The 57,671-nt window shown below is 68.1% G+C and carries 41 protein-coding genes and 2 tRNA genes; 16 read left to right on the top strand and 27 right to left on the bottom strand.

What is annotated here, in order from left to right; translation table 11 throughout:
• Nucleotides 1–10 precede the first annotated feature (10 nt).
• Entirely contained in the window at nt 11–439 is a 429-nt protein-coding gene (locus QSK21_RS31580; protein WP_285701183.1) for a very short patch repair endonuclease, read from the bottom strand.
• Between the two features lie 123 nt (nt 440–562).
• Between QSK21_RS31580 and QSK21_RS31575 the strand changes: the two genes are divergently transcribed.
• Entirely contained in the window at nt 563–1,534 is a 972-nt protein-coding gene (locus QSK21_RS31575; protein ID WP_285701182.1) for a DNA cytosine methyltransferase, read from the top strand.
• A gap of 88 nt (nt 1,535–1,622) precedes the next feature.
• On the top strand, nt 1,623–2,879 hold the full coding sequence (locus tag QSK21_RS31570) for a DNA cytosine methyltransferase (protein ID WP_285701180.1): 1,257 nt from the start codon (nt 1,623–1,625) through the stop codon (nt 2,877–2,879).
• 842 nt (nt 2,880–3,721) lie between these two features.
• On the opposite strand, the gene QSK21_RS31565 is transcribed toward QSK21_RS31570, so the two are convergent.
• A protein-coding gene (locus QSK21_RS31565) for an IS5 family transposase (protein WP_285701191.1) occupies nt 3,722–4,521 on the bottom strand; the annotation gives its coding sequence in 2 pieces (ribosomal slippage) (nt 3,722–4,197 and nt 4,197–4,521; 801 coding nt in all).
• Between the two features lie 114 nt (nt 4,522–4,635).
• Here QSK21_RS31565 and QSK21_RS31560 point away from each other — a divergent pair.
• Nucleotides 4,636–5,412: a transposase gene (locus QSK21_RS31560; protein WP_285701179.1), complete on the top strand. Its 777-nt coding sequence runs from the start codon at nt 4,636–4,638 to the stop codon at nt 5,410–5,412.
• A 189-nt stretch (nt 5,413–5,601) separates the two neighbouring features.
• Here QSK21_RS31560 and QSK21_RS31555 read toward each other — a convergent pair whose 3' ends face one another.
• The 3 genes from QSK21_RS31555 to QSK21_RS31545 are packed head-to-tail and all read right to left on the bottom strand — an operon-like array spanning nt 5,602 to nt 9,538.
• On the bottom strand, nt 5,602–6,477 hold the full coding sequence (locus tag QSK21_RS31555; RefSeq protein WP_285701177.1) for a DUF6339 family protein: 876 nt from the start codon (nt 6,475–6,477) through the stop codon (nt 5,602–5,604).
• Complete coding sequence (locus tag QSK21_RS31550) at nt 6,474–7,436, bottom strand: hypothetical protein (RefSeq protein ID WP_285701175.1); 963 nt, start codon at nt 7,434–7,436, stop codon at nt 6,474–6,476. The genes QSK21_RS31555 and QSK21_RS31550 overlap by 4 nt, the downstream gene beginning before the upstream one ends.
• Nucleotides 7,433–9,538, bottom strand: coding sequence for a helix-turn-helix transcriptional regulator (locus QSK21_RS31545; protein WP_285701174.1), 2,106 nt, complete (start codon nt 9,536–9,538; stop codon nt 7,433–7,435). Before QSK21_RS31545 ends, QSK21_RS31550 begins: the two co-directional genes overlap by 4 nt.
• A gap of 448 nt (nt 9,539–9,986) precedes the next feature.
• Between QSK21_RS31545 and QSK21_RS31540 the strand changes: the two genes are divergently transcribed.
• From QSK21_RS31540 to drmB, 4 genes are all read left to right on the top strand, one after another.
• Entirely contained in the window at nt 9,987–14,654 is a 4,668-nt protein-coding gene (locus QSK21_RS31540) for a DEAD/DEAH box helicase (RefSeq protein ID WP_285701172.1), read from the top strand.
• Entirely contained in the window at nt 14,651–16,591 is a 1,941-nt protein-coding gene (locus QSK21_RS31535; protein WP_285701170.1) for an ATP-dependent helicase, read from the top strand. Before QSK21_RS31540 ends, QSK21_RS31535 begins: the two co-directional genes overlap by 4 nt.
• Nucleotides 16,575–19,793, top strand: coding sequence for a helicase-related protein (locus tag QSK21_RS31530; protein ID WP_285701168.1), 3,219 nt, complete (start codon nt 16,575–16,577; stop codon nt 19,791–19,793). Before QSK21_RS31535 ends, QSK21_RS31530 begins: the two co-directional genes overlap by 17 nt.
• An 89-nt stretch (nt 19,794–19,882) precedes the next feature.
• Nucleotides 19,883–21,676: an MrfA Zn-binding domain-containing protein gene (gene drmB, locus QSK21_RS31525; RefSeq protein ID WP_285701190.1), complete on the top strand. Its 1,794-nt coding sequence runs from the start codon at nt 19,883–19,885 to the stop codon at nt 21,674–21,676.
• 124 nt (nt 21,677–21,800) lie between these two features.
• On the opposite strand, the gene QSK21_RS31520 is transcribed toward drmB, so the two are convergent.
• A complete protein-coding gene (locus tag QSK21_RS31520; RefSeq protein ID WP_285701166.1) occupies nt 21,801–23,624 on the bottom strand; it encodes a serine/threonine protein kinase in 1,824 nt (607 codons plus the stop codon).
• Nucleotides 23,625–23,773: 149 nt separating this feature from the next.
• Between QSK21_RS31520 and QSK21_RS31515 the strand changes: the two genes are divergently transcribed.
• The gene (locus tag QSK21_RS31515; protein ID WP_285701165.1) at nt 23,774–25,753 is read left to right on the top strand and encodes an ATP-binding protein; all 1,980 of its coding nucleotides are present in this window, start codon (nt 23,774–23,776) and stop codon (nt 25,751–25,753) included.
• Nucleotides 25,754–25,905: 152 nt separating this feature from the next.
• Here QSK21_RS31515 and QSK21_RS31510 read toward each other — a convergent pair whose 3' ends face one another.
• Both QSK21_RS31510 and QSK21_RS31505 read right to left on the bottom strand, forming a co-directional pair.
• Nucleotides 25,906–26,571: a siderophore-interacting protein gene (locus QSK21_RS31510; RefSeq protein ID WP_285701163.1), complete on the bottom strand. Its 666-nt coding sequence runs from the start codon at nt 26,569–26,571 to the stop codon at nt 25,906–25,908.
• Nucleotides 26,572–26,654: 83 nt separating this feature from the next.
• Complete coding sequence (locus tag QSK21_RS31505; RefSeq protein ID WP_285701161.1) at nt 26,655–27,284, bottom strand: alpha-ketoglutarate-dependent dioxygenase AlkB; 630 nt, start codon at nt 27,282–27,284, stop codon at nt 26,655–26,657.
• 136 nt (nt 27,285–27,420) lie between these two features.
• On the opposite strand from QSK21_RS31505, the gene QSK21_RS31500 reads away from it, so the two are divergent.
• Both QSK21_RS31500 and QSK21_RS31495 read left to right on the top strand, forming a co-directional pair.
• A complete protein-coding gene (locus tag QSK21_RS31500) occupies nt 27,421–28,587 on the top strand; it encodes a C2 family cysteine protease (protein ID WP_285701160.1) in 1,167 nt (388 codons plus the stop codon).
• A 14-nt stretch (nt 28,588–28,601) separates the two neighbouring features.
• Entirely contained in the window at nt 28,602–29,036 is a 435-nt protein-coding gene (locus QSK21_RS31495) for a hypothetical protein (RefSeq protein ID WP_285701159.1), read from the top strand.
• 18 nt (nt 29,037–29,054) lie between these two features.
• Here QSK21_RS31495 and QSK21_RS31490 read toward each other — a convergent pair whose 3' ends face one another.
• The 7 genes from QSK21_RS31490 to QSK21_RS31460 all read right to left on the bottom strand — a co-directional run bounded on the left by QSK21_RS31490 (nt 29,055) and on the right by QSK21_RS31460 (nt 36,204).
• Nucleotides 29,055–29,945 carry a helix-turn-helix domain-containing protein gene (locus QSK21_RS31490; RefSeq protein WP_285701157.1) on the bottom strand — a complete coding sequence of 297 codons (891 nt, stop codon included), beginning with the start codon at nt 29,943–29,945 and terminating at the stop codon, nt 29,055–29,057.
• A gap of 139 nt (nt 29,946–30,084) precedes the next feature.
• Complete coding sequence (locus tag QSK21_RS31485; protein ID WP_285701155.1) at nt 30,085–31,071, bottom strand: nitroreductase family protein; 987 nt, start codon at nt 31,069–31,071, stop codon at nt 30,085–30,087.
• Nucleotides 31,068–32,078, bottom strand: a complete 1,011-nt coding sequence (locus QSK21_RS31480; protein ID WP_285701153.1) for a hypothetical protein — start codon at nt 32,076–32,078, stop codon at nt 31,068–31,070. The genes QSK21_RS31485 and QSK21_RS31480 overlap by 4 nt, the downstream gene beginning before the upstream one ends.
• A gap of 101 nt (nt 32,079–32,179) precedes the next feature.
• The gene (locus QSK21_RS31475; protein ID WP_285701151.1) at nt 32,180–32,647 is read right to left on the bottom strand and encodes a DUF4188 domain-containing protein; all 468 of its coding nucleotides are present in this window, start codon (nt 32,645–32,647) and stop codon (nt 32,180–32,182) included.
• Nucleotides 32,647–34,296: a phenylacetate--CoA ligase family protein gene (locus QSK21_RS31470; protein ID WP_285701149.1), complete on the bottom strand. Its 1,650-nt coding sequence runs from the start codon at nt 34,294–34,296 to the stop codon at nt 32,647–32,649. Before QSK21_RS31470 ends, QSK21_RS31475 begins: the two co-directional genes overlap by 1 nt.
• 139 nt (nt 34,297–34,435) lie before the next feature.
• Entirely contained in the window at nt 34,436–35,119 is a 684-nt protein-coding gene (locus tag QSK21_RS31465) for an MBL fold metallo-hydrolase (RefSeq protein WP_285701147.1), read from the bottom strand.
• Nucleotides 35,119–36,204: an S-(hydroxymethyl)mycothiol dehydrogenase gene (locus tag QSK21_RS31460; RefSeq protein ID WP_285701146.1), complete on the bottom strand. Its 1,086-nt coding sequence runs from the start codon at nt 36,202–36,204 to the stop codon at nt 35,119–35,121. Before QSK21_RS31460 ends, QSK21_RS31465 begins: the two co-directional genes overlap by 1 nt.
• 221 nt (nt 36,205–36,425) lie before the next feature.
• On the opposite strand from QSK21_RS31460, the gene QSK21_RS31455 reads away from it, so the two are divergent.
• The 3 genes from QSK21_RS31455 to QSK21_RS31445 all read left to right on the top strand — a co-directional run bounded on the left by QSK21_RS31455 (nt 36,426) and on the right by QSK21_RS31445 (nt 41,647).
• Nucleotides 36,426–37,619, top strand: a complete 1,194-nt coding sequence (locus tag QSK21_RS31455) for a metal-dependent hydrolase family protein (RefSeq protein ID WP_285701144.1) — start codon at nt 36,426–36,428, stop codon at nt 37,617–37,619.
• Nucleotides 37,620–37,782: 163 nt separating this feature from the next.
• Nucleotides 37,783–40,338: a substrate-binding domain-containing protein gene (locus QSK21_RS31450; protein ID WP_285701142.1), complete on the top strand. Its 2,556-nt coding sequence runs from the start codon at nt 37,783–37,785 to the stop codon at nt 40,336–40,338.
• 34 nt (nt 40,339–40,372) lie between these two features.
• Nucleotides 40,373–41,647 (top strand): ABC transporter substrate-binding protein, encoded by a 1,275-nt coding sequence (locus QSK21_RS31445; protein ID WP_285701141.1) that lies wholly within the window; start codon nt 40,373–40,375, stop codon nt 41,645–41,647.
• 4 nt (nt 41,648–41,651) lie between these two features.
• Here QSK21_RS31445 and QSK21_RS31440 read toward each other — a convergent pair whose 3' ends face one another.
• The 3 genes from QSK21_RS31440 to QSK21_RS31430 all read right to left on the bottom strand — a co-directional run bounded on the left by QSK21_RS31440 (nt 41,652) and on the right by QSK21_RS31430 (nt 46,215).
• On the bottom strand, nt 41,652–44,555 hold the full coding sequence (locus QSK21_RS31440; protein ID WP_285701139.1) for an FAD-binding and (Fe-S)-binding domain-containing protein: 2,904 nt from the start codon (nt 44,553–44,555) through the stop codon (nt 41,652–41,654).
• A 281-nt stretch (nt 44,556–44,836) separates the two neighbouring features.
• A complete protein-coding gene (locus QSK21_RS31435; protein WP_285701138.1) occupies nt 44,837–45,049 on the bottom strand; it encodes a DUF397 domain-containing protein in 213 nt (70 codons plus the stop codon).
• A 293-nt stretch (nt 45,050–45,342) separates the two neighbouring features.
• The gene (locus QSK21_RS31430) at nt 45,343–46,215 is read right to left on the bottom strand and encodes a helix-turn-helix domain-containing protein (protein WP_285701137.1); all 873 of its coding nucleotides are present in this window, start codon (nt 46,213–46,215) and stop codon (nt 45,343–45,345) included.
• Between the two features lie 1,313 nt (nt 46,216–47,528).
• On the opposite strand from QSK21_RS31430, the gene QSK21_RS31425 reads away from it, so the two are divergent.
• Complete coding sequence (locus QSK21_RS31425; protein WP_285701136.1) at nt 47,529–48,746, top strand: cyclic nucleotide-binding domain-containing protein; 1,218 nt, start codon at nt 47,529–47,531, stop codon at nt 48,744–48,746.
• Between the two features lie 55 nt (nt 48,747–48,801).
• Here the strand turns inward: QSK21_RS31425 and QSK21_RS31420 are convergent, their stop codons facing one another.
• The 6 genes from QSK21_RS31420 to QSK21_RS31400 form a co-directional block, all read right to left on the bottom strand.
• Nucleotides 48,802–50,112, bottom strand: a complete 1,311-nt coding sequence (locus QSK21_RS31420) for a sensor histidine kinase (RefSeq protein WP_285701135.1) — start codon at nt 50,110–50,112, stop codon at nt 48,802–48,804.
• A 156-nt stretch (nt 50,113–50,268) separates the two neighbouring features.
• Complete coding sequence (gene nthA, locus QSK21_RS31415; protein WP_285701134.1) at nt 50,269–50,883, bottom strand: nitrile hydratase subunit alpha; 615 nt, start codon at nt 50,881–50,883, stop codon at nt 50,269–50,271.
• On the bottom strand, nt 50,870–51,163 hold the full coding sequence (locus QSK21_RS36250) for an SH3-like domain-containing protein (RefSeq protein ID WP_352231353.1): 294 nt from the start codon (nt 51,161–51,163) through the stop codon (nt 50,870–50,872). The genes nthA and QSK21_RS36250 overlap by 14 nt, the downstream gene beginning before the upstream one ends.
• Entirely contained in the window at nt 51,156–51,419 is a 264-nt protein-coding gene (locus QSK21_RS36245; RefSeq protein ID WP_352231352.1) for a hypothetical protein, read from the bottom strand. The genes QSK21_RS36250 and QSK21_RS36245 overlap by 8 nt, the downstream gene beginning before the upstream one ends.
• A 51-nt stretch (nt 51,420–51,470) precedes the next feature.
• Nucleotides 51,471–52,325 carry a glycerophosphodiester phosphodiesterase gene (locus QSK21_RS31405; RefSeq protein WP_285701132.1) on the bottom strand — a complete coding sequence of 285 codons (855 nt, stop codon included), beginning with the start codon at nt 52,323–52,325 and terminating at the stop codon, nt 51,471–51,473.
• A 111-nt stretch (nt 52,326–52,436) separates the two neighbouring features.
• On the bottom strand, nt 52,437–54,221 hold the full coding sequence (locus QSK21_RS31400; RefSeq protein WP_285701130.1) for an adenylate/guanylate cyclase domain-containing protein: 1,785 nt from the start codon (nt 54,219–54,221) through the stop codon (nt 52,437–52,439).
• 399 nt (nt 54,222–54,620) lie between these two features.
• Between QSK21_RS31400 and QSK21_RS31395 the strand changes: the two genes are divergently transcribed.
• Both QSK21_RS31395 and QSK21_RS31390 read left to right on the top strand, forming a co-directional pair.
• Nucleotides 54,621–54,698: transfer RNA gene (locus QSK21_RS31395), tRNA-Asp, on the top strand.
• Between the two features lie 18 nt (nt 54,699–54,716).
• Nucleotides 54,717–54,790, top strand: a tRNA-Phe gene (locus QSK21_RS31390).
• Between the two features lie 77 nt (nt 54,791–54,867).
• Here the strand turns inward: QSK21_RS31390 and QSK21_RS31385 are convergent.
• Genes QSK21_RS31385 through QSK21_RS31375 form a run of 3 tightly spaced genes read right to left on the bottom strand, consistent with a single transcriptional unit; the run spans nt 54,868 to nt 57,586 of the window.
• On the bottom strand, nt 54,868–56,217 hold the full coding sequence (locus QSK21_RS31385; protein WP_285701129.1) for a tyrosine-type recombinase/integrase: 1,350 nt from the start codon (nt 56,215–56,217) through the stop codon (nt 54,868–54,870).
• Nucleotides 56,217–56,408 carry a helix-turn-helix domain-containing protein gene (locus QSK21_RS31380; protein WP_285701127.1) on the bottom strand — a complete coding sequence of 64 codons (192 nt, stop codon included), beginning with the start codon at nt 56,406–56,408 and terminating at the stop codon, nt 56,217–56,219. The genes QSK21_RS31385 and QSK21_RS31380 overlap by 1 nt, the downstream gene beginning before the upstream one ends.
• Entirely contained in the window at nt 56,405–57,586 is a 1,182-nt protein-coding gene (locus tag QSK21_RS31375; RefSeq protein WP_285701126.1) for a replication initiator, read from the bottom strand. Before QSK21_RS31375 ends, QSK21_RS31380 begins: the two co-directional genes overlap by 4 nt.
• Nucleotides 57,587–57,671: the final 85 nt, after the last annotated feature.

Below are 57,671 nucleotides of genomic sequence, written 5' to 3'. Positions count from 1 at the left end.
CACTACGGACCTACGGTCTGCGCGAGCGGACGACTCTGGCGATTCGAAGCGCGGCCTCAGTGGGGTCCTCGTGCTCCCAAACACGGATCACCTGCCAGTCGGCGTCCCGGAGCAAGCGATCCGTTTCGGCGTCGCGCAGGCGGTTCCGCGTGACCTTATCGGCCCAATAATCGGCGTTGGTGCGCGCCTTCGTGTGATGATCGGGACAGCCGTGCCAGAAGCAACCATCAAGGAAGACGGCCACCTGGACCTTGGTGAACACCAAGTCGGCCGTCCGACGAACGGCGGGCAGGGGTCGGATCGACACGCGGTAGCGCAGGCCGAGCGCATGTACGGCGCGACGGAGAGCGAGTTCGGGCTTGGTGTCCCGCCCCTTGTTCCCCTGCATGCTTCTACGGACGCCTTCGCTTGAGGCCCTCGTCGGCCTGACCACTCCCATGGTTCAACCGTATGGGCGTTCGGGCGCCGTCACCTCCCGATCAAGGAGATCGACTCGCACGGACGGGATCGAATCGTCGGACTTGGCCAATAGCCTCTGTCCCGAGAGCGGAGGGAGGCCGAGATGGCACGGCTGACGAGCCTGGAGATCTGCTCCGGGGCCGGGGGACAGGCGTTGGGGCTGGAACGGGCCGGGTTCGATCCCGTGATGCTCATCGACAACGATCCTGATGCATGCGAGACAATCCGGAGGAACCGGCCCCATTGGGATGTGCGGTGCCTTGACCTCCTTGACTTCGTCGGAAGCGATCACGAGCGCGTACTGGACGTCGACCTGCTCGCCGGTGGGACTCCCAGGCTCGCCTACTCCGTCGCGGGCAAACGGCGAAAGCCCGAACACGAGCGTCGTGACGAGTTGCGGGCGGCGGTATGGCTCGCGACCGAGGTCCGGCCACGAGCGATCATGTTGGAGAATGTACCCGCCCTGGTGAAGGAGGCCCGGTTCGCCGAGACACGCGGTTTCGTGGAGCAGGAACTGGAGAACAGCGGCTACGAACTCGCATGGAGGATCCTCGACGCGCAGGACTTCGGTGTACCTCAACGGCGCGAGCACGGAGTGATCGTGGCGATGCGTCCGGAGGACATGATCCGGTTCGAATGGCCGGAGGCCACGGGGACCGCCGCCACGGTCGGAGAGGTCCTCTGGGAGTCGATGGCGAGCCGCGGCTGGCGCGGAGCGAAGGACTGGCGCGACATGGCGAACGAGGTCGCGCCGACGATCGTCGGCGGTTCGAAGAAGCGCGGAGGCGCCGACCTCGGGCCGTCGAGGACCAAGAGCATCTGGGCCAGGTTGGGGGTCAACGGCGGCAGCCTCTCCAATGAGGTGCCGGGGCCTGACTTCGTCTTGGATCCCGGCGACATCAAAGAGGGCCTTCCCAGGCTGACCGTCGAGCAGGTGGCGGTGCTTCAGGCATTCCCGCACGACTGGTACTTCGCCGGAGGCAAGACGTCCCGTTACAGGCAGGTAGGACAGGCGATGCCTCCGCCGCTGGCGGCCGCTTTGGGCCGCCAGATCGTACGGGCCATGACGCACTGACCCTCACCAGGGCGTTCGCGCACTCGTCGTCCACAACATGACGCTCCCGTCTCTCACCGGGCACGACGCCTCGATAAGGTGACCTTCCATGACCACCAGTCCCACCAGCACCATCAACGTGATCGATCTCTTTGCTGGCTGTGGTGGTTTCACTCAGGGTTTTCGGGAGTTCACGGCGACTCCGCAAGGCAGGGAGTCGCCGTTCCGTACGGTCGGCGCCGTAGAGGTGGACATCGCCGCCGCATCGACCTATGCGGTGAACTTCGCCGACGAAGCCGGGGGTACGGATCACATTTTCGCCGGCGACGAACAGGGCGACGTGACCAAGTGGGACCCTGGTCAGGTCGAGGCCGACGTCGACGTGATCCTCGGCGGTCCTCCCTGTCAGGGATTCTCGGGTCTGGGCAAGGCAGAGCAGGACGACCCACGGAACAAGCTTTGGCGAGACTACATGCGCGTGGTCAACGCCCTCCATCCCAAGGTCTTCGTCATGGAGAACGTCGACCGGTTCTTCGGGTCACCTGAGTACAAGGAACTTCGCCGGACCCTGCAGGAGGCGACCGAGCGACCCGACGGCCAACTTCGCGATTACCATTTGGAGTCCGGCGTTCTGAACGCAGCCGATTACGGAGTGCCCCAGGCCCGGAGACGCACGATAATCCTTGCCACCAGACGGGATCTGATCGCCGAACATCCCGAGAAAAGACCTCTGGTCCATCCTAAGGCCACCCACCGAAAGCCAGAGGCATCCGACAAGAACTCTCTCATTGAGGTCGATGACATCTTTCCTCCATGGGTTGCGGCCCGCACCGTGTTCGAGATGACTCCGAAGGAGACCTCGACCACCGCGCTTCCGGACAGGGTGACCGCGCCTTTGGGCCATGACGTCCCCGGTTCCTTCAAGACCACAGACCTGCACATCGGGCGCAACCCTAGGCCCCTATCCCTCGCCCGGTACGCGGCCATCCCCGAGGGCGGCAACCGTCATGACCTTCCGCCCGAGCTCTCCACGGACAGTTGGTTGAACCATCGCAGCGGCAGCGGCGATGTCATGGGCAGAATGTACTGGGACAAACCTTCGGTGACCATCAGGACCGAATTCTACAAGCCGGAAAAAGGAAGATATCTACATCCGTCTGAAAATCGTCCGATCACCCACCTTGAGGCGGCCCTTCTTCAAGGATTCCCGCGCGACTTCCTCTGGTGTGGAAGTAAGATCCAGATCGCCCGCCAGATCGGGAACGCCGTTCCCGTGGGATTGTCCCGAGCCATTGCAGGACAGGTGTACGCCTACCTTGAGATCACGGGGCAGGTAAGACGTCCCACTGTGCGCAAGACCGCCTAGGAGGAGGGGTCCGGCGGGCGCGTCGCCCCTGCGCACCTGGGGATCTGCAAGACAACAGGCATCGGACCAGCATAGATGCCGCTCGACACCCCAAAGAACGCGGCCATATGCGGCCCGGTATGGGGCAACGCGACCTGCTCGGCTACGGTCTCTGCCCGGTCTTCGACAAACTACCGCTGTGGCTACCGTCGAGATCATTCCTTATGAAGAACTTCTCTGGCCTCCCTCCAGGCGGTCATGCGGCTCGGCGGTTCCGGTGCGATCGCTGAGATCGTCGAGGACGTGCTGAAAAGAGAGGGGTTCTCCGAGCAACAGCAGGCCGTGTTACACGGCACAGGTCCGCAAACCGAGATCGGATATCGCCTGGCATGGGTACGGACCCTCAAGGGCATGGGCCTGCATCGGTCCTACGTTCTGAAGCACAGTAAGACCGTGGGCGTGGACAACAAGGGGGACCTGCCCGTAATGAGAAGGAGACCAACGGTTCAGACGATACAAGTTGGCGTGGCGAACTGCTGAAAACGCTCATACGTAGATCGCCGGGGCGCCTCCGAGCGGCTGACACGGCGGCCACCCCGAAGGCGGGGTGTATTAATACAACGGTGACAAGACCTAGCGGCGACGGGGATCGACGGAGTAGGGGCCTATCGCATGTCACTCGTCAGCTTCCCGGGTCTTCTTCCAGTGCAAGCGTTACAGTGGCAGTGTGTGGGCTTCGGCAATTCGGGACGTTCACGGGGACGCGAAGGCCGAGGCCACCCGTGACGAAGCACCATCGGTGGACCTGCTCGACGGCCAACGCCTATGCGATCTGCTCAAGAAAGACGAACTAAGAGCGTGTCTCACGTGGTCAGTTTGGCGAGTTTCTTGTAGCAGGTGATGGTGGCCGCCAGCGTCAGGAAAGCGATGAATAGGTGGCCGTGCCGCTCGTAGCGGATGGTCAGCCGCCGGTAGCCGAACAGCCAGGCCGGAGTCCGTTCGATCACCCAGCGGTGGCGGCCCAGGCGCTCGCCGGACTCGATGCCGGGACGGGCGATGCGCGGCACGATCCTCCGTCCGCGCAACCAGGCCAGATGCTCGGCCGAGTGATACGCCTTATCCGCGCGGACCTTGACCGGCCCGCGGCGGCGTGGCCCGCGCCGGGACCGGATCGCCGGCAGCGCCATCGGCAATGGCTGCAACGCCTGGCCGTCGTGGACGTTGGCAGCCGAGACCGCGACCACCAGTGGCAGCCCGGCCGCGTCGGACAACACGTGGAGTTTGCCGCCTTTCTTGCCGCGATCGACCGGATCGGGACCGGTCGGCGTGCCCCCCTTTTCGCCCGGACCGCGGCGGCGTCCACGATCGCCGACGCCCAGTCGATCCGCCCGCGCGCCCCCAGTTCGTCCAGCACCGCACGGTACAGCCGGGGCCACAGCCCGGCCTTGGTCCAGGCGGTGAACCGGCGATGCGCAGTGGGCACGCTCACCCCGAACTCACCCGGCAGATGCCGCCACGCGCAACCGCTGGTCAGCACGTACACGATCGCGGTGAACACCGCCCGATCCTCCACCGCCGCCGTGCCACCGCCCCGGCGCCGCGGCGTGAACTTCGGGATCAACGGCTCAGCGATCTCCCACAACTCATCCGGCACCAGCCGCAACGCAAGATCCGACGACACAACCCCGCATCATCCCGCAGATCGCACGCAATCCACGTGAGACACGTTCTAAAGGTTGTCCCGTAACGGCCGGGCGCCCGGACCGATGATCTTGCTGTGGAGCAGGTGATCAGTGCGGATCGGACCGCCTGGGTGCCGGTGTTCACGGGATTGTCGGTCCGTCAGTTCCGCCGACTGGTACGCATCGTCGCCGGAAGGGGTGGTGAGCAGACCGGCACGGGCCGCCGATGGGGCCTGTCGCCGGCCGACCGGGTGCTGCTGATCGCGGTGTACTACCGCACCGACCTGACCTTGCGGCAGGTCGCGTTGCTGTTCGGGGTGTCGAAGTCGGCCCCGCACCGGGTGGTGGACCACCTGGCGCCGCTGCTCGCGCTTGCCCCGGCCGGCAAGCGGCACGGCCCGGACACGGTACTGATCGTGGACGGGACACTGGTCCCCACGCACGACCGGAAGGTCACCGCACCATCGAAGAACTATCGGTACTCGGTGAACATGCAGGTCGTCATCGACGCCAACACCCGTCTGGTGGTAGCGGTCGGCCGCCCGGTGCCGGGCAACCACAACGACTGCACCGCCTTCCGCGACTGGGGTGCCGACAACGCCTGCCGCGGCGCGAACGTGATGGCCGACGGCGGTTACCAGGGAAACCAGCAGGTCATCATGCCCTACCGGCGTCCGCGTGAGGGTGGTGGGCTGCTCACCTGGCAGGTCGAGCCCAACACCGTTCACAAGAAGGTCCGAGCACGCGTCGAGCACGCCTTCGCGCACATGAAGTGGTGGAACATCCTGCGGAACTGCCGCCGCAAGCGCCACGGCGTCCACTACGCCACCAGCGGCATCGCCCTCATGCGCAACCTGGCCATGGCCGGCTGATCCAAGACGCCGCCAGGAGGTGGCGACACCCGCACCAAACCAGCACGTCTTAATCATTACGGGACAACCTTCAGGGTGAAGACGACGAGACGTCAAGTCGACGACGTCACGATAGACGAATCATCTTTCGGTGCAGTGTGATTCGTGTGACCGAAGTCCGGTCGCTCGAAGACGGCCTCGACACTCTGTTCAAGATGGTTCGTCCGCCTCGGGACGCCGCTTGCCGCGGACGGGGGCCTCTGCGAACAGTCGCTTGAAGATCGGCACGAGTGTGTTCACGGCGCCCAGAGGGGCACGTCCGTCGTCCGGACCGTGCGGCAGGTCGTCCAGTGGTACATGTGTGGTGTCGAGTTCCTCGATCCAGGCGAGATAGGCATCGGGGTCGGGATCCGCGTCGGGGGCGATCGCCTCGAAGAACAGCGTGGTGCCGGCGGCGTTGACCGCCTGTGCCAAAGCGTTGACGTCACGGCCCGTCCGCACCGTTCCGTCGGACAACAGGTGAAGGATCGCTTGGGCGGTCGGCCTGTGGAGGATCACTTCAAGGCGAAGCACGGTATTGAGGACGTCTTGGTTACCACAGGCCACGACGGAGGGGCCGTAATCATACCCGTCTCGGAACAACTCGGCGGCCCACCACAGACGCGCGAACGCTTGGGAGTGGTATGGGCCGCAGAAGCGGTTCCGGTTGACGGTGGGCACCCCTTGCACACCGGCAGAGCGGCCCAGGTGACGCCAGAACACGTAGTCCGGTGCCACTCGTAGAGCCAGATGATTCCAGAGACCTGCTTCGGATGCTTCACGCCGCGTGAGCCGTAGTGTCGCATGAAGCCGTGGAGCCAGCCAGGCGTCGGCGTCAGTCCGCTCGTCGCCGAAGCGTTTCATCGCTTCGATGATCAGTTCGCGGACGGGCTCTGCGGACCAGCGCGGTTCGTCCGGGAAGGGTTCACACGCCTTGTCGATCGCGGCCATGGGCAGCGGCTCGCGTTCTTGGAGAACGGCCGTGGTCAGGAATCCGACCGCCACCTCGTCCGGTAGCAAGGCAAGACGTTCCGGTGTGGTGCTCATTCGTTCTCCTGGCCGGTTCGGCGGAGCGTGCGAATGAATCCGCCGAGGTTACGCGGAAGGCGCGCCTGCTTGGCTGTGGCGTGTAGGAGGTTGGCCTGAAAATCCCCGCCGCCGTCTCCGTCCCTCCGACGGTTGGCGAGCTCCGACAACGCATCGTCCGGGGAACGATCCGGGAAGACGTCCGGGAGAAGACGCTTCAGTGTGGCCTCCCGCCAGCCGCCGGGCCATTCAGGGGCATCCGAGTCGGGATCTATCGCGTACACGGCGGCATTGAAGAGCACGGTCCATACGTCTTGGGCGATCTGTGCCGCCACAGCGTCGCGCGCCGAGCGGTCGACCGTGCGGGTGCTCTCGATGAGCGAGACCAGACCTTCGAATCCCTTGTTGAGGTAGAGAACGGGCTCCTCGCCGATCGCCTCCACCATCCACGGGTCCGATCTGAAGGGATACAGCCGGCCGTCCTCATCGCCGAAGTCCGCCCAGACGGTCTTGATCGTGTTGCTCTTCACCGGAGTGCGGGCCTGCAGGTCGACCGTCCACGTGTCCTCCGTCGCACCGATCATCCTGCCTTCCACGCCGCCCACGGTTCCGACCAACTGGCCTGTCAATTGCACACGCCCGACATGGCGATCGCTGTACAGGACGATGTCGCCACTCCAGATGCCGGGTGCCTCCTCCTGGAGCCGCGTGGACGTTCGGACATTGGTCCGACGTTCGGAGTGGACCGCGAAACAAGTCACGTCCTCCCAGGGGCCCGACTCCAGTTCGTGCTGTGGGGCGTGGAGCCGGACGGACAGTCGGGCCGTCTCCCAGCGTCCACGTTCCACCTCATGCAATGCGACGATCCGCTGGGCCACCGAGACCATCGCGTAGGGCAGAGCGATGTCGTCGAGACGAACCTCCCGAACCTCGAGAGAGACGTCCCCGGCGACCACGGGGTAGGGGATCAGCCGTCTCATCGGTCCTGCTCCTTCGCCTGGACCAGGTCGACCTCGACCGCCGCCATTTCGGCGGCGACCGGATGACTCGTCACATCGCTGACACATGAGAACGCCGCCGTGCGGGCGCCCGAGGTGAACACCAGTCGTTGATCCTCGGTCACCTTGCAGTTCGACTCGGCCGAAATACTTGCCCAGGCGACCAGAGGACGAGGACCGGACCGGGTGGCGAACCGCAGGACCGGGCGGACGGACCAGGGGTCCTCCCGCTCCGGCAGGCGCACCTCCACGCGCAACCGCCATGCACCGTCGGGGCCGACCTGCCCCATGGCGCTTTTGACGGTTGGGTAACCCGGCCTGCGAGGTGCCGGAGGCGGATCGAGCCGGAGCAGGTCACGGAGGGCCGGAGGAGTTTCGTCGACCTTGAGCTCGGGAGGCTTCACCACACTGCGAACCCGTTCCAGCATCGCCCGCCGGAACTCACGAAGCCGAGACGCCGCCCCTCTGGCATAGGTCGCCGTGAGGTCGTCCGTCGGCTTCCAGTCGGAGTGTTCGGGTGGTTCCGCGGTCCGCAGGAACCTGTCCGCCTGTTCCACGTCCTGACCTCGCCTCCTGGTGGCCTGCCCCGCGAGCAGGACGGCCTGGAACGGAGGAGACCCCAGGGGCACGTCCCCCACCGGCCTTTCGAGTACCACCATCCGGCTTCCGCGCATGCAGACGAGGTGGTTGGGCTTGTCGTCGTCTTCGGCGGTGGGCGTCACCAGGAGCACGGCCTGGTGCTCGACATTACCGGCGCTCCTGGCCTCCTTGAGCGGCGGAACCGATAGCGGAACGGTCGTCTCGACGACGTCATCGGCATTGGTCATCTCGGAAACCGTTTCGCCGTCGAGGAAGGCTCGCATGGCACGCGACCGCGCCGGTTGGTGGACATGTGGATCGACCCGTTCCTCTGTCACAAGGACGACCCCATCTCGCAGGGCTTCTACGGAGGCCTCCAACATGGGCGAGGAGTCGCGCCCGGAGACCATGCACGCCCAGAAGTTCTTCGCCAGACTTCGCACGAGAACGGAGTGCATCGACTCCAGGTCGGTGGCCTCTCCGGCGGCATCGTGCACTCCGACTATGAGGAACGACGTGCCGGGGTCGTTGCCGCCGCGGGTGAGATGCAACTTCTCGACCGTGCTCTCATCGGCCCACCAGGACCGAGCGGCGCCGCCCCGCTGGGGATCCGACTCGCCCAGCCAGGCAGGACCTGCGTACTGTCGCCCGTCCACCTCACGCCATGGAAGATCCAGGCGACCGATCAATCGGCGCTCGCGACGTCCCTCGAAGGGATCCGACAGCGTGCTGTGCATCATGACCAGACCGAACTGGCTGGCCGCCCACAATGTGGCCTTGCCCAAGCCGTACGACCCTCCGGCCGTCGCGCTCTTATGGCTGTCAAGTTGCCGCCGTACAACCGCCGCGAACTTCCCGTCGTCGTATTCAGGGCCCGTGAGCCCGGAGGCGTTGTAGTCGTCGACCCGGAGAAGCAGGAGACTGCTGTTGGCCTTGAGCTCCCGCAGGCCGTTCAACAAGACCCGGCCGACTTTCTGTCTGGGGTCCGCCGCGGCGTCGAAGTGAGGAAGCAGCTCGTTCCAGCGCAGGGCGTCGAGGAATCTGTACAACCGTTCCCCGGTGAGCTCGTGCAGCACGTATCTGACCCGGACCGGCCTGCTCTGGTCGACCCGCTCGTCGAGGCTGTTCTGCGTCGCCTCCCTGGCGAGGACGGCGAGGTCGGACTCGAAGGCGAAGGCCGCGGCATTGCCGAGCTCGCGGCCGCCGTCGGCATATGCGGGCCGATGATGCCACTTGATGATGCCCGCCGAATCGGGGGCATCGGTCCCCGCCATGGACGACCCGGAGGCGAGCCCGAGGATTCGCTCGATCTCTTTGATCTTCTCCATGCGCGGCTCGGCCCGGCCGGTGATCCATGCGGACACGGCGGCACGGGTGACGTCCAGTTCGTTGGCCAACTCGACCTGGCTCATGCCCCTGCGTCGGAGCTGCCGGCCGAGCCAGGCGCCGAACTCCTGGGGCTTCTCGTTCAACGCGATGACCTCGTCTCCGGTCGTACGGATCACTCGATGCGACGCGGTTTGACAGTATAGGATACGTCAAAGATCGTTTGACGCGTCCGGATGAGGTCGGATCTCTATGCGAACCCAAGGGGAGGCGAGAACGTCGACGTCGAGACGGTGTGGACAATGCCCAGAGTGTCTCGAGCGAGTAGATCTTGGAGTCAGGGCTTGCGCGAACTCCTGTTGATGTGCTCCACTTGCATCGCCCGGAATCGGCACGTGGAATCGCTGCGTCGACATTCCATCTGAGGCGAGCCGTATCTCGCCGTGGCCATTGCCGGACAGAAGTACTTGACAGCTGGTCGAATCCCTTAGGGTGGCATCTCCCTGGACCGACCAACTGAACGACTTTTCGGTGCACTCGTTCTGCGAGTGTACGAGTGCACTCCTCGGCTCACCTGAATTCAGGCCGACCGTAACACTTCCCCCTGCGTCAAGGAGAACTCCGACCGTGAGCCCCTCCACAGAATCCTCTGTCCTGCAGGTCGTCCTCGAGCAGACCAATCGAGTGCTTGAGACCTACCGTATCGACCCGGGTCTCATTCAGGAGCATGCCAACGGCGAACGTCGGATCACCCAGGGCGGCTATGGCGACCGGCAGCTGTACGAGCTGGTACAGAACGGCGCCGACGAACTGCTCAACGATGTCGGCGGCGAGATCGCCGTCGTGCTGACGAAGTCCCATCTCTACTGTGCCAACCAGGGCACCGCGATGACGCCGGAGGGCGCGGACACCATCCTGCGCATGGGCGTCTCCAGGAAGCGGGGAGGCCAGATCGGACGATTCGGTGTGGGTGTGAAGTCCGTCCTCAGCGTCACCGACTCCCCTCAGTTCTTCAGCCGGGAGGACGACAAGAGCTTCGGGTTCGACCGCGACTGGGCCAGGGAACGGATCAGCGCCGTCCGGCCCGAAGCGAAAGAGTTCCCCGTTCTCCGCATGGCGCAACCGCTCGATCGTGACAAGGCCGCGGCCGCGGACCCGGTACTGGCCGAGTTGCTGGAGTGGGCCACGACCGTCGTCCGGCTCCCGCTGAAGCCCGGCGAGTGGAACCGTCTCGCCACCGACCTGGAGAACTTTCCCATCCAGTTCCCGCTCTTCTCGCCGCACGTCGGCACCGTGACACTTGAGATCCGTGGCGGGCCGAGGGCGGTCAAGCGGCAGATCTTCCACAGATACGACGGGGACCACCGAACCCTGCAGGTGGATGAGACCTCCGGTGCGAGCACGATAGAGAACTGGCGTGTCTTCACCAAGACACACCGCCCGTCCATGAAGGCGGTCGGCGAGGCCGGCGAACTCCACGACCGGCCCGAGATCGATGTCTCATGGGCCGTCCCGGCCAGGGAGGGCCGGGGTGCTCAGCTCGGCCGGTTCTGGGCGTACTTTCCGACCAACTTCACCACGACGCTCCGAGGCATAGTCAACGCCCCTTGGAAGACGAGCGAGGACCGCCAGAACCTCTATGACGCCAACGCGTTCAACCAGGAACTGATCGCCGTCGCCGCCGAGTTGGTGGTCGACTCGCTGCCGTCGTTGTCCCGCCCGGATGACCCATGCGCCCACCTCGACCATGTGCCGGCGCGCGGTCGGGAGGAGCCACAGTTCGCGGCGACCGAACTCGTCAGAACGATCTGGAAGGTCGCAGCAGGCAGGCCGACGCTGCCCGACCAGGACGGTCGGTTCCAGACCCCCACCGAGATCATGCTTCACCCGGCGGACCTCAGGCCGGAATGGCGAGAGCTCTGGGCCGGATATCCAGGACGGCCCAAGAACTGGTGTCACCACTCCGTCGAGCGCACCAGGCATCGCCGCGACAGCGCGGAGCGCAACCTCGCCGTCGCCGGATCCGCGCCCGCCTCGGTACGTGAATGGTTGGAGGCGCTGGTCGCGGACGAGGCCCCCGAATCGTCGGCCCGCGCGATCATGATCGTCGCGGACATGCAGCGACGGGGGCACCACTACACCGAGGAGGCCAAGAAGGCCAAGATCATCTTGACCGATGATCTCGGCCTCGTCGCACCATCGCCCAACGTCTTCCGCCGTAGCTCCAGCGACCGGCTGGAGGACAAGATGACCTACGTCGACGACCGGGTCCTCACAGATGAAGCCGTTGTTCGGGCGCTCAACGAATTGGGAGTGCATGAAGCCGACGCGGCCGGTCGCTTCGCCTCCATCCTGGAGAAGGGCTTCATCGGCTACGGCGATGCCGAGTGGGCCGACTTCTGGGAGCTGTCCCGTCAGGCCGGCCCCGCAGAGACACTGGCGGCTCTTCGTGCGAATGCCATCGACACGGCCAAGCTCCTCATGGTGAAGACGGTCTCCGGTGAGTTCCGGCGGATCCGCGACTGCCTACTGCCCGGCAAGATCGTCCCGGCCGACGGCTCAAGGGACGCCCGGATCGCCGTGGACATGAGGTTCCATGCCGCCGACCGGGTCATTCTTCGTGACCTCGGCCTTCTCGAGGGTCCGGTCACGGGCGTCGATCCTCGTGAGGAACCATGGTTCGAGCAATACGCCAAGCACTATCACCAGTGGTACTGCGAGCAGCTCGCCGCCAACGCCTCACGTCCCCAACTGAGGACGATGCGTTTCGACGGTTCGAATCCCGCCGGCCCATTGGGCTTCCTCACCTCTCTCTCCGAGGAGGGACGCGCGAACTTCCTGCGTGAGCTCCCGCAACGAGGCCTGGTGTCCACGTGGCGGATGCAGGTCGGGACGAACCACTCGACTCGAAGGAACATCAGGTCACCGCTGAAATGGCTGGCGCAGAAGAACGGGCGGGTGAAGACCTCCCGGGGCCTGCGAAAGGTGATCATGGCGGTGGGACCCGCTCTCCGCTCCCACGGCGATGTCCTACCGGTCGCCGAGCTCCCCACCGCGGTCGCCGAGGTGTTGGACATGCCCGGCACCCTCTCAGAGATCAAGCCGAGGATCTGGAGGCGACTGGTCGAAGAGGCCGCGTCCAGCGAAGACGACCCGTTCCCAGGCAAGGTGTACGCGTTGCTCTTCGAGGCAGGTGCGGATTGGCCGGAAGGGGCGCCCACACGCTGCCGCATCGGGGACGAGTGGAGTTGCGAGCCGGAGGACGACGAGATCGTGGTGACGGCGAGTCGTGACGAGTACGACGCGCTCGTCCGCGAGCGTGTCCCCGCGCTCTTGGCGCCGACCGACGACGTGGCCGAACAAATGCGGAGAGAGTGGCGCATGCGTTCGCCCGACGACGTCATCCAGAAGGAGATCAGGACCGTCCCGCAGGCTGAACCGGTACTCCTCGTCGAGGAGTTCCCGCATTTGAAGATGGTCCGCCGGAGCCAGGTGGAGGGCTGGTCACTCGTCCGCTGTAGTGAACTGGAGGAGATCACCCGCACTCCCAGCGGGACCCGGGCGATCGTCATCGCCGCGGCGGCACAGCCGCAGGACCGCATCGTGTTCGTGCGCGACCCGGAGAACGATCTCGCCGCGCTTCAAGCGGTGGACGGTCAGCTCAAGCTCGGCTTGGGACGGAATGGATGCCAGGGCATCCTCGATCGACGTGAAAAGCAGCGCAACAACGAGAGACTGCGGCGTGCCCGACAAGCCGCCGATCCCGCGGACAAAGTGCTGGAACTGGTCGGCGTCGACGCGCTCAAGAGCGGTCTTCCACCGGGACTCCTGGAGAGTGACGAGATCGAGAGAGGCCGAACCGCCGACAGTCGTCGCGTCGCCGAACTCGCGGCCAACGCCTACGGAACCGGTCTCCTCCGTCAGTACCGCAAGGACATCGAGGGCAACGTGCCTGAGGCGGCGGCAAGGTTCGCAGGCGACTCGAAGTCGATGCGGCTCGTGAGCGATCTCGGGCTTTCGGAGTCGTACGCCGGGACGCGCGGAGAGACGCTGAAGCCGATCGAGATCGTCTCCGGCCCGACCGCATACCCGCGTCTGCACGATTATCAGGAGAAGCTGGCGGGCAAGTTGTTCGATCTGCTCACCCGCTACCGTGCCCCGAAGGCCATGCTCTGCCTGCCGACCGGTGCGGGCAAGACCCGTGTCGCCGCCGAGGCCGTCATTCGAGTCATCAAGGAACGCGGGCTCCACGGGCGACCGGTGCTGTGGATCGCACAGACGGAGGAACTGTGCGAACAGGCCGTCCAGAGTTGGTCCTTCGTGTGGTCGAAAGTCGGGCCGGCGGAGCGGCTCACCATCAACCGCCTATGGTCCGTGCGGGAGGCCACCGCCATCACGGAGTCGCCGCACCTGGTGGTCGCGACAGACGCCAAGCTCGAATCCTGCTTGGACAAGAGCGAGTACGACTGGCTGCGTGACGCCGCGATGGTCATCGTGGACGAGGCGCACACCTCCATCACCCCTCGATACACGAAATTGCTCGCATCACTCGGCATCACCCACCGCTCGGCGGCGCGGCCTCTGATCGGGCTCACCGCGACCCCATATCGAGGATTCAACGAAGAGGAGACTCGTCGGCTGGTGGAGCGCTACGGCGGTACGCGCCTGGACGAGGGTCTCTTCGACGGTGATCCGTACACGGCGCTCCAAGAGCTGGGAGTGCTGGCCAAGGTCGAGCATCGACGTCTGAAGGGGACCACCTTCGAACTGACGTCGGAGGAAGTGGAACGAGCCGCCGGATTCCAGGGACGCCTGCCCGGGTCCGCGGAGCTTCGTCTCGGTCAGGACATCGAGCGCAACCGCATGCTGCTCAAAGAGATCGAGGACCTCCCCGAGGGCAACAAGATCTTGCTGTTCGCCACCTCCGTCGCCCATGCCCAACTCATGGCGGCCAAACTGAACGACCGGGGCATCAGGGCCGCCTCCATCGACTCGGCCACACCAGACACCGAGCGACGGAACCTCATCGAGGACTTCAGGCTCGGCAGGGTCAGAGTGCTCACCAACTATGGCGTCCTGGCCCAGGGGTTCGATGCCCCGGCGACCGAAACGGTCATCGTGGCTCGTCCCACCTACAGCCCGAACATGTACCAGCAGATGATCGGCCGTGGGTTGCGCGGCCCGAAGAACGGCGGCAAGGAGACCTGCCTGATCCTGGACGTGGACGACAACATCACCAACTACGATCAGAAGCTCGCCTTCACGGAGTTCGAGGATCTGTGGAGCCGACGGTGAGCGACGTCTACGCCGAAAGCCCACCGCTCACCGACGAACAGCGAGCGGTGGTCGAGCAGCCGGCCGCCGCCAAGATCCTCGTCACCGCCGGTGCGGGCGCCGGCAAGACGCACACCCTGGTCCGGCGCCTCGACTTCCTGATCGCCGATGAGGGGGTGAGCGCGGGGGAGATCCTCGTGCTCACCTTCTCTCGCGCAGCGGTACGGGAGTTGCGAAACCGCCTCGCCGCACACGGGGACTCGGCTCGGTACGTGCGTGTGCAGACGTTCGACTCCTGGGCGCTCGACCTGCTGATGCAGGTCGACGCCGAGGGCGCCTGGCACGAACGGTCGTTCGAACAACGCATCGCCGGTGCATGCGAGGCCATCGAGAAGGGACTTGCCGAGGATCTGTTCGGCGACGACCTGATCCATGTCGTCATCGACGAAGTCCAGGACCTGGTTGGCAAACGGCGCGAACTCGTCGAATCGCTGCTCGATGAGTTCGATCCCGGCTTCACCGTGGTCGGTGACCCGGCACAATCCATCTACGGGTTCACCGTGTCAGATCTCGACCGCCGTTCCGGTGAGACCAACCAGTTCTTCGTCTGGCTTCGCAACACCTTTGGGAGAGACCTCCTCGAGTTGCGGTTGACGAAGAACTTCCGGGCCGACACCGACGAGGCCAGAACGGCCCTGCCTTATGGCCCGCTCCTGCGAGAGGTCGCCGAGACCTCCCGGCGCAATGATCAGGACCTGTACGGCGAATTGCGGGCCGAGCTGCGCAGCAACCTCGTTCTCGGTGAGCTCGACGAGTTCGCCGCATCGGCCCTGACAGAGTACGAGGGGAGCACCGCCGTACTCTGCCGCCGCAACGGCGAAGCACTGGTCATCTCCGAGCGACTCGCCTCATATGCGGTCGAACACCGACTCCAACGATCTGCACGGGATCGTGTGGCACCCGCCTGGCTCGGCCTTCTGTTCCGTGCGGTCGACGGCACGGTGCTCACCCGGGCACGCTTCGACGAGTTGGTCCCGGCCCTTCCACTGCCCGCCGATACGGCGCCCGACCGGCTCTGGAGCCTCCTGCTCCGCACCGGGACGGGACGCGGCAACGATCGCACCCTTGATCTCGCAAGACTCCGCAGGGCCTTGGCCACGGGTCGGCTACCGGATGACTTGACGGCCCAGCCGCCGGCACGACTGGTGGTGTCGTCCTTCCACCGGGCCAAGGGTCTGGAGTTCGACCGAGTCGTGATCGTCGACCCGGGTCCACTGCCGGAGGGCAAGGAGGGACACGCTCGCACGGGGAGGAGATCGAGAAGAGGCCATGCGATCGATGCCGATGAGGAGGCCCGCCTCCTCTATGTAGCGATGACCAGGCCCCGTCAGGACCTGCTCTGGCTGGAGCAGCCGGACATCAAGTTCATTCGGATCGATGACGCCGTCCACCGGTGGGCACGCTACTCCTTCAAGTACTGGGCTCGGTTGGGACTCGAGTTGGTCGGCGGTGACGTGCATTCCGACCAGCCGGCAGGCATGCGGGACTTCACGGCGGATCCGGTGGAGCTACAGGACTACCTGGCGACCAGCGTACGCCCAGGTGACGACGTCGTACTGGAACGCCTGGCTCCGCAGGCGATCGGGCCGAACGAAGGCCCGCCGTACCTGATCATGCATGATGATCGCCCCATCGGAACGGTATCCGACCGATTCAGATCCGACCTGTTCCGCCATATGAAGCCGAACCGGACCTTCGAGCCGCGGAACTGGCCACGACGCCTGACCGGCGTCCGGATCGACGCCGTCGAGACCGTCGCGGGCAGCGAGGCGGCTGGGATCCAGGCCGGGCTCGGTCCTCACGGTGTCTGGCTGGCCCCCAGGGTCATGGGGCTCAGTTCGTTCACCTATGACCGCAAGACCCACGGAGAGGAAGAGCCTGGTGTCACGACACAGTGACCATTACCGATTCAGGTCCGAGCTCGTTGAACGGCTCCAACGCGATCTGCTCGGCCCGGTGGGAGGGGATGCGGAGATCCTCTCGGACGCGCCGATCACCACGTACGCCACCGGTGTGTTGTTCCCCCGGCGTGACAACGAGGAGGATCTGCTCGCCGCCACGGCCGAACGGGACGTCGACCTGGCCGAGGCGTCCCTCGAGGTGGATGAGGCACCGGATACGGGTGTCTCGATGGCGAACCTGCAGAGCCCTTCCTCTATGGGGATCACCTTCGCGGTGAACCCGGACATGGCACCCAGCGTCACGATCACCGTCACCGCTGCGATGTACGACCCCATTGACGGCGAGGGCAACATCGTTCGGGCGAAGCGGGCGGAGCAGCGCAGCACCCGTGAGCACGACCTGCGCTGGCGCCGCAGAGCCGTGCCGATCGAACCGTACACGCTCGATGTGACCGACCCTGGTTCGTTCAGGGTCGAACTGGCACCGAAGCTGGATCTCAGGCTGCGGGTGCGACCGTCCGCAGGTGATCCGCCGGCGGTCGCGGTCACGGCCGCACTCGTCAATACCGACCGGATCGGTGCCTACGATCTGCAGGACGCGCACTCCTTCTTTCAGCCGAGCATGCGGATCACGAGCCCCCAAGGGACCGCGACCCTGATCGAACGCCCTGTCCCTGTGGGGGCCGACGAGGACGAGGTCCGTGTCAACAAGTTGCTCTATCGGCACGCTCCGACCTTCGCCGTCGGGCACGGTTGCGCCGCCGACTGGGACTGGGACCCACCGGAGCCACGCGATGACGCCCTGCTGAACGGCCGGCCCGCCGCCGTATCAGAGGTCCGGACCGCCTTCGTCCCGACCTTCGAGGTCCTTCTGACGGACTCCAACCCTCAGATCGACGTTTCAAGGCTGGAGATGCGTCGCCTGGCCGAGGCGCCGGAGGACGAGGTCTTGGCGGCATTGCGCGGTCTCGTCAAGGGTTACCGGGAGTGGATCGCCGAGCGTGCCGAAGAGGCCAGATTGCTCAAGGCGACCGAGTACGGGTGGGCGGCGGAGCGGCAGATCGAGCAATGCGTCACAGCCTGCGACCGCATGGAGTCCGGTATCGACCTGCTGCGCAAGCGCCCGGATGTGATGACGGCCTTCCGCCGAGCCAATCGCGCGATGGCGATGCAGCGTGGCCGAACCGCGTGGATCAAGGCGGGTCGAGAGGGCCGGCCACGCCTGGACGGCCGGTGGCGTCCCTTTCAGATCGCCTTCCTGTTGCTGTGTTTGGACGGCATCCATGACCCGGATCACGACGATCGCCGGCTCGCCGACCTGTTGTGGTTCCCCACAGGCGGCGGGAAGACCGAGGCGTACCTCGGCATCATCGCGTTCACGGTGTTCCTGCGCCGCAAGCGCAGAGGCCCACAGGGCGGTGGCGTCACGGCCCTCATGCGGTACACACTGCGGCTGCTCACTCTCCAGCAGTTCGAGCGCGCGGCCACACTGATCTGCGCCATGGAGATCATGCGTCGAGAGAACCCCCAAGAGTTGGGCACCGAGACGATCTCCCTGGGAATGTGGGTCGGCCGTGCGGCCACGCCGAACACGGTCAAGGACGCCGCGCAGAGCATCAAGCGACTGCGCGAAGGTGACGAACTGCAGGAAGAGAACCCTGTGCAACTACGCGCCTGCCCATGGTGCGGCAAGGCGATGGACGCCTGGAACTACGAGGCGGATCCGACGATCTCGGAGATGCGCGCCTTCTGCTCGTCCGATGTTTGCGAATTCCGTCAGGCGCTCCCCGTCCACGTCGTGGATGAGATCATCTATCAGGTCCGACCCACGTTGATCATCGCGACCATCGACAAGTTCGCGCAGATCGCATGGCGAGAGCAGGTCGCCGCCCTTTTCAACAGGAGTGGCGCCCCGGACGGGACACCACCCCCTGAACTGATCGTGCAGGACGAGTTGCACCTGATCTCCGGACCGCTCGGCAGTCTCGCCGGACTGTACGAGACCGCGATCGACATCGCCGCGGACGAACCGAAGGTGATCGCCTCCACGGCGACGATCCGGCGCGCCGAACATCAGGTTCGACGTCTGTTCAATCGGCGGGTTCGCCAGTTCCCACCGGCCGGCCTCGACGCTCGTGACTCGTGGTTCGCGGTGGAGGCGTCCGCGGTCGACAAGGCCTCGCGTCAGTACGTGGGTCTGCTCACGCCCAACACCAGTCAGGCGACCCTGTTGGTCCGGGCGTATGCCGCGCTCCTGCACCATGCCGCGAAGATCGGTGGTGAGGACGCGGTGCGTGATGCGTACTGGACGCTCATCGGCTACTTCAACAGTCTCAGGCTTCTCGCCGCCGCCGAACTCCAGTTCCATGACGACGTCCAGGACCGCCTCAAACTGCTCGCCGATCGGGAGGGGGTCGCCCCGCGCCCCGCAGAGCTGCTCGCGGAACTCACCAGCCGCGTGAAGTCCAGTGATATCCCGCAGCGCCTCAAGGACCTGGAAAGGGGGCTGCCCGACCGGGCGACCTTCGACACCGTCCTCGCGACCAACATGATCTCGGTCGGCGTGGACGTGGACCGGCTCGGACTGATGGCGATCATGGGCCAGCCGCAGACCACCGCGGAGTACATCCAGTCCGGCAGCCGCGTCGGCCGGCACCATCCAGGGCTGGTGGTCGTCATGTTCAATGCCGCCAGGTCCCGCGATCGCTCTCACTACGAAGGTTTCGCGTCGTACCACCAGGCGCTCTACCGCCAGGTGGAGTCGACCAGCGTGACCCCGTTCTCTCCCAGGGCACGGGACCGCGCCCTGCACGCGGTGCTCGTCGGCATGGCGCGACTACTGTACTCCGAGGCCCGTCCCAACACCGGCGCCGGCGACGTCGCCATGTTCGAGAACCGCCTGGAAGAGCTCAAGGACCTCATTCTCGCCCGTGTCAGAGCGATCGAGCCGAACGCCCCCGAGCAATGGCAGGGCACCGAGAACGACCTGTACGCCATCATCGACAAGTGGCGCAAGCTCGCGGCCGACAACCCGGAACTGCTGTACGAGGCCCCGTCCAACTTCAAACGCAGTGAACCGCGCGCCGCGGACGCCGCCTTGCTGCGTTCTCACTCGGATGAAGACCTCGACGACGCGTTCCGGACCCTCTGGAGTCTGCGAGACGTCGACGTCGAGTCCGACCTCTATTTGGAGCGGTGAACATGAGCACGATCGGAAGAAGTCCTCGCCGTGGACGGAGCGCAGGCGGGGAGCGTGCACGTCAGGCCACAAGGACCCCCTTGGGGGCGGTGCGACGAGCTCAAATGATCACGACTTACGGGGTCGGGTCCCTGGTCGCCATCGGGGATCAGTCCTACGTCGTGAGCGGCCTCGACAGCTGGAAGGTCGATGTCTTGTCCGCGATCTACGAACCCCGCCTGGAACGTTGGCTCGGCGTGAACGGGTTTCAGCCTCCCCCTGCGGCCGCACCCCCGGCGGGGGACGGTGTACGGGTCCGGCTCTTCCCCGAGTTCTATTCGTGCCCGACCTGCCATGACCTCAAGGAGTTCCGAAAGTTCGGATCACCGCGGGGCAAGAGTCGGTGCGGCGCCTGTGACAAGCCGCTGACACCATCACGATTCGTCATCGCGTGCGAGAACGGGCATCTGGACGACTTCCCCTACTTCGACTGGGTGCACAAGAAGACGTCTCCGGCGGGCTCCTCGTTCGAGGGGAGGCACGAGCTCAGCCTGCACAGCGGCGGACGGACCGCCTCTCTTCGGTCTGTGATCATCCGATGCACCTGTGGCAAGGAGGCTTCCATGGAGGGCGCCTTCGGACGACATGCGCTGTCCCGGCTGGGAATCCCCTGCCGGGGGCGGCGTCCCTGGCTCGGGCGTGGAACCGAGCAGGAAGGGTGCACGGCGCTTCCACGCACGCTGCAGCGTGGTTCCTCGGCCGCCTGGTTCCCCGTCAACCGCTCCGCGCTGTCCATCCCACCCTGGTCGGAAACCCTGCAGAAGCGGATCAACCCTCATTACCAGACCCTGAAGACGCTGCTGGAGCAACGGGTCGATCACACGACCATCGAACAGGTCATCAGGGGGAACGGCATTCTGCGCGACTCCCGCTTCACCTCCCAGGACGTCATCGAGGCGGTGCAGCGCCGACAACGCCTGATGGAGAGCGAGCAACCGGACGCCGACACATATGAGGCGCTCGAATCGGCTACCGAGCTGCGTCGAGAGGAGTACGAACAGCTGCGGTTCGGCACGGCGACGATCGACCGAGGCGATGACTTCGAGTGCACCAGGCCACCCGAAGATCCGGATACGCCTCTCCCACCTGGGATCGAGCGTTCGATGCTGGTCACACGTCTGCGCGAGGTCCGCGCGCTGCAGTCCTTCACCCGCGTCGAGGTTCCCGATCCGGTGACGATCGGCGACCGGAAGGCCGCGATGTCAAAGGAGAAGGTGGACTGGCTTCCGGCGATCGAGGTCAGCGGCGAAGGTGTGTTCCTGACCCTGGATGCGCGGCGACTGAACGATTGGGAAACAAGGGCCGGTACATCCGCTCGGGCCGGCCTCCTCCGTGACAACCACACCGCGGCACTCCGTCGGCGTGCGGTCGCCGTCATGGGGCGCGAGTCGATCGGAAGGATTCGGTCGCCACTCAGTCCTCGCTACATCCTCATCCACACACTCGCCCATGCGCTCATCAATGAGTGGAGCCTGGAGGCCGGTTATCCGGCCGCGTCACTTCGGGAACGGCTGTACGTGTCCAACGACATGGCCGGCCTTCTCATCTACACGGCCACCAGCGATTCCGCGGGAAGCCTGGGCGGGGTCGTCGCTCAGGGCGAGTACAAGCGCCTGCACGAATCGGTGAAGTCGGCACTGAGCCGGGTTTCATGGTGTTCGCAGGATCCCCCGTGCATGGAGTCGGAGGCCAGCGGCGTTGACAGCCTCAATCTCGCCGCCTGCTATGCCTGCGTTCTTTTGCCCGAGACCAGTTGCGAGACGAACAACATCTTTCTTGATCGCGCTATGCTCATCGGCACCCCCGACGACCCTTCGGTGGGCTACTTCGCCACGAACATCTGATCCCGCTCGAATCCGGAGGCCGCAAGTTGGATCATGGCGAAGGTCGACGCCGATGTCCGTCCTCGCGGCGCGACGAGATCAACTGATCAGTCGAGCATGCACTCAGAAACCCTGAAGAAGCAGTTCATACTTGGCGAACCCAATGGGCGACCACCGACTCTATCTCCTGCTCCGTGACCGTGGCGCATCTGATTCTGGCCGGCTTCGATTCACCCTTCGGCAAGAACAGCGCCTCGCCCTTCACGAGGCGTTCGGCCCCCGGCAGGTCGATGACCAACTCACTTCGGTCGATCGATGCCGTCTTGAGCGCGAGACGGGACGGAACATCGGCCGTCAGCCGTCTCGAGAGGGTTCGCTCAGTCACCTGACTCGTGGCGAGTACAAGGTGGATGCCGACCGCCCTCGCCAAACGTGTCAGCTTTCCAATGCGATCTTCCGTCTCACGGCGTGCGACCGCCATCAGATCTGCCAGTTCCTCCACGACCACGATGACGTATGGGTGGGGGCCACCGCCGACGGCGTGTTCGGGCCGCCTGAGCCGACCGAGGCGCACGGCTTCGTTGTAGGCGTGGATGTGGCGGTATCCGTGTTCCGCGAGATCGTCATAGCGGCGCTCCATTTCCTCCACGACCCAGCCCAGCGCCCCGACCGCCTTCTCGGGAGTGGTCAGGACCGGGGTGAGAAGGTGAGGGATTCCCGCGTAGATCGACAACCCGGTCCGCTGCGAATCCACCAGGATCATGCGAACTCGATCGGGAACGGCGTGCATGAGGATCGAGACCACCAGCGAGTGGACCGCCGCCGCGTTCTCCGCGGGTTCATCGCCGGCTATCAACATGTGCGATAGATGCGCGAGGTCGACCACGAGCCCACCGGCTGGGCTTTCACCAAGACCGACCAAAAGAGGGCGTACTTCGGTGTCCGTCGGCATGGACCGGAGAACCCTGCCGAGTCGGACGGCGTGACCATCTCGAGACGATCGAGCCGTATCCGCCTCGACGTCTCCTGAGCCGAGCAGAGAAGCCGGCGGTGGTTCGAAACACTGTCGCGCCGCCCTCCGGGCGCCCGGCTCCGGCCCGCCGTTCTCCTGCGGTGACACCACGATCGCCGCTCCGACGGCGGCCTCCCTGAGCCGTCGCCGGAGTGCACGCAATGTCTCCTTGACCTCGCCCCCTCCATGGGGGCGTTTCCTCGGAGCCTTGTCGAGGAGGGCCATCACCAGCGAGTTGAGGTCGCTCGGCGTCTCCGTTCGAAGCGAGTCCACCGGAGCCGGGACTTCGTGCTTGTGCTTGTACATCAGTTCTACCGGCGAGCCCTGGAACGGCGTACACCCGGTCAGCAGTTCATAGAGGACACAACCGAGCGAGTAGAGGTCCGCCTGCGCGCCGGCACGCCCGTCGAATTGCTCCGGTGCGGAGTACAGTGGCGTGCCGACGCCGACCGTCCCCGTCTCGCCGGCGGTGGGTTCCATGATGCGGGCGACGCCGAAGTCGCATACCTTCACCCTGTCGACCGCTGTGAGCATGATGTTCGCGGGCTTGATGTCCCGATGAACCACACCACGGCGATGTGCGGCGTCGAGGGCGTCGGCCAGCTGAATGCCGACACTCAGAACGCGGTCGATGGACAGCCCCGCGGGACACCTGCGGATGATCTTGGCGAGGTCCTCGCCCTTGAGATACTCCATCACGAAAAAGAGGAGGCCCTCGTGCTCTCCGACATCGTGCACCACCGTGATCCCCGGATGCTGGAGGGCGGCCGCGATCTCGGCTTCACGTCGAAAACGCTCGACACGGTCGGTCCTACCACGCTGGAACGGCAGGAGGAGCTTGACGGCGACCGGTCGATTGAGGCGGCGGTCCATACCCAGCCAGACCTCACCCATCGCGCCCTGGCCGATGGGCTCCGCCAGAAGGTATCGGCCGTTGAGTTCGACCCCGCGGTACAAGGCACCTCCTCCGGCCTTCCTCGCCTGGAGTAACGATCCTGCCGTAGTGAGAGCCGCTCCACACCAGGCCCTCATCGTGGGTCCACAAGAGTCGTCTCTCGCCGCTAGCGTGATCCTCGAACACCTGGACATGACCAAGGACGAACGCCATGGATTCTGCCGAGGCGAAACTCTACATCCGCTTCCACGGACGCGTGATCGAGCATCTCGGCATAGATATGTACCAATCTCCGGTCGCCGCGATCGCCGAGCTCATCTCCAACGCCTGGGACGCGGACGCCACTGAGGTGCGCGTCACACTTCCTGGCCACCTCGGCGAGGGTGCGGAGATACACATCGTCGATGACGGCGAGGGGATGACCCTGACACAGTGCCAGGAGCGCTATCTGAAGGTGGGCTACAACCGACGGACCGACCGTGGCTCCGAGAAGACACCCGGCGGGCGACCTGTCATGGGCCGCAAGGGCATCGGAAAGTTCGCCGGCTTCGGTATCGCCGGGATCCTCGAGGTGGAGACGGTGAGTCGAGAGACCGGGGAGAAAACGGTCTTCCGGTTGGACGTCGATCGGCTGACGGGCGAAGGCACCGAGGACAGGTATGCGTACGGCACACGGATGGAGGTCGAGGTACTCGAGTACCTACCGGCTTCGGAAGGGCGCAAGGCCGATCACGGAACTCGGATCAAGCTGCAACGCCTGACCTTGAAACGGACCCCCAACCCCGACAGATTTCGCGAGAGCATGGCCCGGCGGTTCCTGCTGCTGGAACGCGTCGGTGAGTTCTCCGTGCTGGTCAACGGCCTTCCCATCGCGTCGGAGGCGGCCACCGAGGACATCGAGTTCGACTTCCCCGGCGACTATCGTGAGGACGAGATGCCCGTCGGGATGCGAATCGAGGACGGCTGGGGCGTGGAGTCGTTGCGCAACGGCGCCGAGATCCGTTGGCGGTTCGTCTTCTACCCTCAGCCCATTCGCGATGATGATCTCACCGGAGTCTCGATCTTCAGCCATCACAAGCTCGCTCAGCGGCCGTTCTTCTTCAACCTGAGCGGCGGTCTTGGCGGTCAGCAGGCGCTGTCCTACCTCTCGGGACGTGTCAAGGCCGAGTACATCGACGATCAGGAAAAGGACCTGATCTCGACGGAACGCCAACGTATCAACTGGGAGGCGGAGGAGGCGCTCCCGCTGCTCGACTGGGGGCAGAGGCGCCTCAAGGAACTGATGCGAATCTGGCAGGATCGCCGGGCCTCCGCCAAGGTGGAGGCGATGAACAAGCGCCTGACGCCGTTCTCCGCCCGCCTCGACAGGTTGGAGAACTACGAGCGAAGAATCGTTCAACGAGCGCTGAAGTCGATCGCGAGGATCTCCGTTCTCTCCGACGACGAGTTCACCGACCTCGCCAACGCGATCCTGACGGCGTGGGAAGGGGGCCGGCTGCGCGACCTGATCGACCGCCTTGCGGACTCCGCCGAACTCGACTCCCAGGAACTGGTCCGGATCCTGTTCGAGTCACGTGTCATGACGGCTTTGCACGCCGCGGAGCGGGTCAAAGTGCAGCTCAATCTGATCAAGGGCCTGGAGGAGCGGGTCCAGCGGCACGAACTCGAGTTGGCCGTCCGCGACTACATCGCCGAGAACCCGTGGTTGATCTCCCCGGAATGGGAGACCTTCGAGAAAGAACGAGGGGTCTCCGGGCTCGTGTCGGAGGTTGCGAAGGACAGCCTGGACAAGGAGGAGGCATGGAACGCACGAGTCGACCTCGTCCTGTCTTCCGGAGACCAGCTTCTGGTGCTCGAGTTCATGCGGCCGGGCGTGACCGCGGACTGGGACCACATCGGCCGGTTCGAAAGGTACGTCCTCACCCTCCGGGACGCCATCGCGGCTCGACGCAGCCAGTTCAGAGACGTTACCGGTGTGATGGTGGCCGACCGGCTGGAACGTCCGTTGGGTTTTCAGGCGAAGCTCAAGAATCTACGTTCCCAGGGGATGGACGCCACTGACTGGCCTGGCCTTCTGGAAAGGGCGAAGCGTCAGTGGCAGGAGTATTTCGACATCCTCTACAACCGCGCGCCCGAGGACGCGAGGATGGCCTCCCTTGCCGACAGGCCGAAGGAGGCTCCCCAGGACTGAGCGAAAGTCCGGCGGGTGATCGGCTGGGAATCGATGACGCGCCCAGACTCCGCGAGCTCCACCGGGTGGCCGAGGGCTGTGGGCTCCATCAGCCCGATCCGATCCCCTGAGGTGTTGCACTCGACCGGACGGCCACCATGGAGGCCCGTAGTTCACTCCAGGCCCTTTTTGTTGGGGGTCCAGAAGGGTTTGGTCAGGATGTTGCGGCGGGGCCAGCTCCGGTCGAGCAGCAAGTGGCGCTTGAGGGTCTGGATGGTTTGGGCTTCGCTGGCCAGGTAGGCGATGCCTGGTTCGGTGGGGAGGTCCAGGGACTGGATGGCGTTGAGGAGGGTCTTGGAGGAGGCCGCCGACCTGCCTTCGCGGTATTGCCAGGTGACGCCCTCTACGGGGAGGCGGTCTTCTGGGGTGTCCACTTCCAGGACCGCGTGGACGGGGGCGCCGTTCAGGGAGCGGAGCATGGGGGCGAAGGCCACGGCGGCGGTTTCTTCGCCTGCAAAGACGTGGTACGGGGCTTGGCGTGGGGTGAGTTTGCCTTCGGGCTTGGTGAAGATGACCTGCTGGCCTGGGGTGGCGTTGCGGGCCCAGCGGGAGCCGGGGCCGTCGCCGTGGTCCAGGACGCAGAGTTCCAGGCCGTCGTCATCCCCGTCCCAGATCGAGTACGTGCGGCGGGTCAGGAGGCCGTCGACGCTCAGGCGGATGTGCTGGCCCGGTGTCCACTGCTGGGGTGGGCAGGAGATGCGGATATGGCGCATGCGCTCGGTGAGCTGGGCCGTGGACTCGATGGTGCCCGTGACGAAGAGCAGGTCGCGCAGGCGCATGGGCGATCTCCATGACGAGATATGTCGCGTTGACGGGGAACACGATACATCGCGTCTTTGGAACGGGGGAAGGCCCGTGCGGGCTAGCGGACGTTGAGGGGGCGGTACTGGATGCTGATTCTGGGGCCGGTGGCCTTGGTGGATTTGGGGATGCTGTGTTCCCAGGTTCGCTGGCAGCTTCCGCCCATGACGATGAGGTCGCCGTGGCCCAGGTCGTAGCGGAGGGTGGGGCCGCCGGAACGGGGGCGTAGGAGGAGGGGACGGGGTGCGCCGACCGAGATGATGGCGACCATCGTGTCCTCCTTGGCGCCGCGGCCGATGGTGTCGCCGTGCCAGGCGACGCTGTCACGGCCGTCGCGGTAGAGGCAGAGGCCGACGGTGCGGAAGGGCTCGCCCAGCTCGGCGGAGTAGTGGGCGTTGAGGGCTTGTTCGGCCTGGTCCAGAAGGGGGTCGGGGAGAGTCGAAGTCTCGTCGTAGAAGGCCAGGAGGCGGGGGACGTCCACGACCCGGTCGTACATGCGGCGGCTTTCGGCGCGCCAGGGGACGACGTCCAGGAGGCGTTCGAAGAGGGCGTCGGCGCCGGCGATCCAGTTGGGGCGGAGGTCGATCCAGGCTCCGTCGGTGAGCTGGGTGCGCTGGACGGAGTGTCCAAGTTCACGCGGGCCCGCCTCGTCCCAGGAGTCGAGCAGCGACCCTTGAAGAGCACTGGTCATGGCCTCATGCTACCCCGCGAGTCAAACATGTGTTCGAGCGCCCGGATCGAGTCCTGATTGAGGCCGGATGCCTGCCTTGCCGTCATCGGCGGCTGTTTGAGTGGTGCCTATCGCTCGTTGCAGGAGGCGTGGGGGCGTGAACGCGCGTACCGCTGTGGTCATCGCCGGAGTCCTGGGGGCGCTGGCGTTGTCCGGGTGCGGCGTGCGCGCATCCGTGAGCACCGCGCCGGTCAGCGAGGTGGAGTGGGGTCGCAGGGCCGCCGATCCTACGCAGGTGCCGCCGCCTCCCAGCGGGGAGGAGAAGGCGGTCGGGGTGGTGGCCGCCGGGGAGGTCCGCGACGCGCTTGAGGGTGACTGCGCCTGGTACGAGATCCTGTGCGACCGGCGGCGCAGTGTGCGGGAGATCGTCGGACGGCTCTCGCCCGGGGAGATCAACGCGTTGTTCGGCGAGTTCGGCCGTGATGAGGTGCGGCGGCTGCTGCGGCGCGATGGGGTGGTGGACGTTCTCAAGGCGCGCGCCGATGTGTCGCTGCTGCACCACCTTGAGCGGCTGGCGCCCCGGTCCATCGAGCCGGACTTCACGGACGTGCCGAGCTACACGAAGAAGCCGTCCAGTCCGGCCACTGCGTGGGGTGCCGTCCGGGGTGGCCGGTTGTTCGGAACGGAGGGAGAACCGTCCCTACAGCACGTCAGGCAGGGTGGCATCGCGGACTGCTGGTGGCTCGCCGGTATGGGCGCACTGGCCAACTCGCACGAGGGACGGACCGTCCTGAAGGAGATGGTCAGGCCCAACCCGAACGGGACGTACACGGTCGCGTTCCCGGACGGGAAGAAGGTCACCGTGACGCCGTACTTCCCGATCGATGAGGAGGGAAGGCTGGCGTTCGCCTCCCCGGAGGGACGGGCGCCGGCGATCTGGCCGCTGGTGCTGGAGAAGGCGCTCGCGGAGAGGTGGGGCGGCTACGGGCGGCTCGTCCAGGGCGACGGCGGGGACGCCATGGAACTGCTGACGGGGCGCACCGGGAGGTCGAAGCCGCCGCACATGGTCGGGGAAGAGGAGCTGGCGGCGGCCGTGCGGCAGGGTGCCGTCACGGTGCTCACCCCCGACGACGGACGAGGCGCGGCGATCTTCGAGGGTCGCCGGACCGCGCGCCTGCGCACCGACCATGTCTATGTGGTCGAACGGATCGACGGGCAGGGCCGGTTGAGGCTCTACAACCCATGGGGCCGGGACCACGCGACCGTCACCTTCGAGGAGTTCCGCCGCCATTTCGAGGACGTCGATATGAGCCCCGTCCGATGAGAGAGAATCGAGCGATGGTCCGCCTTGCGCCGATACTGCTCGTCGGGGTGTTCGTCCTGGTCGGCGCCGGTGGCTGCGGGGGGATGGAGCAGAGCGGGGCGCCGGAGCGGGAGTCCACCCACAGCGTTCCGACGGCCCGGGTGAGCCCGTCCGCCACCGGCCGGGAGACGCGGAGCATCCAGGTCGGGACCACCGGATGGGTGGCCGGGCTGCGCCTCGGCATCGGTGGCGTCTCGCGCGGCGTCGGGACGGTCGTCGTGCTGCAAGGCGAAGGCGTCCCGCCCGAGGGCGCCGTTTGGACGGTACGGGGGAAGGCCGGGCACAGCCAGCGGCTGGAGAACGGCTACACCCTCGCGATCGACGCGGTCGAGGACACGCAGAGCACCGGGCAGGATGGGACCGGGTCCGGTGGCGGGTCGGTGACGGTCACGGTGACACCGCCCGCATGACCACCGCGACGACGGCGTTCAGGCTCCGGCCAGGACGCTCTCGATGATCTGCGGGGTGCGTTCGGGCGGGGCGGCCCTGGTGACGAGCGTGTTGAACACGTGCCAGTACTGCTCGATGTCGGCCTGTCTGCTCGGATAGGACGGGCCGCGTGGAGGGTCGAGGTACACCAGGTCGGGCAGGCTCGCCTGCGGGAAGCGCAGCAGCGTGAGCGGGCCGCCCGCATCGTGCCGCAGGCCGCTCGGCAGGATCTGGACGGTGACGTTCGGCCGCCAGCACATCTCGATGAGGTGCCGGAGCTGCCCGCGCATCGTGACCGCGTCGCCCACCCGGTTCCGCAGCACCGCCTCGTCCAGCACGACCCACAGGTTCACCGGACGTGGACGGCGGCGCAGCAGGCGTTGCCGGCGCGAGAGAAGGTCGAGCCGCGCCTCCACCGATCCAGGGTCCTCGTCGCGCAGGACCGCTCGCGCGTAAGCGTCCGTGCGCAGAAGTTCCGGTACGTACCGGTCCTCGAACCGCCGCACCAGCCTGGCCGCCGTCTCGGCGCTGAGGTAGCCGCCCATCCCGTGCGGGACGGCGTCGCGGCGCGGGTGCCACCAGGGGCGGGCGTTGGTCTGGTCGGCCAAGGCGGCCAGGGTGGAGCGCTCCGCTGTGTCCCCGATGCCGTACGCGGCGAGCAGCCCGGCCAGGTCGCGTTGCCGCACTCCCGTGCGGCCGTGCTCGATGCGCGTGAGCTTCGATATCGAGATGTGGGCGGCCCCGCCCGCGTCCGCCCGGGTCATGCCGCGGGCCTCGCGCAGGTCGCGCAGGCGCCTGCCCAGCAGCAGCCGCGGGACCAGAGGATCGCCTTGGACGAGCGTGGAACCCCTGCCACCGGACGCACTCTTCGTTGTCGTATCGGAGACCACAACGGCTCCTTGGGGAACGACGATCAGCGCACCGTGAATTTCCACTATAGCGGCAGGTTTTGCCGCCGCCACGTGCGTGCCGCACGGACGGTGATGGTCGCGGTGGTGGCCGAGGGTCCGCTCGCCCGGACCCGGACGGTCAGATGTAGCTGCGCACCCGGGCCGACGACGGCGGAGGCGCCAGGGGACGGCCCACACGGACCACGCCGACCAGCCGGGACGGGTCGTCGACGTCGAGGAGCCTGGCCAGCCGCTGCTTGGTGACCTCGGCGTCGACGATCTGGCTGAACGGGTGCGTCGCGTAGCCGAACGTGGAGAGGGTGAGCCACTGCCGCATCAGCACCCGCCCCAGCGCGACCTGTTCGCTCTCGCTGCATCCGGGACGGGCCACCAGGACGATCACCTCGCCGTCGTAGTCCAGGGCGCTCAGGGACGCCTTCGACAGCAGCCTGGCGATCCCGGCGCGACGCAGCAGCGGGTAGGCGCGGGGCGACAGGGCGAACCGCAGGCCCCGCGCCTGCCGGCGGGACAGTCCGAGCGCGCGGTCGGTGAGGCCGTCCTGGCGGTACCGGGGGTCCTCCGGGTCGAGCCGGAGCCAGTCGCGCAGCTCGCGGACGATGGGCGGGGTGGAGAACAGGTGGTGGTCGGCCTCGTGCAGCAGCCCGATCAGCTCGCGGGCGCGCATCCGTCGGAGCTCGGCCTTCTCCTCGGCGGCCAGGTCACCAAGCCGCGCGGCCAGATGGCCGTCCAGCCGTCCCGGCTGGTAGGCGCCGCGGGCGGTACGGCGGTCACGGACGTCCTGCGTGGTGAACGGCGTGGTGTACGGGCCGTCCGCGGCGACGAGGTGACCGGCGCGGTGGGCGGTCTCGTCGTAATCCTGGCGGAAGGCGACGTCCAGCCCGGCGTCCGCGCAGACGATCAGGCAGGTCTCGGCGAACGCGCCCAGCGCGAGCCGCAGGTCGCGGCCGGTCGGGTCGCCCGCCGGGAGCGTACGGGACGGATCCCAGCCGATCTCCACGTCGCGTTCGCGGTAGCGCAGCACCCAGGGCTGGGTGTTGTGGGCGCTCGGCGCCCGCCAGAAGTCCGGTTCGAGCGCGCGCAGGGCATCCAGGGCGTCTGGGTTCACCGCAGCTCTTTCTCGTAGAAGGTGTATCCGTGCAGGGGGCGGCCGCCCATGGCCACGTATTGTGCCGCCGACGCCGCATTGGTGCGCTCGACATACGTACTCCGGAGGAAGTCGTAACCTCCTGATCGCAGATTGCGGAGCAGTTCCCGGGACAACAGCCGCATATAGCCCTGCCCTTGGGCCTCGGGAACCGTGCCCTTGATGATGAGCACGGCGTCCCGGCGGTACCGCCTTCGGGTGAGGAGAAGCAGGAGTTGCCGGGAAGGATTCAGGTCACCACCGGCCTTCATGACGTACTCGGAAATGTCCGGTACGCAGAGGACGAACGCGACCGGCTCCCCCTTTCTCGTGAGATAGAGCAGCAGCGACTCGTCGATGAGATGGGCGAGGCCGTCGGTCTGCCAGTCGAGTTGGGATGCGGAGATCTCGGTGTAGTAGCCGAGCTGGGCGAAGCTCGCGTTCAGCATTCCGCGGAGGATCGGAAGCTGCTCACGGAGACGCTTGCGGTCGCCCCGGTGCACCACCAGTTCCTCGGCTTCGGTCTGCGCCTCGTCGAACGGGAAGACCTCCTCGGGATCGCGGGTCGTGGGGCAGATCCAGGTGTCGGACTCGAACCGCCGCGCGAAGCCGTACGCCTCGTACGCTCGCGGGTAGTAGGGGTGGTTCCAGGCGCTGTCGATGAACCCGCGTTCCTCGAATCCGCTGGTGATGACCCCTCCGGACTGGTTGGGAAGCAACGCCACCGGGCCGAACGCCGCCGCCTTGCCGGACGACCGCCCGGCCGAGCAGATGCCGTCGAAGAGCGCCGCTGACGCGGCGGGATCGTCCACGAATTCGGTGAGTCCGAAAAGCTGGAGCGGCCTTCCCTGCTTGGTGTCGAAATCGGGATCTGTGTGCAGGGTCGTGCGCCCGGCCACGCGCCCCTCGGCGTCCCGGAGAAGGTAGAGCCGCACGCCGGGGACCTGGCCGCGGTGCCAGTCCCGGATCTGCTGGACGAGTGCCGGCACGTGATGCCGTTCGCCATGCCCTTTCCGATACACCCATCGCGGGAAGGCGACGAAATCCCGGAGGTCCCGGCGGCTTTCCACCGGTGTGAACGAGTACCGCATCACGTGCGCGCCTTCCGGAGCGGGCGCCGGCGGGCGACCGGCGGGCCGTGTTCCTCGGTGCTCAGAGGCGTGAACTCGGAGATGGGCGCCATCTCGTCGCCCTCGGCCCGCCAGATGCCGTTGCTGTACCCATGCGGGTCGGCGTTATAAAGCCGGATGAACCCGCCTTTCGCGTTCCTCCTGCCGTCCGTCAGCCACAGCATCAGCTTGCGGTGGTGGCGGCTGCGGGCGAACCGGAGAAGGGCGTCCCGGTCGGTGAAGAAGGCCACCGCGCCCAGCGTCAACGGGAACTGCCAGTACACCTTGTGCCAGAGGTAGCCCTTCATGCGCTTCATGTCGCGCACCATGCGCACGTAGTTCACGCTGAGCCTGACCAGCGCGAGCGGGCCGCTGTAGCGCGTCGCGCCCACGAACATCGCGGTGGCCCGCCCCTGCGGGGGCGCCTTGCTGAAATCGGTCGTCCGCATCAGGCGGCCCGTCCCTTCACCAGGTAGGTGTTCTTGATCCGGCTCCCGCCCGCGAGCGCGGCGAACGGGCCCTCGCCCGCGGCATGGACGCGTACGCGCAGGTCACCGGCGGACGGGTCCTCCTTGAGCGAGGCGGCGAAGTCGCGCGACACCGAGGCCAGGTGGTCGAGCACGCCGCGCCGGCAGGTGTCCGCCAGCAGCCTCACGGCCGGTTCGTCGAGCCGGGCGCCGTCCCGCAGCTCGATGTTGACGACCGGCCGGGCCTCCAGGTCGGGCTGTTCCTCCAGCGACATGCAGAACCGCGCGATGTGGGCGGCGTAGGGGTTGCCCTCGTACAGGCCGTACTCGACGTCCTGAGGGTAGAGGTTGGCGCCCATGTACGAGACCGTGCTGTCGGCCCGGCCGAACAGGAACAGCAGCGGGAGCGACATCCGCTCGCCCGCCATGGCCCGGCGGCACTCCGCCCAGCGCTCCGGGTCCCGCCGGACGATCTCCTTGACCTTCGCGTACGAGTGCAACAGCGCCTCGTCGCCCACGTTGTAGCGCAGCTTGGGTTGCAGGCAGGTCTTGCTGTTGATCGTGCACAGCAGCTCGCCGCGCTCGTTCACCTCCAGGTAGGTCTCCAGCGGGTTGTAGTGGAAGATCATCGGCAGCCGCTGCTCGTCCTCGCCCAGCAGCTCGCGCCGCAGCCCGGCGTCGGTGGCCAGCCGCCGCCGCAGCCACACGGTGAAGCCGGTCTCCGCGCCCATCCCGATCGTGAGGTCGCTCGCCCCGTACGCGGACCTGACCTCCTCGAACCGCCGTTCCAGGTACGCGCGCAACGCCTCGGTCATGGCCTCGCCGCCGACCATCCCCCGGATCCGGTACCGCTCCCAGGGGAAGCCGATCGCGTCCAGGCGGTCCTGGAGGTGCTTGAGGAACGGCGGGTACGCGGTGATCACGTAGTCGTACCCCGGCCCGAAGTGCCGCAGCGTGTCGACGATCTTCTCCAGGTCGGGGCCGGTGTTCTTCACCATCGCGATCCGCGCCATCGCGGTGCCGGTGGTGGTGCCGGTCGCCCACGCGCCCATCGAGTAGCCGTTGATCACGAAGAGCCGGTCGCCGGGGAAGACGAGCTGGATGTAGCCGGCCGCGTTCCGGTAGATGCCCTTGAGCTCGCGCGGGCCGCGCACCCAGTTGTACGGCCGGCCGGTCGAGCCGGACGACTCGTCCACGACGACCCCGGCCCGGTGCAGCCTGCCCTCCTGGCACCGGCTGGCCTCGTCGTACACGCCGACGTAGCCGAGCTTGGTCATCTCCGGGAAGTCGGCCAGCCGCCGCGGTCGCGTCCCGCCCAGCCGGCGCCGCAGGAAGTCGCGGTACGCGGGCACGTCCACGGCGGCGAACTCGCAGGCCACGCGGGCATGCCTGGCCGCGAGCCGGTCGAACGCCGGGTGGTAGCAGCGCGCCACGAACCGCCACACCGCAGGGTGGATCGACGCGCCGCGGTAGACGCCGGTCAGCAGCCACGAGTACGCCTGAAGCCGCGCACGCCGCCACCGCTCCCGCGGTGTGAGAGGCCCCAGGCGCGGCGCCGTCCGCTGCCATGGCTCGGGCGCCGACGCGCTCGGCGTCTCCTGCCCTGTTCTCCGCTCAGTGATCGCGACCATCAGCGCTCCCTGCCGCCCGCCCGGCACACGCTCGGGCGGTGCCCGTCTCGTCACCATTAGTGGTGATTGAATCGAGACGGGCGGGCAGGGGGCATCCGCCGTCCTACTCAGACGCGACCGGCGGAGTACTCAGGCGGGCTCAGTGACCGCGGTCGATCCATTCCTGGAGGTGCGGCGCCTCGGCGCCGATCGTGGTGGACGGCCCGTGGCCGGTGTGCACGACGGTCTCGGGCGGCAGCGTCAGCAGCCTGTCCCGGATCGAGGCGATGATCAGGTTGAAGTCGGAGAACGAGCGTCCCGTCGCCCCGGGGCCGCCCTGGAACAGGGTGTCCCCGCTGAACAGCACCGCTTGGTCGCGCATGCCGCCACGCGAAGCGTTCGGGGGGTCTGGGGGACCGCCCCCAGGAGCGACATAGAAGCAGCACGCCCCCGGCGCGTGACCGGGTGTGTGGATCACCTCGATCCGGGTGCCCGCGACCTCGATGACCTGGCCGTCCGCCAGTTCCTCGCTCGGCCGCCGCTCGGCGTGGGTGAGCCGCCACAGCGGCAGGTCGGCCGGGTGCAGGTAGATCTTCGCGCCGGTGGCGTCGGCCAGGTCGGGCGCCACCCTGACATGGTCGTCGTGGCCGTGCGTGGCCAGGATCGCCACCAGGCGGCGGTCGCCCACCACCCGGCGGATCGCGGCGACGTCGTGCGGGGCGTCGAACACCACGCACTCGGCGTCGTCGCCCAGCACCCACACGTTGTTGTCGACGTCGAACGTCTGGCCGTCCAGGGAGAACGTGCCGGAGGTGACGGTGTGGTCGATCCGAGCCGGAGCCACTAGAAGATCACCACCGAGCGCAGCACGTCGCCGTGGTGCATCTTGGTGAACGCGGACTCGACCTCGTCCAGCGCGATCCGCTCGGACACGAAGGCGTCCAGGTCGAGCCGGCCCTGCCGGTACAGGTCGATCAGCATCGGGAAGTCGCGGGACGGCAGGCAGTCCCCGTACCAGGACGACTTGAGCGCACCGCCGCGGCCGAACACGTCCAGCAGCGGCAGCTCCAGCGTCATGTCCGGGGTCGGGACGCCGACCAGCACCACGGTCCCGGCCAGGTCGCGGGCGTAGAACGCCTGCTTGTAGGTCTCCGGGCGGCCCACCGCCTCGATCACGACGTCCGCGCCGTTGCCGCCGGTCAGCTCCTGGATCGCGGCGACCGGGTCGGTGCCCGAGGAGTTGATCGTGTGGGTGGCGCCGAAGCCCTTGGCCCACTCCAGCTTGCGGTCGTCCACGTCCACCGCGATGATCCTCGCCGCGCCGGCCAGCCGGGCACCGGCGATCGCCGCGTCGCCGACCCCGCCGCAGCCGATCACCGCGACGCTGTCGCCCCTGGTCACCCCGCCGGTGTTGATCGCGGCGCCCAGTCCCGCCATCACCCCGCAGCCCAGCAGCCCGGCCGCCGCGGGGCTGGCCTCCGGGTCGACCTTGGTGCACTGCCCGGCCGCGACCAGCGTCTTCTCCACGAACGCGCCGATGCCCAGCGCGGGCGACAGCTCCGTACCGTCCGCGAGGGTCATCTTCTGCGTCGCGTTGTGGGTGTCGAAGCAGTACCACGGGCGCCCGCGCAGGCAGGCCCGGCACTGCCCGCACACCGCGCGCCAGTTGAGGATCACGAAGTCGCCGGGCGCCACGTCGGTGACGCCGTCCCCCACGGCCTCGACCACTCCGGCGGCCTCATGCCCCAGCAGGAACGGGAAGTCGTCGCTGATGCCGCCCTGACGATAGTGGAGGTCGGTGTGGCACACGCCGCACGCCTGCACCGTCACCAGCGCCTCGCCGGGCCCCGGGTCGGGGACCAGCACGGTCTCCACCGACACCGGCTCGTTCTTGGCCCTGGCCACCACTCCGCGCACTTCGTGAGTCATGGACGCCTCTCCTCGTCGTCGGTCGTCGCCGTGGACCACCTTAGAGAGCGCCGCACCGCGCCCGCTCATCAACCTCCACCCTGCGGAAAGCCCCTGGTCACCGGCGTAGCCTCGGGTGCCCTGTCGCAGGTCTGCGCCATGATGTCGGCGTGACGGCGCGGCGACCGCGGTTCCGCCGCGCCGTTCCCGCGCACGGACCCGTTCGGCCGAGGAGGCACCGTATGAGCGAGCTGACCATCACCGACGCCCTGATCTTCGACGGCTGGTCGGCCGAGCTCGCCGAGGCGTCGCTGTACGTCCGCGACGGCGTCGTCACCGAGATCGGCGACCGGGTGACCAGGGCAGAACGGGTGATCGAGGCGCGCGGCCGGACGGTGCTGCCCGGGCTGATCGACGCGCACTTCCACGCGTACGGGATCTCGCTGCACGCCTTCCAGTTCGACGCCGCGCCGCTGAGCTACGTCGCGCTGCTGGGCGCCCGGCGGCTGGGCAGGGCGCTGCGCCGCGGCTTCACGACCGTGCGGGACGTGGCGGGCGGCGACCCCGGGCTCGCCAAGGCCGTCGCGACCGGGCTGATCGCCTCGCCCCGCTACCTCTACACCGGTCCCGCGCTCAGCCAGACCGGGGGGCACGGCGACGGCCGCCCCGCCGACCTGGACGTCTGCCTGCACGGCCGGCACATGAACGAGGTCGTGGACGGGGTGGACGCGCTGCGCGTCGCGGTCCGGGACCGGTTCCGCCGCGGCGCCCACGCCATCAAGATCATGTCCTCGGGCGGGGTGGTGTCGCCGACCGACCCGATCCGGCCACCGCAGTACTCGCCCGAGGAGATCCAGGCCGTGACCGGCGAGGCCGCCCGGCGCGACAGCTATGTGGCCGCGCACGCCTACTCACCCGAGGCGATCAGGCACTCGCTGGTCAACGGCGTCCGTTCCATCGAGCACGGCAACCTGCTCGACGAGGCCACCGCCCTGCTGATGGCCCAGCACAACGCCTACCTCGTCCCGACCCTGGCCACCTACGACGCGATGAGCCGCCGCGCCGACGAGGTGGGCCTGCCGCCCGTGGGGCGCGCCAAGAACGAGGAGGTGCTGCACGCAGGCAAGCGCGCCGTCGAGCTGGCCCGCAAGGCGGGCGTCCCCGTCGGCTTCGGCACCGACCTGATGGGCGACCTGGAGGACGAGCAACTGGCGGGGCTGCGCCTCCAGGCCGAGGCGTCCGGGACGCTGGCCTGCCTGCGCTCGGCGACCTCGGTGAACGCCAGCCTTCTCAACCGCGCCGACCTGGGCCGCGTCGAGATCGGCGCCGCCGCCGACCTGCTGATCCTCCCCCGCAACCCGCTGGAGAGCCCGGACGTCCTCTGGGACGAGTCGGCGCCCCGCCTGGTCGTCCGGTCCGGCGTCCCCCTCGACTGACACGCCACCGCCCGATCGGCCCGGCGGGGTCCGTCCATATCCGCGACGTGCCCGTGCGCACTACGATGCAGAAGGCGATGGCCGCGGTGCCGCCGACCCGCCGCGGCGTACCCTGCCCGCCCCCCATGGCGTCGTCCCCTGCGCCCCACCCAAGCCGAGACCCATGCCCCCCAGCACGGAACCGCAACACCGCTCGATCTTCTGGGTGGACATCGCCCATTCGAGCGACCCGAGCCGCTCCGACATCGACCGGCAGGACGTCCGCGCGGCCATGTACGGGTCGGTGCGCCGGGCGTTCCGCCGTGCCCGGTTGCCGTTCCACGCCTTCAACAACCGCTTCCACCGCCACCAGGAAGACCGCGGGGACGGCGCGTTCTGGCTGCTGTGGCCGTCCATCCCGAAGAGCCGCCTGGTGGACGCCCTTCCCCACCTGGCGAGCGCGCTCGACGCGTACAACAAGAACGCGACCGAGGGCACCACCATCAAGCTGCGCGTCGCGCTGCACGCGGGCGAGGTGCACTTCGACCCGCACGGCGTCAGCGGCAACGCGATGGACTACACCGCCCGGCTCCTGGACGCGCCCGAGTTCAAGGCCCTCTTCGACGAGTCGGACTCCAGCCTCGGCGTCATCACCTCGGACTGGTTCCACCGCAGCGTCATCCGGCAGGATCCGCGCTACGAGCCGGACAAGTACCGGCGGCTGGCCGTGTCGGTGCGCGACGCCGGGGAGGGCGAGGCACTCGTCCGGTTCTTCACGCACGCCGAGGCGGCGGCCGTCAGGCGGGCCGTCCCGTCCCTGCCGTGGTGGCCCGCCAAGCCGCCGCGGCCGGTGCGGGCCGCGGTGGCGCTGGCGGCGGTGGCCGTCCCCCTGGCCGTGGCCCCGGGCGAGAACACGCCTGCGACCTGCGACAACCCACCCGTCCAGATCCGGGTGCGGGTGTCCGCGGAGAAGGAGGCGCTGATCCGCGACCTCGCCCTGCGGTTCGAGGACGACACCCGCGACGCGGACGGCTGCCGCATGGCCGATGTGAACGTGGTCGCCGGCTCGTACCCGGGCGGCGCGCGGGAGGCGCTGCACCAGGGCTGGCTGACCCGCGATCCCCGCGAGATGCTGGACGAGGCGGACGTCTGGCTGCCCGACTCGTCGCTGGAGGTCGAGCAGGTCCGCGAGGCGCTGCGGGAGAACCGGATCGGCACCGTGCGGCTGGAGGCCGAACGGTCGATCACCACGTCCCGGCTGGTGCTGGCGGTGCCCGCGCGGATGGCCCGCGAGCTGTCGCTCAGCGGTTCCACCACCACCTGGAAGGACGTGCTCACCTGGCCGGGCAGGGGGTACGCGTTCGGCCGTGCGGCTCCGCGCTCGTCCAGCACCGGGCTCGCCGCGACCGTGGCGCTCTACCAGGCCGCCCTCGGCCAGAAGGTGCTGAACGAGGCCGCGCTGACGCGGGGGGACGCGGCCGGACGGCTGCACGCGGTGGAGCAGTCGATCGCCCGTGAAGAGGACGAGCCGGGCAAGCTCCTGTGCGCGATGCGTGGATCGTCCCAAAGCGACGCCCAAGGCGGTACCCGAGGCACCACCCCGCCGCCGGCCGGGGCACCACAGACCGGGGCGCCGGGGACGGGCGCGCCGGAGACCGGGGCGCCGGAAACCGGGGCGCCGCAGACCGGCGTGCCGCAGACCGGCGCCGCCCCGCGCCAGGACGCGCGAGCGGCGGGCGATCTGCGGCGCACCGCGTTATTCGTCTCGGAGAAGTCGCTCATCGACTACCACTTCGGCGCGCCGCTGGGCGGCGGCGAGGCCGGAGGCGCCTGCGGGGACCCGTCCCGGCAGCCCGAGCTCCTCCCGTTCTACGCCGAGGACGGCATGCCCGAGCTCGACCACCCCTTCGTCGTGATCACGCGGACCCCGCCGCCGGCCCCGTCCCGCCGCCGGATCATCGACGCCTTCCAGGCGTACCTGCTGCGTCCCGAGGCGCGCAAGCGCTTCAAGGAGCAGGGCTACCGGGACGACACGGGCAACACGACCACCCGCTGGGACGCCATCCCGTCCGTGGTCGGCGCCGTGAACCTGGCCGGCCAGTACCACGACGGGCCGCTGCTGGACGCCTGGAACAAGGCCCGCAAGTCGGCGCAGGTGCTGTTCGCCGTGGACGTCTCCGAGCAGATGGCCGCGCCGTTCCCGTACATCAAGGGCACCCGCGTGGCGGCCGCCGCCGACGCGATCGGGCTGGCACGCCGGCTCATGGGCGCCCGCGACCAGATCGGCCTCTGGCGGTTCGCGGAGGACGTGGACCGGCGTTCCCTCGTCCCGGTCGGCCCTCCCGACTCCGGGCGCATCGCCGACCTGACCAGGCGGCTGGAGGGCCTGCGCCCGTCCGAGGGCGGGCCCGACCTGTACGCGGCCATCCGCGCCGCCGTACGGGAGATGCGGGCCCGCGGCGGCACGGCCCCGGACGAGACCACCCGTGCCGTCATCGTCCTCGCCCACGGCGCCGACGCCGGCGGCGACGCCTCCGAGGCCGCGGCGCTCGCCGACGACCTGTCCACCGGCACCCCCGTCCGGCTGTATGTGATCGCGTTCCATCCGGAGAGCTGCGCGGCGGGGCTCGACCAGGTGACCCAGGCCGCCGGCGGCGCCTGCTACGAGATCGACGGCATGACCACGATGCGCCGCGCCCTGGACGGCATCGCCGCCGGCCTCTGGGGCACCCCGCCCTGATCCCCGACCCATCCCGGCACCACGAGGACCGCACATGCCCCGACCACCCTGGCTCGCCGCGCTGATCGCCGCGCTCGTGGCGGCGCCGGTCGCCGCGTGCTCGCTCGGCGCGGACGTCCCGATGGACGGCACCGGCCCGATCTACTTCGCCGACGGCCACGACACCAGCCGCGGCTCCCAGATCAAGCGCCTGGTCGCCGAGTGGAACCGCCGCCATCCCGGTGAACGGGTCGAGCACATCGAGCTCGCCGAGTCCACCACCGACGTGCGCGCGCAGATGATGACGCACGCGCAGGACGCCGCCTCGGTGGACGCGTCCGCCGCCCTCGGCCCGGTCTGCTACGACGTCATCACTGTCGACGTGGTGTGGACGGCCGAGTTCGCGCGCTGGGGCCACATCCTGCCTCTGGACGAGGACGACGTCGACCACGACGAGTTCCTGCGCAAGCCGATCGACAGCGGCCGCTACGGCGGCAGGCTGTACGCCGTGCCGCTGCGCGCGGACGTGGGCCTCCTCTACTACCGCAAGGACGCCCTCGGCACCGCGCCCGTCCCCAGGACCTGGGAGCAGTTGAGGAACCAGGCCCGCACCATCGCGCCCGCCCACAATTTGCAGGGATACGTCACCCAGCTCGACCGGTACGAAGGCTTCACCGTCAACGTCATGGAGTCGATCTGGGATACGGGCGGCACCATCCTGGGTGCGGACGGCGAGGTCACCGGGTCCCGCGAGGGCATCGCCCGCGGCTTCGGACGGCTCGTCCAGGGCATACGGGAACGCTGGATCCCTGCGAAGACCACCGACTTCAACGAGGAGGCCACCCGCGGCGAGTTCCAGGACGGCCGTGCCCTGTTCATGCGCAACTGGACGTACGCCTACGAACTGCTGAGCGCGGAGAACTCCTACGTCGCGAACAAGTTCGACGTCGCCCGGCTGCCGACGCCCTCAGCCCTGGGCGGCTGGAATCTCGCCATTTCCAAGTGCTCGCAGCACCGCGCCACCGCGCTGCGCTTCCTGCGCTACCTCTCCAGCGAGGAGAGCGAACGCGTGTTGTTCACCGGCGCCGGGTTCGCGCCCAGCCGCAAGGCCCTCTACGAAGACCCGGCCCTTCAGTCCGCGCACCCGCACCTGCGCATCATCCGTGATGCCATCGAGGACTCCAGGAACCGCGGTCCCAGCCCCTACTACCACCGGGTCTCCGGCGTCTTCCAGTCCAACCTCCATGACGCCCTCATCCGCCCAACCGACCTGGGACCGCGGCTGGACGACCTCACGACGGAACTGCACCACGCCGCTGAAGGCCGTTGACCTCTTACGTGCTCTCCAGGGCGCGGTGGAGGACTTCGGCGAGGTGGAGGGCGCGGGCGCCGGTGCCTTGGGCGATCTGCGTTCTGCAGGAGAAGCCATCGGCAAGCACCAGGTCGTCGTCACCGGCGGCGCGCACCTTGGGATAGAGCTCGCGCTCCGCGCACGCCTGGGAGACGTCCCAGTGGCCGGGCTCGAAGCCGAAATTGCCGGCCAGGCCGCAGCAGCCCGCCCCTATCACGTCCGGCGCGACTCCCAGGCGTTCCAGGACGGCGCGGTCAGGGTCGTAGGAACCCTTCGCCTCCTGATGGCAATGGACTTGGGCGACGGCGTCGGCGTCCAGGCGCTTGAAGGGCCATTCGCCACCTTGGCCTTCGCCTTCACCTTCGCCGTCGCCGTCGCCGTCGCCGTCGTGGGAGATGACGAGTTCCGCGAGGGTCACGGTGCCGGCGCTGAGGAGCTTGGCGCGCGGGTCGTCCGGGAGCAGCTCGGCGGCCTCGTCGCGGAGCATCACCGTGCAGGACGGTTCGAGCCCGACGATGGGAAGCCCCGCGTTCAGGGCCGGTTCCAGGATGTCCAGGGTGCGCTTCAGGACGCGCTGGGTCACCCTGAGCTGACCTGTGGAGTGCCAGGTGAGGCCGCAGCAGACCCGTCCGGGCGGCATCAGGACCTCGTGACCCAGGGCCTCGAGCACTTCCACTGCCGCTTGGCCGACGTGCGGCTGGTGGAAGTTGGTGAAGGTGTCCGGCCACAGCACCACCTTGCCCGTACGGCCGGTCCGGCTGGGCCTCCGCCGACTCGGCCGCCCTCGGAACCAGTCTCGCAGCGGCTCCTCGGCGAACCGGATCATGTCCCTGCGCGGCTCCACTCCCGCCAGCTTCTTGGCCGCCGCCGCGACCGGACGTAGGCCGAGCGCCGCGTTCGCCGCACGCGCCAAGCCCGGTGCCCCTGTCACCATGCGCGACCACAGCGGCAGCCAGCCCATCGAGTAGTGCGCCAGAGGACGAAGGCGTCCCGCATAGTGCCGGTGCAGGAACTCCGCCTTGTAGGTGGCCATGTCCACGTTCACCGGGCAGTCGCTGGCACATGCCTTGCACGACAGGCACAGGTCCAGGGCGTTATGGACTTCCTTGGAACGCCACCCGTCCACCAGGCTTTCCCCGCGCAGCATCTCGGCCAGGACGCGGGCGCGGCCCCGCGTGGAGTGCACCTCGTCCCGGGTCACCTTGAACGAAGGGCACATCGCGCCTGTTTCGAGGTTGCGGCACGCGCCGACGCCCACGCAGCGGTGGACGGCGGCCGCGAAGGACCCGCCATCGCGGCTGAGGGAGTGTACGGGGGTGACCGACAGGGTGTCCCGTCCGGGTCCAGGCCGCAGGTCTGCGTCCATGGGAGCGGGGTCCACCAGCACGCCCGGGTTGAACCTGCCTTCAGGATCGAAAACGGCTTTGAACGTCCCGAAGGCTCTCATCAGTTCGGGTGAGTACATCTTGGGCAACAGCTCCGAGCGTGCCCGTCCGTCGCCGTGCTCGCCCGAGATCGAGCCGCCGTAGGTGAGGACCAGATCTGTGGCCGCCTCCATGAAGTCCCGGTAGCGGGCCACACCGCGTGGCTCGTCCAAGCCGAAGTCCACGCGAAGATGAAGGCAACCCTCGCCGAAGTGGCCGTAGGGGACACCGCGGAAACCCTGCTCGCGCATAAGCGCGTACAGGCCACGCAGGTAGTCGGCCAGCCGATCGGCCGGTACCGCCGAGTCCTCCCAGCCCGGCCACGCCTCACCACCATCGGGTAGGCGCGTGACGATTCCCGCACCCGCCTCACGAATCCACCACAGCGCCCTCATGCGCGCGGGTTCGTCCACCACGACGGCCGTCGCGCCAGGGAAACGCCCCCGGACGGCCTCCACGAGCCCATGCGCCGCCTCCTGCGCGGACGCGACCGAATCGCCACCGACCTCGCAGTACAGCCAGCCTCCCCCTTCAGGGAGATCCGCCCCCGCTTTGGACCGTCCAGGCTGGGCGCGCAACGCGGTAAGGAGGTCGGACGCCATGCCCTCCACGGTGAGCGCTCCCGCCCTGGCGGCGAAGGGCGCGAGCTCGGCCGCGATGTAGACGTCCGGGAATCCCATGACGGCCAGCGCACGCGCCTTCGGCACCGGGACGAGCCGTACGGTCGCCTCGGTGAGAAGACCGCACGTGCCCTCGCTCCCCACCAGCGCCTTCGCCACGTCGAAGCCGTTCTCAGGCAAAAGGTGGTGCAGCCCGTATCCGGCCACCTGCCGGCTGAACCGGCCCAGCTCTGTACGGAACGGGCCCAGGTGCGCGTCCCGTAGCCGGGTCAGCTCCGCGTCCATCCGGGGGTCGCCGCTGGTGCCGCGTCCTGCGGCGAGTTCGCGTCCGTCCGGCAGCAGCAGCCTGAGCGCCTGCACGTTGTCGGACGTCATGCCCCAGGCCACGCTGTGCGACCCGCACGCGTTGTTGCCGATCATCCCGCCGATCGTGCAGCGCGAATGGCTCGAAGGGTCGGGCCCGAACGTGAGCCCGTACCGTCCCGCCGCGGCACGCAGATCGTCCAAAATCACGCCCGGCTGCACCACCGCCGTGCGGGACTCCGGGTCGATCGACAGGATCCGGTCGAACCGGCGCGAGGTGTCGACCACGATGCCGGGGCCGACCGAGTTGCCCGCGATGGACGTGCCGCCGCCACGGGCCGTGACCGGCAGCCCCTCGGCCGCCGCCAGCTCCACCACCCGCGCCAGATCCTCGGCGGACCCGACCTCGGCCACAGCCACCGGCACCTTCCGGTAGACGGACGCGTCCGACGAGTACGCCGTACGGGCGGTCAGATCGGTGCGGAACACCCCGGGCAACGCCGCCGACAGCCGTTCCCCGGCCCCGGCCCTGGATGACATCGCCCGGCCTGCTCCCACAGCGGTCGCCCCTCCCCTGGTCGCGCTTCCGCGCCCCTCCATGGTCAGGACCAGGCTAAAGGCACCGCCGCCCCGTCCCGCGAGCGCCCTCGCGGGCGGGTCGTCCGGCCGGCGTCGCCCACTGGCATTCCAGCGGTTGATCCAGCCCGCCGGAATGGACACCCGCTCCCCGATGATCACTCAAAGTGAGAATGCGGCCACCGCGTTGTTCCGCTCCATGGACCCCATCGGGTGATATCGGACGGCGTTGAGCGTCACCGGACTCAACGGCGATCCGCCACGCCGTCCACGATGCGCCCCAGGAACGCACGCCACTCGACGGAATCGAGAACGATCATGCCACCGGACGGATCGTGCGAGTCCCGGACCAGCACCGACCGATCCACCGCCGCCACCTCGACGCAATCCCCTTCACCTTCGCTTGCGCTGCTCTTGCGCCAGTTCAGCGCGACCCCCCGATTCGTCCGGTCCAGCATCCGGCACCCTCCATCCGTTGCCGGCGGGGCCTGTTTCACCATCGATCGGGCCAGGACACCCGCCGGGCCGAGCCGAGCAGGGCATAACTAACCACGACCTTGTGGAAATTTTCCCGTTCATGAGTCTAAACGGTCCGGGTTATCCCGCCTACTCCGGAAGCACAAGATCAGCTCACGCGATATATGGCCTGCTCGCCTTGGGGATGCCGGTCGAGGGGGTCACCTCCATTAAGATTCGGGACGAGGAAGGGACGGGCGGCACGGGCCGGCACAGGTCCGGCACGGACCGGCCGTCAGCCCACCAGCTCCTCGGCGACCTGGCGCATCAGCGCGATCGACTCCTCCTGGGGCAGTGCCTCCTCCAGCAGGGTCTCGAAATCGTCGCGGAAATCGGCGATCCGGTCGTTGTCCCCGGTCATCAGGGCGCTCGGCCCCATCATGCCCTCCATGTAGAGGACGTCACCGAGCCCGCCGTCGAATTCCAGCAGGGTGAACGGCCCGTACACGCCCAGATGGGCGCCGGCGCTGAAGGGGATCACCCGCACGGTCAGGTCGTCCCGCTGCTCCACCTGGTCGGCGATGAGCGTCAGTTGCCGGGGCATGATGCCCGGATCGGTTTTGATGCCGACGTGCCGGCGGATGACCGCCTCGTCGAGGATGTAGTACTGCCGCGGCGGGTTCTCGCGTTTGGCCATCTCCTCCTGCCGCTGGAGGCGCAGCTGTACCGCGCGGGCGCGCACCATCTCGTTCGCCCGGCCGGTGACGAAGTACTCCGCGTATTCGCGCGTTTGAAGCAGCCCGGGGACGATGGCGTTGTGGAACTGCCGGATGTAGGAGGCGCCGGACGCGTATCCGACGAAGGTGAGAAAGACGTCGCTGACCTCCCCTTTGTAGGCGTCCCACCACGCCGTCGCGCGAGCGCCGCGAGCGAGGGCCTGCAGCCGCTCCTGGCGGCTCTCGGAGGTCACGTCGTAGACCATCAGCAGGGCCTGGAGGTCGGTGCGGGTGATGGCGTTCTTTCCGCCCTCAACCCGGATGAGCTTGGACGGTGACCACTCAAGGGCCTCAGCCACCTGCTCTTGGGTCATGCCCTTCTCTTTGCGGAGCCGGACGAGTTCGCTTCGCAGCAGGGCGCTTTCGACGACGGGCCCCTGATCACTAACCATCTTCGCTCACTCTATGTAGTCGGTGCCATCAGCCGACCTGCCACCTGCGACTTGCCACCTGGCAGACGGATATCAGCCACAACGGGGGCTGCCAGACCGTCATCTGCACAACTCGACCTTGCCATGACACGGAAGTGCAGGTTCCGGGGGCGCAAGTTGCGAATCCAGCGTGCAGGTTGCTGCATGTCGGCCTTCTATGTTGTAGCGTGCTAGGTAGCAGACTAGCAGGGACCAGACCGACACCGAGCAAAGAGCGTGCCGGAACAGGAAAAGATCTTGATGCTCGGTCATCGCGGGGAGCGGCACCCAGGCCCTCACCCCCGCGCCCGGAGCCGGTGGCGGTGCCGGTCCCGCGACTCGGGAGGCACGTCCAGACCACGAAGAACACCGGAATACCGGCATATCAGTACAAATAAATAGAGTCGCCCTCGCTCCCCTTCAATCCCCGGTAGCCAGCCAAGCGGATCGAAGGAAAGGGAGGGCGACCCCCACGGGCCCGTTAAGACCGTTGACCGGCCATCGGCCTCGCCCCTGGAACCACCAGGGAAAGTCCTGGGTCACCGCCAGGGCATAGGCCGCTGACCTGGATAAACGTTCCTATCGGACTCACCAAGTCTAACCGCGGCGTGCGGTGCAGGCTATAGGTGACCGCGACTTACGATCGGCCCGCCGCCCCGACCGGGCGGCCCGAGGACCGGTGGCCACAGCGCCGGAGAAGTCGCGCTGGGACAAGGGGTTGCTGACATGTACCTCGGCATGCGCAAAAACCACAATCCAGCCCCGAACGGCGGTATTAACCCCGCAGACCCCGTTCGCACGATCGGTTCCATCCCCGGCCGCTTCACCTCCGGCCGCCGACCCGCGCGGAAGGGAGTCCTGTGATCATCGAACCGGCGCACCGCGATGGCCACGACCCGGACCGCCTGGGCCAGGCGGCCGACCGACCTGGCCCCCTCGACCCACCCGCACGATCCGAGCACCGTGACCGTTCGGACCAATTCGACACCTCCGAGCGATCCGACCGTTCCGAGCGTCCCCTGGAGGGAGCCGAGGGTTCCGGGCGGCAGGATGACGGGCGCCCGACCGCGGTACCGGGGCAGCCGGTTCAGCCTGCGCAGTCCATCCCGATGGCTCCCGGCGGCCTTCCGAGCGGCGGCTGGGGCCACCTGCCTGGTCACGGTGGACGGCGGATCCCGCGGCGGTTCGTCAGGCGCACACACCCGTCCCAGCCGACCCGTGAGGCGCTGGGCGCGTACTGCCCTTCGATCCAGCACGCGCAGCACTCATCAGCGCGCCCTTCAGCGCAATCTTCTATGCACGCGCCCACCTCGCCTTGGCACGCACCGACCGGCGGGTTCTGGAACGCGCTCACCCCGGAGGAGAGGCAGGCCCTCACCTTGGGCGCGAGCGCCTCCCTCTACCCGATGGGGACGGTGCTCTGGCAGGAGGGCGACGTCGCCGACCACCTGGTCGTGATCGTGTCCGGTTATGTGCGGGTGAGCGTGGTCCGGGACGGGCGGGAGCGTATCCTCGCCTTCCGCGGCCCCGGCGACATCATCGGCGAGCGCGCGGCCCTGATGCTGCGGCAGCGCTCGGCCACCATCGTCGCGCTCGACACGGTCAGCACCCTGCGCCTGACCACAGCGCAGTTCGCGGCGTTCCTGTCGCGCCACCCCCGCGTGGTGGCCGTCATGGAGAGGGAACTCTACGAACGGATGACCCAGTCCGGCGACGTCGCCTTTCCGCCCGACGTGGTCGTCACCGCCTCCTACGTACCCACCACCACTCCGGTCGAGCACGGCGGCGCCCACCGTCCGACAGGACGCGAGACGCCGGGCATGCCCGCCGTTCCCACCATGCCCGCCGTACACCAGACGCTCGCGGCCAACTGGAAGCGGCCGGCGCCCATGGCGGACGCCCTCGTTCCCTCCCGTGCCTGGGCCGGGCAGAACTGCTCCATCGTGTTCGTCGACATCGCCGGGTTCAGCGGCCCGCACCGCAACGACGACGACCGGCTCGCCATCCGCGGGACGATGTACGAGCTGCTGCGCGACGCCTTCGAACATTCACAGGTCCCCTGGGACGCCTGCCACCGCGAAGACCGCGGCGACGGGGCCCTGATCGTCGTCCCGCCCGAAGTGCCGACCCGTGCCGTGGTCGACCCGCTGCTGGCCCGGCTCGCGGCCGGCCTGCGCGCCCACAACCGCCGCTCCAGCGCCGCCGTCCGCATCCAGCTACGGCTCGCCCTGCACGTCGGCCCCGTCACCCAGGACGACGAGGGCGTCTCCAGCTCGGCCGTCATCCACACCGCCCGCCTGCTGGACGCGCCCGTGTTCAAGGACTGGCTCGCCACGACCCAGTCCGACCTCGGCATCATCACCTCGACCTTCGTCTACGAGAACGTGATCGCCGACGCTCCCGGGTACGTCATCCCGGCCACTTACCAGAAGGTGACCTGCACCGTCAAGGAAGCCCACCTGACCGGCTGGATGCACCTGTCCGCCGCGACCGCGCCTCCGGACGCCGCCTGAACACGGCGTTCGCCGAGCCGGGCCTCTCCAGCGGCCTCGCCCGCGCGTCCATGGATCAGGTGACGCGGGGGACGCGGAGGACGAAGCGCGCACCGCGGGGACTGTCCTCGATGGTCAGCGTGCCGTTGTGCACCGTGGCGATCTCACGGGCCATGGGCAGGCCGAGACCCGTGCCCTCCGGGTCGCGCTCCCGGCTCTCCTCGAGACGGGCGAAACGCTGGAACACCAGCTCGCGGTGCTCCGGAGGGATGCCCTGACCGTCGTCGGCCACCTCCATGACCGCCGTGTCGCCCTCCGCGCGCACCGTGACGGTGATCTCCTCGTCGGCGTGCCGCTCGGCGTTGTCCAGGAGGTTGGACAGCAGGCGTGACAGCCGCAGCCGGTTACCGCGCACCCGTACGCCCCCTTCCAGCCGCGGGACGATCCGCTTCATGCCCCCTTGACGGCCCTCCAGGTCGGAGCCGACCAGTTCCGCCAGATCGATCACCTCGCCGGCCTTGTCCGGGGACTCCGCGTCCAGCCTGGCCAGTTCGAGCAGGTCGGTGACGATGGCCTGCAACCGCCCCAAATTCTCCAGCACCGATCGGCCGACCTGCGGCCAGTCCGACTCCTCGGGGAACAGCAGCGCCTCCTCCAGATGCGTGCGCGCCGCCGTGATCGGATTGCGCAGGTCGTGCGACGCCTCGGAGGTGAAGCGCCGTTGCCGCTCCAGGGCCGCGTCCAGCCGGTCCAGGGTGGCGTTGGCGGTCTCGGCCAGCAACCGGATCTCGTCCCGGCACTCCGGCACGGGCACGCGGCGCCCCGACTCGGTCGCGGTGATCTCCTCAAGCTCCGCCCTGATGGCGTCCACCGGCGCCAGCGTCGCGTCGACCGTCCGCCACGTCCGCACCCCGACCAGCATGCCGATCAGCACCGCCGTGGAGAGCAGGAACGTGCTGACCTCGTCGCTGACGAACCAGGGCACGGCCCGGTCCGCCGAGTACACCAGCCAGTCGCCGCTGGGCTGGTAGACGCGGAAGACGAGCACCCGCATGCGGCCTTCGGGCCCGGGAATGTCCTTGACATTGCGAGCGGCGAACATCGTCTGCTCCGAGGGCCGGAACGTCGCCATCCGCGGCCGTCCCGACATGTTCGGGGTCGCGGCGACCACGGCTCCCCGCTCGTCCACCACCTGCAAGGCCAGGGCACTGTCGCCCGGCAGCCGCGACGGAAGCCGGTTCCTCTCAATCAGGTGGATGCAGCGGAACGCGGCCCTGGCGGCATGGTTCTGGTGGTACTCGGCCACCTGCCCGCGGATCGAGTACAGCAACACCGCGAACATGCCCAAGGCGACCAGTGCCACCACGGCACCGGCCTTCACGGCCATGCGAGCCCGTAGCGACCTTGCGCGTCCGCCGATCAACCGTCCCCCCACCGGTGAGGTAACCACCTCGGGCGCGGCCTCGGGGGCGGGGGACAGGAGGCGATCGGCCAAGATCACCCAAAAACTCGGCCGTCCGGCGGCCGGGGCGGGACGGCCGGGTCAGACGAGGGCGGTGCCGATCAGGCCCTCCCTGGTGACCAGGCCGGTCAGCCGCTCCTCGTCCAGATCCTCGGTGCCGTCCGGACGGCGCGGCAGGACCATGTAGCGCGCCTCGGACGTGGAATCCCAGACCGCGATCTCCACCTCGCCGGGCAGTTCGAGCCCGAACTCGGCGAGCACGGCACGCGGCTCCCGGACGACCCTCGCCCTGTAGGCGTGACTCTTGTACCAGGACGGGGACGGGCCCAGCAGCGACAGCGGATAGCACGAGCACAGCGTGCAGACGATCACGTTGTGGGTGTCCCGGGTGTTCTCCACGACCTGGAGGCGGTACCCCTGGCGGGCCGGGTCGCCCGGAGCCAGCCCGAGCTCGGCCACGGCGGCGTTCCCGTCCGCGAGCAGCAGGTCACGGAACGCCGGGTCGGTCCAGGCCCGCGCCACCAGCCGCGCCCCGTTCAGCGGCGAGGCGCGCTCCAGGAACGTCCGCAGGAAGGAGTCCAGCTCCTCGTCCGTCGTCAGCCCGGCGGCGATCACCCGTTCCTCCAGCCGCCGCACCCGCGCGGCCACCGGCTGATCGGTGTGGGCGGCATGGTCGTGGTCGTCAGCATGGCTCAAGGTAGGACTCCCAAAGGTCGACGGCCACGGTGTGCGTACCGGACCCCCACAGGTCGCGGGCCGCGAACCGGACGACATAGACGGTCTCGACGCGAGGCGGATCGATGCCGCGGGCCGTGTCGTCCGGCAGCGCGAACGCCCCGTGGGACAGGACGATCTCGCCCTGCTGCCCGCGCACGTACCGGGGCGCCCTGGTGTGGTGGTCGGGATCGACGGTGCGCACGCGCACCCGATCGCCCACCTCGTAGGCCGCGGATGCCGGCGCCGTACGGTCAGCCAAGGCCCTTCTCCTCCAGCAGCGACTCCATGGCCATCAGCCACCGCTCGTAGTACGACGACGCAAGGTAGGTCTCCGGTGGCAGGCTCTCGATGGCGTCGCGGAACTCGTCCACTGTGAACGCGCCGGCGCGCAGGAGCGCGGAGCTCACGGCGAACACGCGCGCCTCCCAGTCGGCGTGGAAGGGAGGCTCGTCCCCTACGACGACCGGCACAGGCCCGAACCCCTGCTGGCCTCCCATGTCGTGGACTCGGCTCATGCGTCCGACGCTAGACCGCGCCGGGCGTCCGGCAAAGACCCTTACCGCCGGTCAATCGTCCATGACGTCGTCGAGCACGTCCGGCCTGTTGGTGATGACGCCGTCCACACCGGCGGCGATGACGCGGCGCATCGCGGCGGCGCTGTCGACCGTCCAGGTGAACACCTCCATCCCCAGGTCGTGGACGGCGTCGACGTAGTCCTCGTCCACGGCGCTCTGCGGCGGGTTGATCAGATCGGCGAACCGCGCCCGCTCCGGCAGGTCCGCGACCGGGGGCGCGCCGAGCAGGCCGATCGGGACATCCGGCATGATCTCGTCGAACCGGCGCAGCGAGCCGGCCGCGAAGGACTGCACGACCAGCTCGGACGGGCTCAGCCAGGACGGGTGGCGCCGCAGCTCGTCCGCGATCCGCCGCTCGATGCCCGGGTAACGCTCGGGCGCCTTGATCTCCAGCAGCAGGCCGAGATCGGTGTCCCGGATCGCGCTCAGCGCCTCGCCCAGGGTGGGGACGCGCTCGCCCTCGTACCGCTCCCCGAACCACGAACCGGCGTCCAGCTCGCGGATCTCCTCAAGCGTGAACGAGGAGACGTCCCACGGGGACCGGTCCGGATAGACCGACTCGGCGTCGGTCGTGCGGGCCAGCGTGACGTCGTGCATGAGCACCAGCCGGTGGTCCCTGGTCTCCTGCACGTCGATCTCGACCATGTCGGCATCGTGGGCGTCCGCCAGCCTCAGCGCGGCGATGGTGTTCTCCGGCGCATGGGCGGACGCGCCGCGGTGCGCGATGTTGACGACCTCCTCGTCCCAGGACAGGGCTGCCGCGGCGGACGTCGACGCGGCGGGCGCGACCAGCATCATCGTGGCGGCGGCGAGCACGGCGACCGCGAGTCCGAGCCGTCCGAACATAGCCACCTCTTATGGCCAGGTACATGGTTATCCACTCTTCGTGCAGAGAACAATGCACAGAGTAATGAAATGGCGGGGATCAGAGCCATGACCACGACGTCCAAGCTCGTGTTACCGCTGAACCTCGGCGTCGGCGGCGGCGTCCACCTCGGGCGGCGGAGTGGCCTCACGCGCGCTGCGAATGATCCTCGGCACCGGGATGGACGGCGGGATCAGCCGGGGACGCCGGATACGCGGCCGGCGCGGCAACCTCAGGCGGCGCGCGGCCGACACCGCCGCCTCCGGGACCCCGTACACGACGGGCGGCGACACGCCGACCGTCTCCGCCACGGTGGTCGGACGCGGTGTGACCAGATGGGTCGGGCGGCGGCGTCCCCGTAACGCGACGGGCCTGCCGACCACCCACGCCGCCGCCTCGCCCGCATGGGCCCGCTCATGGACCGTGCCCGACGCCAGCACCCGTCCCGGCGAGACCTTCGCCAGATCGCTCAGCCGGGCGGCCTCGTTCACCGGATCACCGATCACCGTGTACTCGAACCGCCGCTCGGCACCGATATAGCCGGCGACCACCGGCCCCGCCGACACCCCGATCCCCGCGTCGAGCTGCGGCACCTCCACGCGCAGCCGCCGCGCCAGCTCACGGGCGGCGCCCAGCGCGCTGCCCGCGGCGTCGTCCATCTCGGCGGGCGCACCGAAGATCGCCAGCGCGGCGTCGCCCTCGAACTTGTTGATCCAGCCGCCGTGCGCGGCCACCACGTCCACCACGACGCCGAAGAACCGGTTGAGCAGGCCCACGACCTCGTCCGGCGCGCGCGTCTCCGCCAGCCTCGTCGACCCGGTCAGATCGACGAACAGCACCGCCACCTCGCGGGTCTCCCCGCCGAGCTCGATGTCGCCGCGCTCGATCGCCAGCCCCGCGACCTCCTCGCCCACATGCCGTCCGAAGAGATCCCGCAGCCGCTCGTGCTCGCGCAGCCCGGCCACCATGTGGTTGAAGCCGACCTGGAGCCGTCCGACCTCGCCTGCGTCGTACACCGGGACCTCGGCGCGCAGATCACCCCGCTGCACCCGGCTCATGCCCTTGCGCACCGACTTGATCGGGTCCGCGATCGCCCGGGTCGCCATGTACGTCACCTGGAGCCCGACGATCAGCGCCGCCCCGCCCAGCCCCAGGATCGTCACGGCTAACTGCGTGGTGTCGATCCCCGGCGCGACCAGCGCCGCGACCGCCACGCAGATGAGCCCGAACACCGGGATGGCGGTCCCCAGCGCCCAGGCGAGCATCACCCGCGTCGTGACGCCGGGCAGCATGATCCCGCGCGGCCGCCCGTTCGGCTGCCCGCTGGCCAGCACCAGGGACGCCGCCGGACGCAGCACCCATTCCGACAGCAGGTAGACGATCGTGCACGTGGTCATCGCGCCCAGCAGGCAGGTCAGCCCGGTCTTCACCGCCAGCCGCGCACTGAACATCAGCAGATCGAGCACCGCCCACCCGGCGGCCCCGACCACCCACAGCCCCCCGACCAGCAGCGCCAGCCGGAACGGCCCGAGCAGAACCGCACGACGCTGCGTCTCGTCCGGTACGCCCCCCATCCGCGCGAGCCGTACGACGGGACGCCACAGACGCAACCCCAGCAGCAACGCGACCGGCCCCGCCACCAGCGGATAGCTGAAGAACGCCACCGTGTTCACCTGGCGCACCCGAGCCACATCCGCCAGCGGAGGATCCGGCACCACGAACGTGGCGAACAGCAGCACCACTGCCCCACCGCCGACGTTCGCGACCACCACGACGACGAACAGCACCCACCGGACCCGCAGCTCCAGACGCGACCGCGGCTTCCCGAGAACGTCCAGCCGGGCACCGATGCCGCGCGCCATCGCTCTGCCCGTCACCTGTGTCTCCAGCCCTCAGGGCGTCTGCGGACGCTCTCACTTTAGAACGCCGCACCTCCGGAACACATGAGGATCACCGTACTATGTCGGTCGCCACAGGCACACGCGCATCACCTTCCGGTAACGCCGGAATGCAACTTTCCCCATCTCCGCAGCTCAACCCCCCGTTTACCACCCCCGGGAAAACCACCCCCCACCTTTAACAAACCGCGCCCACCCCCAAAATCCACCCCCAATACAGAACAACCGCCCCACCCTCCGCCCCCTCATACGCCCCACCCGTATCCGTTAACGAGTTGGCGCCGCCCTCGGCCATCGCGTATGCTTCCGGAGGTCGCCAAGAACCGGCCCAACCCGGTCGGGCGCACCCGTCCCGAGCGAGTAAGCTCGGACCAACGAGGTCCTGTGGAGCAGTTAGGAGTGCTCGCCACCCTGTCAAGGTGGAGGCCGCGGGTTCAAATCCCGTCAGGACCGCCAGACGCCAACCAGCGTCCTGGGCAGGTAGCTCAGTCGGTACGAGCGTCCGCCTGAAAAGCGGAAGGTCGGCGGTTCGACCCCGCCCCTGCCCACACCCTGTGACCAGCCAAAAGGCCCGGAACCACCTTCGGTTCCGGGCCTTTTGACAGCAACGGTGACAGCAACGGCCTCAGCCGAGCGCATCCCCCAGCATCCGAAGCGCCGCCAGCTTCTCGCCGAGTGCGGCATGGGCGTAGATCGTCATCGTCACCTCGATATCGCTGTGCCCGACGATCTCCCGGACCACATGCGGCGGGACGCCCAGCGCGAGCAGCAGCGAGACGCAGGTGTGCCGCATGTCGTGGAACCGCATCCCATCGAGTCCGGCAGCCGCCCGGATACGCCCCCAGCTCCGGCGAAGGTTGTCCGGCTCCATGGGAGTGCCGAGCCGGGACGGGAAGACGAGACCGTGATCTTGCCAGTTCGGCCAGGCGTCCGCCATTTCGGCTCTCTGCCGGATCTTGTGTTCGCACAAGGCCGTGACGCACAGCGCCGGAAGGGGAATCGTGCGCGTCGAGTCCTCTGTCTTGGGCGGGACGAACCGCAGCGCTCCCCCGACCCGCTGGAGCGTCTGAACCACTTCCAGGGTTGCGGCCTCAATACCGCTTTCCTCGCACCGCTCGCACGCCTCACCGTCCAGGGTGCCGCCCTCTCCGCCGCAGGCCCGGCAGGAGACGAGCGTGATGTCCTGCCACCGCAGGCCAAGCAGTTCCCCGCGCCGCAGGCCGAGGCAGAGCGCCAGGACGTACAGGGCATAAAGCCGTTCGCCGCGGGCGGCCTTGAGTACATCGCGCGCCTGGTCGACCGTCAGTCCGCGGTTCACCTTGTATTGGGGCGTGGTGACCGTGACGAGCTTGGCGACATTGCGCGGGATGATCTCCTCCCGTACGGCCGCCTGAAGGGCGTTGCGGAGGACGGCGTGAACGAACTGCACCATGCGCACCGAGAGCCTGGACTTGCAGCACTCTCCGCCCTTGAGCGAGCAGCACCGCGCGATCTCCCGCGCCTCATCCCAGCCGTTCCGGCAGCACTGGCACGCCTCACGGATACGGGTGAGGGCGAGCCGGACGTCACGAGCCGTGAGCTTGCCGAGCCGCTTCTTGCCCAGTTCGGGAATCAGGTAGCGCCGGACCGCCCCTTCGTACCCTTGGTAGGTCTTGGGACGCCGTTCGACCTTGACCACGTGGGCCAGCCAGTAGGAAAGGTATCTTTCTACCGTCCAGCTCTCGGAGGCCACCGGAATGCCCTGGTCGGCTTGCTCCAGAAGTTTGGTCAGCTTCTTACGTGCCTCTTCGTGGGAGCGTGCGTAGCCCTGTACGCGCTTGTACGTGCCCGCCGTGGTCAGGGCGTAGGCCGCGAAGCCGTACCGCCCGTCCTTGCGCAGCCAGATACTGCCCTCACCGTTCCCCCGCTTCCGCCGGCTCCTGCGAGACTTCCGGCGGTCCGGCTCGTCGGGCGTATCGAGCGCCGTCCTGACCATCAGGCAGCCACCTCCATGAGTTGGCGGATCAGTTCGTCGAGCGCTTGCACGGGCACGAAGCGACGTCGGCCGATGGTGATCGAGCGCAGCTCGTTGGAGCGGATGAGGTTGTAGAGCGTCCAGCGGCTAACGCGAAGCTGTGCGGCGGCTTCATTGACGGTGAGAAGTCGGCCATGGCCTGGGGCGTTCACGCGGTACTCCCCTGCTGAGCGGCGGACGGGTCGAGCGGTGGCATGGGTCTTCCGGTGAGTGCAGCGGTCAGGAGCGCCTCGCCGGGCGTGAGGCCCTGGCCGAGATAGCGCCAGTGCGCGATCACGAGGACCTGGTCCTCATCTGTCAGCGGTAGGCGTCCCGTCGTGGTCTGGTGTTCGCGCCGGTTGTGTTCGATCCGGGCCGCGCGGAGGGCGCCGAGGGTGGTGGAGTAGCGCCGGGACTTGGTGGAGAAGTGGCCGCGGAAGCCGAGCATGTGTGCCCATTCGGTCAGCCGCAGCTCGGCCATCTCGTCCAGGGCGCCCAAGGCCAGGCATTCGGCGATGAGCCGCCGGGCGTGCGCGGTGACCGGTAGCTGGTCCAGGTGATCGGTCGCGCGGATGCGCCGGTCGAGAGTGCCGACGCATCCAGCCGCTTTGGTGGCGTACTTGGCGATGTAACCGGCAACCGCCTGGTCGGTCAGTTCTCCGGTGGTGGTGATCGGCCGGATGTCGACCTGGTCGCCCCAGGCCAGCGACCGGGACGGGACGCCGGGCGCGGCCGGGGTGTCGACGGTGACGGCGCGCGCCGCCTGGCCGATGGCACCGGCCAGCACGTCATGGCCGGCCCAGCCGGGCGGGGGTGCGGCCGGTCCGCCGGGCCCGTCCAGGCGGATGACGGCGTGGAAGTGGACGACGCCGCGCCGCTGGTATTCGGCGACCTTGGCGAACGACACCGTGACCTGGTCGCGCAGCTCGCCCAGGGTGAGGCCGCCGGCTTTGGCGATGCGGCGCCGCAGGGCCATGGTGAAGCGGCGCCACAACTCCGGAGCGAGCGCGTTGAACAGAACCTGCCCGGTGTAGTCGTAGCAGTCCGGGCATAGGGGTTGCCCCAGCCGCCCGTCATCGGCGCCGTGCCGCACGGTGCACGACAGCGGGCGCCCGTGCGGGCAGGTACCGGCGTTGCGGCGAGGGTGACACGGCTCGACGTGCCCGCCTGGTTTGTCGCGGCGCGCGTGAACGGCCCCGAAGGAGGGCGCGGTGAGCGTGACGAACACCGCCGGGTGGGTGGCCACGGTGTCGGGGACGCCTTTGCCGCCGGTCAGGCCCGCGCGGACCAGGTGGTAGGTGTCGGCTCGGTGAGCTTCCCCCCGTTCACCGGACACCTGTCCTGAGGTCACCGGCGATCATCAGGAAGGATGTTCGTCATGCCGTCACCACACCCGCCCGAGTTCCGGCGCCGCGCGGTCGAGCTGGCCCGCCAAG

The sequence above is a fragment of the Actinomadura sp. NBRC 104412 genome (assembly GCF_030269515.1).
Taxonomy (GTDB): domain Bacteria; phylum Actinomycetota; class Actinomycetes; order Streptosporangiales; family Streptosporangiaceae; genus Spirillospora.
This window is presented reverse-complemented; position numbering and strand designations above follow the sequence as displayed.

What these genes read in the sequence shown, in the direction of transcription:
- QSK21_RS31580 (WP_285701183.1), bottom strand. Translation starts at nt 439, where the DNA reads ATGGGAGTGGTCAGGCCGACGAGGGCCTCAAGCGAAGGCGTCCGTAGA.
- QSK21_RS31575 (WP_285701182.1), top strand. Translation starts at nt 563, where the DNA reads ATGGCACGGCTGACGAGCCTGGAGATCTGCTCCGGGGCCGGGGGACAG.
- QSK21_RS31570 (WP_285701180.1), top strand. Translation starts at nt 1,623, where the DNA reads ATGACCACCAGTCCCACCAGCACCATCAACGTGATCGATCTCTTTGCT.
- QSK21_RS31555 (WP_285701177.1), bottom strand. Translation starts at nt 6,477, where the DNA reads ATGAGCACCACACCGGAACGTCTTGCCTTGCTACCGGACGAGGTGGCG.
- QSK21_RS31550 (WP_285701175.1), bottom strand. Translation starts at nt 7,436, where the DNA reads ATGAGACGGCTGATCCCCTACCCCGTGGTCGCCGGGGACGTCTCTCTC.
- QSK21_RS31515 (WP_285701165.1), top strand. Translation starts at nt 23,774, where the DNA reads ATGGATTCTGCCGAGGCGAAACTCTACATCCGCTTCCACGGACGCGTG.
- QSK21_RS31510 (WP_285701163.1), bottom strand. Translation starts at nt 26,571, where the DNA reads ATGCGCCTGCGCGACCTGCTCTTCGTCACGGGCACCATCGAGTCCACG.
- QSK21_RS31505 (WP_285701161.1), bottom strand. Translation starts at nt 27,284, where the DNA reads ATGACCAGTGCTCTTCAAGGGTCGCTGCTCGACTCCTGGGACGAGGCG.
- QSK21_RS31495 (WP_285701159.1), top strand. Translation starts at nt 28,602, where the DNA reads ATGGTCCGCCTTGCGCCGATACTGCTCGTCGGGGTGTTCGTCCTGGTC.
- QSK21_RS31475 (WP_285701151.1), bottom strand. Translation starts at nt 32,647, where the DNA reads ATGCGGACGACCGATTTCAGCAAGGCGCCCCCGCAGGGGCGGGCCACC.
- QSK21_RS31470 (WP_285701149.1), bottom strand. Translation starts at nt 34,296, where the DNA reads ATGGTCGCGATCACTGAGCGGAGAACAGGGCAGGAGACGCCGAGCGCG.
- QSK21_RS31460 (WP_285701146.1), bottom strand. Translation starts at nt 36,204, where the DNA reads ATGACTCACGAAGTGCGCGGAGTGGTGGCCAGGGCCAAGAACGAGCCG.
- QSK21_RS31455 (WP_285701144.1), top strand. Translation starts at nt 36,426, where the DNA reads ATGAGCGAGCTGACCATCACCGACGCCCTGATCTTCGACGGCTGGTCG.
- QSK21_RS31450 (WP_285701142.1), top strand. Translation starts at nt 37,783, where the DNA reads ATGCCCCCCAGCACGGAACCGCAACACCGCTCGATCTTCTGGGTGGAC.
- QSK21_RS31445 (WP_285701141.1), top strand. Translation starts at nt 40,373, where the DNA reads ATGCCCCGACCACCCTGGCTCGCCGCGCTGATCGCCGCGCTCGTGGCG.
- QSK21_RS31440 (WP_285701139.1), bottom strand. Translation starts at nt 44,555, where the DNA reads ATGTCATCCAGGGCCGGGGCCGGGGAACGGCTGTCGGCGGCGTTGCCC.
- QSK21_RS31435 (WP_285701138.1), bottom strand. Translation starts at nt 45,049, where the DNA reads ATGCTGGACCGGACGAATCGGGGGGTCGCGCTGAACTGGCGCAAGAGC.
- QSK21_RS31430 (WP_285701137.1), bottom strand. Translation starts at nt 46,215, where the DNA reads ATGGTTAGTGATCAGGGGCCCGTCGTCGAAAGCGCCCTGCTGCGAAGC.
- QSK21_RS31425 (WP_285701136.1), top strand. Translation starts at nt 47,529, where the DNA reads ATGCACGCGCCCACCTCGCCTTGGCACGCACCGACCGGCGGGTTCTGG.
- QSK21_RS31420 (WP_285701135.1), bottom strand. Translation starts at nt 50,112, where the DNA reads ATGGCCGTGAAGGCCGGTGCCGTGGTGGCACTGGTCGCCTTGGGCATG.
- QSK21_RS36245 (WP_352231352.1), bottom strand. Translation starts at nt 51,419, where the DNA reads ATGAGCCGAGTCCACGACATGGGAGGCCAGCAGGGGTTCGGGCCTGTG.
- QSK21_RS31405 (WP_285701132.1), bottom strand. Translation starts at nt 52,325, where the DNA reads ATGTTCGGACGGCTCGGACTCGCGGTCGCCGTGCTCGCCGCCGCCACG.
- QSK21_RS31385 (WP_285701129.1), bottom strand. Translation starts at nt 56,217, where the DNA reads ATGGTCAGGACGGCGCTCGATACGCCCGACGAGCCGGACCGCCGGAAG.